A 57,671-nucleotide genomic window follows, 5' to 3' on the forward strand; every position below is an offset into this window, starting at 1 on the left:
CTGCAAGCAGCAGGTAGAAGGATTTACGGGTGCTGCCTACAAATCATTTACTTCAAAGGAAGAAGCTGAGCAGGCTTACAAAGAGCACTTTGCCAAACATATCTACAAGAAAGAAAAAACAGAAAGCACTAAAGATCTTTCTGCTGTTGGCACTCCTATTCACGAAAGTATAGTCGTTGATGCTGCATGGAACAGTGTGCAGAAAGACATGGAATACCAGGGCATTCTTTACAAAACCAATACCCGCATTTTTCACATGGGTCCATTGGCAAACGGCACCAACAATATTGGTGAATTTTTAGCCATTGTACATGCATTGGGTTATTGCAAAAAACACGAGCTGCACAGCATGCCCATTTACAGCGATAGCCGCAATGCCATTGGTTGGGTGAAAGCAAAAAAATGCAAAACCAATTTGGAGCAGTCAGCAAAAACACAACACATCTTTGATCTGATCCATCGAGCAGAAAACTGGTTGCAGGAAAATAACTACCGTAATAAAATTTTAAAATGGGAAACGGAAGCATGGGGCGAAAATCCGGCTGATTTCGGACGCAAATAGCTTCTAGTTTAGTTTGTGGTTTTTAGTTTTCAGTTTATTGTTACCTATCGGCTTGTGCCTTGTGCCCTGTGCCTTTTCCCGCTGCGATTATCTTTTGGCAAGGTTCTTGAAATTATGTGTTCATTATTCACCTTTTAAAACACAGCATTATGAGTATGAAGTTAATTCTTGCCTGCGTAGCGGCAGGTGCAGCAGTTGGTATGCTGATGGCCCCTGAAAGTGGAACATCCATCCGTAACATGATCAGTGAAAAATTCGATGATCTGAAAGAACGCCTGTACAAAGTAAGAAACAGCAGTTCTGATATAGAAGAACTGAAGGAAGTGTTTAAACATGAAATTGCAGGTTTGAAAGAAGATACAAGGAAACGTGTGCTTGAAATATTGCAGGCAACGAAGCTAACCGGTAATCATATAAAGGAGCAACTGGTCTCTTAAATTGGTATCGGATGCAAATAAAGGGAGTCGGTTACCGGCTCCTTTTGTATTTTACTGAGTTATTAGAAGTCCTCTACCCATTTTTCACAGGTTAAAAAACATTGTATGTGGATATTCAGGGTCAATCGTTTATTCAGGAACAGCATCAGGCTTATCAGTATTCTATTGATCATTTGCAAACATGCTATCCGCAACTGGATCAACAATAACCGTTTTCTAAGAAGAGTATTCGATCCGAAAGGCAGCAATCTCACTACACGTGCAGAACGGTTGCGCTTGATGATCGAAGACCTGGGGCCAACCTTTGTAAAGTTTGGACAGATCGTTGCTGATCGTCCTGATCTTGTAAGTGAGCAATTAAGAAATGAACTGAAGAAACTGCAAACTTCTGCCAAGCCATTTGATACGGCACATGCATGGCGCATTATGGAGGAAGAATTGGGCGATCCTATTCACGAAGTTTTTGAACATCTCGACCATAACCCCATTGCATCTGCATCTATTGCACAGGTGTACAGAGGTAAACTACGTAGTGGCGAAATGGTGGCAGTAAAAGTACAACGGCCGCATATCAAACAAAAAATTTCCATTGATCTTGTATTGATGAAAGTATTGGCTGAACAGGTGGTGAAATCATATCCTGAATTAGCCAGCTTTAATGTGATTGAATTTGTGGAAGACTTCGGCAATATCATGAAAAAAGAACTTGATTTTGCCAATGAAGCATCGAACATGATGCGTTTTGCTGAAATGTTCAAGTATGATGAGTATTGTTACATACCAAAAGTGTACAGTCAGTACAGCACACAAAAAATACTGGTGATGGAATTTGTAACAGGTATAGAACCTGATGCAAAAGAAGAATTACTGGCAAAGGGTTTCGATACAAAGCAGATCGCATTGAATGGCACACAGATCATTTTAAAAATGATCCTGAAGCATGGATTTTTTCATGCCGATCCGCATGCGGGCAATCTACTCATAAGAGAAAATAACCAGGTGGTATTGCTCGATCATGGCATGACAGCCAGTTTAAAACCTGCGCAGATACAGGCACTCATCAACTTTATGCTGGGCTTTGCACGGCAGGATACGCATCGCATTACAAAAGCATTGCTTGCCTTGCTGAATATCAATTTTTATAAAGACCATGCAGATCTTGAATTTGAAGTGAGTGAACTTATTCAGAAATACAGTTATATCCCTTATGAAAAAGTAGATATTTCCAGCCTGTTGGCCGATACGTTTAAAGTGATCTTACGTCATGGATTGAAAGTGCCCACTAACTTATACATGCTGTTAAAAGCACTCGGCACAATTCAAAAATTTGCCGAAGCATTGGAAGCAGATATTTCACTCATTAACATGATCGAACCATTTGCTAAAGAAAAAATCAAAGAGAAGTTCAGTTTTGATACAATTGTAAATAAAGTGATCAATTCAGCAGAGGATTATCTCTACATTGTTGATCGCCTGCCTACCGACATAAAAGAGATCGTCAATAATCTTCGCACCGGTGTATTGAAACATGAGATCAATTTCAGAGAAGATAGTTTTACTAACAAAGCATTACGGCAGAACTTTAATCGTCTTGCTTTTGTGTTTATTCTCGGTTTGCTGATGATCTGCGCAACATTGCTCATGATCTATCAACCGGAGAGCAGCGGTATTAAAGTATTATTCTACAGCACGGCTGCTATTCTTATCTGGACAGGGTTTAAACTGTTGTTCAATACGAAATTCAAATGATGAGTGATGAATGATGAGTAATGAGTTGGTTAGGCAACTATGAACTATGAACATTTAGTGGTCTATCGTCTGTGGTCTGCTATCTCATCAAAATGCGCCACTCTTTCGGATAATAATTATTGATACGGTTTCCGAGTAATTTCATCCAGCCAAGTGGAAAGTTGTTGTACACTGCCAATGCCCAACCTTTGTGCGGATTCTCGATGTTGATTTCATTTTTACGCAGGTAGTCTAATGATTGTTCAAGCGTAAGCTCCACTTTTACAACATCCTCCTTAAGAATAGTTGATACAGCCAATGCATGTTCAGGCAGCAGATCATTCTTTGCAATAGTGCCCAACTCCACTCCCGCATAACGCACTTTTAATTCCTGCATCAGGTATTGAATTGTTTCGTTCCATTGTGTTGGAATGGCTGCAATGTTTTGTCCCTGTTTGATGAAGGTTAACCCTTCTGATGAACTGATCCAATTTGCTGCAATCGCTGCTTCCTGTTTTGATGCAAGCTGTGTTGTTTTGATTTTGATACGAAGTTGATCTGCTGATTCTTTCTTTTTAAACGCAGCAATAAAGAAACCTTCCCCTTTTACTTTGTATGGCCAGAAACGATAACCATAAGCACCTGCTGTTGATTGTACCTCATCAATGTTCCACTCATTTTCAACCTTCAACTCTAAACTTTCCACTTTAAACTCTTTCATCACCCAATCCAGTATTTCTTCATCTTCTTCTGATGAATAAGAACAGGTAGAATAGATCAATACGCCATCTTCTTTCAAACAATTCCATGCATCGGCTAAGATGCGTTGTTGCCGCTGACTGCAAAGCTGTACATTATCTTCACTCCATTCCTTGATCGCTTCTGCATCACGACGAAACAAGCCACTGCCGCTGCAAGGTGCATCAATCACCAACACATCAAACAAACCGTGCAGCTTTGAAAAAGCAGTGGGATCATTATTCGTCACCACTACATTTCCTGCACCCCACTTGATAATATTTTCTTTGAGAATATTTACTCTTGTCTGAATGACTTCGTTACTCACTAATAAGCTTTCTTTGCTGATAACAGATTGCAGTAATGTTGATTTACCACCGGGTGCGGCACACAGATCCAGTACAAGTAAAGGTTGATCAAGCTCAACTGATTGCTTTAACGCCTGTTCTAAAAACATACTGCTGGCTTCCTGTACATAATACGCACCGGCATGTAATAACGGATCAAGTGTAAACGAAGGACGCTGGCTGAGATAGTAGCCGGATGAGGACCAGGGAACGGGTTGATGAGTGATGAATGATGAATGATGAATTTCTTCTTGCTTATTGCCAATTGCCTCTTGTCTATTGCCTAATACCCATTCACCATTCAGCATTGGTAACTTCAAAGGATTCATGCGCACCGACACAACTTGTTCTCCACTTGCATGCACTTCTTCAAAAGCAGTTTTATCAAACCCTTTGGTGTGTTCAATTGACTGTAAGAGTAAATCAGGAAGTTGCATGTTGCGAAAGTACAAACTATATGCTCTTGATCTCCGTGATCAGATCCTGCAATACTTTTTTCGCATCACCAAACAACATCGATGTTTTGGGTTGAAAGAAGAGATCGTTCTCAATACCTGCATAACCGGGTTTCATACTACGCTTTACTACCACCACATTCTTTGCCAATCCCACATCAAGAATCGGCATACCGTATATTGGTGAAGAAGGATCAGATTTTGCAGCAGGATTCACCACATCATTGGCACCAAGTATCAACACCAGATCAACTGAAGGAAATTCTTCGTTGCTCTGTTCCATTTCCAATAGTTTTTCATAACTCACATCTGCCTCTGCCAACAATACATTCATATGTCCGGGCATACGTCCCGCAACAGGATGAATGGCATATTTTACGTCCACGCCTTTTGCTTCCAGCATTTTTTGTAATTCATGACAAGTGTGTTGCGCCTGCGCTACAGCCAATCCATAACCGGGAACGATCATTACTTTATTTGCATAGCTCATTACAACAGCAGAATCATTTAAACTGATTTCTTTATATGCACCTTGTTCTTTATTTCCTGCCGCTGCTTTGCTTCCGCCAAACGAACCAATTAATACATTTGTCAGTGAGCGGTTCATCGCCTTACACATTAACACGGTAAGAATAGTACCGGCTGCACCAACAAGGATACCGCCCGTAAAAACAACTTTATTATCGAACAGGAAGCCTCCACAAGCTGCACTCAATCCACTCAATGAATTCAGTAATGAAATTACCACCGGCATGTCTGCACCACCAATAGGCATTACAAACAATACTCCGTATATAAGTGAGATGAGAAATACAGCAGCGAATAAGATGGTTGTATTTTCTGATTGCAGATCGGAACTTATATAGACTGATAATACAATACTTGCAAGCAGTAAAAGGATGTTGACAATATGTTGTCCCTGGAATGCAAAGTCTTTTAATTTACCACTCAACTTGGCCCATGCAATTAAACTGCCTGAGAAGGTGATGTTGCCGAGAATAATTCCAGAGAACAAAATTGCCATTGTACCGGGTGTTGATAATTCAGCAGGAAAATTCAGTTCTGCTAAATGATTGAATTCAACAACCGAGATGAGCGTAGCACTTGCGCCACCCAATCCATTGAACAAGCTCACCATTTCAGGCATACCTGTCATCTTTACTTTCCTGGCAGCGATCACACCATACAATGTGCCGATAATAATTGCACCAAATATCCAAAGATGATTTTGTAAGCCTGAGCCATCTGCATTTTTATACAAGAAAATAGTACCGAGTATAGCGGCTACCATTCCAGCTCCTGCAATGATGTTTCCTTTGCGTGCAGAATCAGGATGCGACATCATTTTTAATCCAATGATAAATGTGATGGCACCAACAATATAAATGATACTTAAAATTGAAACTCCCATTATTCAGTCAGTTTGTATGATTTACTCCGTAACGGATTATTTTTTCTTTTTAAACATTTCCAGCATGCGGTCGGTTACCACAAAGCCACCTACTACGTTAACGGCACCGAGTACCACCGCTAAAAACCCAAGGATCAATGCTGCATAATTATCAGCATCAGCACGCCCCATTACAATGATGGCACCAATAATTACCACACCGCTGATGGCGTTTGCATGACTCATTAATGGCGTATGCAACACAGCCGGTACACGACTGATGACAATAAAGCCAAGAAAGATCACCAGCATCAGAATGTAGATCATCTGCTCGTTACTTGAAATAAAGTTGAGAACACTTTCCATAGTAGTTGAATGATGTGTGAGTGAATTATTTTAAACGTTCGTGAACAAGTTCGTTGTTATGTGTAATGCAGGAGCCTTTCACGAGGTCATCTTCCCAATTCAGATGAATGGATGCTTCTTTGGTAATGATCAGTTGTAAAAAGTTGAATATATTTTTTCCGTACAACTTACTTGCATCCGACGGCATTGTTGCCTGCAGATTGGAATTACCTACAATGCTCACGCCGTTTACAACAACAGTTTCATTGTTTTTCGTGAAAGGTGTATTACCGCCTGTAGAAGCTGCCAGGTCAATAATAACAGAACCATTCTGCATTAATTTCAGCATTTCTTCTGTGATCAGGATCGGTGCTTTTTTACCGGGTATCTGTGCAGTTGTAATGATGATATCTGCTTTCGCAACACTCTCCGAAATTCGTTGCTGTTGTTTCTGTTTGTATTCTTCGGTTTGTTCAACCGCATACCCGCCAGCCTTACTTGCATCAGCAGCACCTTCCACTTCCACAAACTTTGCACCGAGGCTCATTACTTCTTCCTTTACTGCAGGTCTTGTATCGAACACTTCTACAACAGCACCTAAACGTTTGGCTGTTGCAATAGCCTGCAAACCGGCAACACCGGCACCAAGTATCAACACCTTCGCCGGTTTAATACTTCCTGCCGCTGTCATAAACATAGGAAAATAACGGGGATATAAATTTGCTGCCATTAATACGGCTTTATAACCCGCTATGTTTGCCTGCGAACTCAACACATCCATTGATTGTGCACGTGTTGTGCGTGGCAGCATATCCAATGAAAAAGAAGTAATATTCTTTGCTGCCCAGTTTTTCATGGCATCCACATGCATTAATGGCTGGTAAACACCAATGAGAATTTTTGATGAGAGTTGATCAATCTCAGCAGGAGTTGGAGCATGAATAGTGAGAATAATATCTGCGCCTTTCAGCACTTCTTCTCTTGTTCTGATGTGTGCGCCCACCTGTTCATAAGCGGAGTTGCTGCAATAAGCCAATTCACCGGCGCCACTTTCAACAAACAACATAATTCCTTTTTTAACTAAAGCCGCCGCCGACTCAGCAATGATTGACACCCTCGTTTCGTGAGCCGGTTCTTTTAATACACCAATGACCATAATATGCCGATTAAGTTAGTTGGTTTGTGAAGTTGTGAAGATATTGATTTTTTGCACAGTCCGCAATGTAACATACAAACCCTTGTTGAACACAAATGATCGTTATAACATTATTTCTAATTGGAAAAATCATCGAGGTACCCGGTTGGCTCAGTTGATGATTCTTTCTCGTTGAGTGAAGCAACAGATCTTAGCATTGCAGCAATAAAAAACAAACGTGCTATTCCAAATATAAACCAACCGATAAACATACCCCAGCGGTTAAACTCCTGAAAGGCATAGATTTCGTCTGACGGATAAATTATCGGAATAAGTGCATATCCTGCAAATTGGATTATTGGGAAAAGAAACGATGACACAAACGTCATCCATAAATGGAAGCGAACAAACCGTCGAATGAACAACCGGTTTCGAAATACAAGATAACAGGTTGCCTCCGCAAACAAAATCACAATAGGAAATATCGTAGCGAATTGAAAAACGATGGAAGGAGAAGTTTTAAACTCTTGATCAACTCTGCTGTTCATTTGCTGAATCGACCAATAAGAAAACGCCATTAAAAGTACTCTGAACAGTGCAAACAAAGACATGATCACAAATGCACGTACGTATTTTATTTGTTGATGTTTCATGGCAGTTAAAATCTGATCACAAAATGTTCTTTTTCCTTTTGCTCTTTTCGCAGAAACACAATGCCAATGAAAAACAGATCAATCGTCAGGGTTACTGCTGCATGTTGTTTGATATGTTCCCACGCTTCTTCCATTTCTTTACTCCAGTGAATATCATCAAACACAAACACAGTATCACGATCTGTCTTCGCAAGCAGTTGTTCAAAATACCGGAGCGTTGGTTCTTTGCGATGATTACCATCAATAAAAACAAAGTTGAAAGGCTGTTCTGTTTTATCGATCACCATCTCCAGTGTTTCATCAAAATTGCCGGTAACCATGTTGATGTTATTCAACTGCAATTCATGAAACTGTTGTTTTGCTATTTCCGCAATCGCTGCAGAACCTTCCATGGTTGTAACCGTTGCAGTTGGCTTTGCTTTTGCCAGATAAGCAGTCGTGATGCCTAATGATGTACCAAGTTCCAGTATTATTTCTGGTTGAAAATAATTCACCAACCGATACAACAGTTGTGCATACTTCTTTGGCTTAAGTGATGTAGCAGCGATTTGCTGCACCACCCGTTGCTTCGTTAAACCTTTCGTTGAGCCTGCACCAAAATCTTCAACGGTGATGATCGCCTCATTTCCCAACAATAAACTTCGTTGCTGTTCAACTTCTTTGTAAGCGGCATACTTCGTTTTATCATTCAGCACTTTTACCACGAGGTCAAAGACAAACGGCGAATGAATACCATGACCTTTGCCGTTGGCAGCAGTGAAATAATAACGAAGATATTTTTTACCTAGCTGAATTGCTGAATACATAAATAAACACCGGGAATTAGTTATCAGGAGTTAGGAATCAGGAGGGCCACTCGATATTCATCACTCATTACTTTCTATCCCACTGTTGGATAGAGAATGAGTAAGCATGTTTTTCATTCGCTTCAAAATCACTGCTGCGTGTAAGATCCCATTCATCAACAGAAAATTCCGGAAAGAACGCATCTGCTTCTAAATGTACGTGCACTCTGGTTAAATAAATACGGTTAGCGATAGGCAATGCCTGTTCGTAGATCTGTGCACCACCTGCGATCATGATCTCTTTTGTCTCGAGTTTTTTCGCCTGTTCAATTGCTTCATCAAGCGAAGCAGCAAACCACACATTATCATATTGAGAAGTCAAGCCTTCCTGTCTTGAAATGATAATATTGGTTCGCCCGGTTAATGGCTTATTGCCAACTGATTCAAAGGTCTTGCGACCCATGATCACGGGTAATGCCCAGGTAGTGTTTTTGAAAAACTTCAAATCAATTGGCAAATGCCACAGTAATTCGTTGTTACGACCGATGGCGTTGTTGGAAGATGCAGCGACGATTAAACTTATAGTCACATCTCAGATTTTAGAATGACGATTGCAGATCACGAACAAATCTAAAACCGGAAATCTGCAATCTTAAATTATACTGCTACCGGCGCTTTTATTGCCGGATGGCTTTGATAATTCTCCAATGTAAAATCTTCGAACTTGAATTCGAAAATATCTTTTACGTTTGGATTCAACTTCATGGTTGGTAATGGAAATGGCGTGCGACTCAATTGCAGATTCACCTGTTCCATATGATTGCTGTAAATATGCACATCACCAAAGGTATGTACAAAATCACCGGGCTCAAGGTCGCAAACCTGTGCGATCATCATCGTCAGTAATGCATACGATGCGATATTAAATGGAACACCTAAGAACACATCGGCACTGCGTTGGTAAAGCTGACAACTTAATTTTCCTTCAGCCACATAAAACTGAAAAATGGTATGACAAGGCATTAAGGCCATTTTAGGCAGATCAGCTACATTCCATGCACTGATAATTAAACGACGGCTGTCAGGATTTTTTTTGATCTGATCAATCAAATCTTTCACCTGGTCGATCTCTACTCCATTAGCTCCTTCCCAGCTGCGCCACTGTTTACCATACACCGGACCAAGCTCGCCGTTTTCATTTGCCCACTCATCCCAAATGCTTACATTATTTTCTTTGAGATAAGCAATATTCGTTTCGCCTTTCAGGAACCAGAGCAGTTCATGAATAATGCTGCGCATGTGTACTTTCTTCGTGGTCACCAACGGAAATCCTTCACTTAAATTAAAGCGCATCTGGTAACCAAACACACTCTTGGTACCCGTACCTGTGCGGTCGGTTTTTTCAACCCCGTTATCCAATATATGCTGCAGTAAAGAAAGGTATTGTTGCATGGGTGCAAGGTAAAGAAAAGCCGCTAGCCATTAGCCGACAGCCGATAGGTGTGGATTGATTGTGTACAGAGAAAGTCACAGATGAATTACTTCACTCCTCTTCTTGCCAGTTCCTTTTTGATCAACAGAAGTTCCCGCCCTGTTTGCCCGCTTACAGAACTGTTTTCCTGTGCACGGCGCATAAGGTAGGGCACCACATCGTCAATTGGGCCAAAAGGCAGGTACTTACTTACTGAATAGCCTTCTTTGGCAAGATTAAAGGTGATATGATCACTCATGCCATACAGCTGACTGAAATGCACATGCGAATGATTATGTGGCAAGCCTTTGCTGTGTAATAATTCAGCTGCCAGTTGATTGCTGTACTCATTATGTGTAGCTACAATGACAGCAATACGATCAACATGCTGAATACAAAATTCAACAGCACGATTATAGTCTGCATCGCAGGCTTCTTTATCGGGTTGAATCGGTGAAGGATAATTCATCTCAGTTGCCCGTTTACGTTCCTTTTCCATATACGCACCACGAACGAGCTTAATACCAAGAATGAAGTTGCGTTTCTCGGCAGCTTCGTAACAGTCATGTACAAACTGGTAACGGTCGTGGCGATAAAGTTGGGCAGTATTGTAAACAACTGCTGTTGTTTTATTGTATTGATCCATCATGAGCATGGTCAATGCATCAACCGGATCCTGTATCCAGGTTTCTTCTGCATCGATCAACACACCCACTTTTTTATTGGAAGCTGCAGAGCATATGCGTTCCATACGGTTACATACCCTTTGCCATTCGGTACGTTCCTCAGCAGAAAGACGTTCCAATGCATGTTCATAACGACGGATCAATGTGCCTGTATCCTTGCTCATCAGGTCGTCCATTTTCTCCAGCAAGGCAAACCGTGCAACGCCGGTTACTTTCACACTCATAAACGGAATATTTGCCTGTGTTGCAGCGTAGTCAATTACTTTAATAAATTCATCACAGGCATGGTCTTTTTCATCTTCACCATAATCGCCACCCTCCACTCCGTAGTCGAGAATTACCTGCACATGAAACTCTTCAAGCCTGTCAGCAACCTTTGCCGTTTCCTGTAATGTTTCTCCACCCACAAATTGTTCGAATAATGTACTGCGGATAAGACCTTTTACCGGCAAGCCGGCCTTAATAGCCCAGGGAGTAATTCTTGTACCAATATCAACCAGCCATTGATAACCCATTGATGAAAAAAGGAAATGTGCTTTCTTCAGTTGCTGGTCGTTCTTATATTCAAATGCGTTAGCTGTATTCTCGAAAGAAACTTTGGAATTGTTCGGCATGCTATCTACGATTAGAGGCAGCAAATATAGTAGAAAAACTAGCGCTAGTTCAGTTCTCCTTCCGTTTAAGCAGTAACAATGAATTCCGAATAAACCCGGGTTCAACGGTGTATTCCTTTACCAGCTGCTGTTGTTTAACGTTCAGGCGAATGTTTAGCTTGTTTTGCGCAATCGATTGACTAATGACGATAATATCGTTTACACCGGGCGTCAATTCTTTCAGTCTTATGCGCAATGGGCGTTTTGAAAGATCATGTTCATTTGCAATCACATCACCATTAAATAAAACAGTGATAGAATCGTGTATGTTTTTGTCAATTGAAGTAAACTCCAGAAGAATATCATTGCTATCAATTTCCAGTTCACCAATTTTTTGATAAAGCCTGTTTTCCGGCTTCAGCAAAATATTCTGCTCTTCAAACTGCTTATACAGATCCTGAATATACTCCCCGATTTCGTCTTTTGTAAACTCGGATATAACCGAGTCGGTTTTAACAGCTGAAAAGGAATCGAACGCATCACCCCGCCAATACCATCGTCCGTTTACCTGTGTTCCTGAAGCATTCGTTGAAACAGTTAAGTATAGCTCTTCAAAAAAAGCACAATCAGTTTTCGACATTGCAACACCACGCATCACTTCCTTCCGTACCAGACTTATTTTTCCATCATACATACGACCGCCAACAAGATAATCGCAACCAAAGGAAGTGTTCTTGTCAAACCCACGGGAATAAATAATGCCGATATACTCGCCATCCGTTTCCATCAACTCCACACGCACACTCATCTTTTGCTTCTTGCTTGCGTTCAATAAAAAACTTCCTTCCCAAACACCTGCAAGGTTTTGCGCAAGCAATGTTGAAGAAAACATAATAACAACCAAAAACAGAAAAGCCCGTAACTGCATACTTGCTCAAGATACAATTACGGGCTTAATTGAAAAATAAAGAATGAACTAATTCTGTTAATCCAAACCGAAAATTCCTTTATTCAATATCTGCAAGGTTTGTGTTTTGTATGACGCAGGTACAAGCAACGAAACGTTGTGCGGACTGCCACCATAACTCACCATCCGTACAGGAATATCGGCAATGCTTTCGAATAATTTCGAAAGAATATGTTCTGTTTTGCCAATTTCATTCCCAACAATACTTACAATGGCCTGGTCTTTATCCAGCTCAACTGTACCGAATGGTTCCAGTTCACGGATAATTTCATCAAGATGTGTGCTGTTATCAATGGTTAATGACACAGCTACTTCGGAAGTAGTGATCATATCGATCGATGTGCGGTATTTCTCAAACACTTCAAACACTTTGCGTAAAAAACCATACGCCAACAACATGCGGCTGCTCTTGATCTTAATAGCAGTAATGCCATCTTTTGCAGCAACCGCTTTTACACCAACGCTTCCTGCTTCTTCTGTAATGAGTGTGCCTTTTGCATCAGGCTGCATGGTGTTCAACAACTTCACAGGAATTTTATAATGCTGTGCCGGCCAAATGGATGCAGGATGTAAAATTTTTGCACCGAAGTAAGCTAACTCAGCAGCTTCATCAAAACTCAACTGCTCAATGGCAACTGTTTTCTTTACAATACGTGGATCGTTGTTGTGCATACCGTCAATATCGGTCCATATTTCACAAACCGATGCATTGATAGCAGCACCGATCAATGAGGCACTGTAATCACTACCGCCACGTTTTAAATTATCCACTTCGCCTCTTGCATTGCGGCTGATATATCCTTGTGTAATAAAAATCTTTTTGTCTTTATTCTGATTCAACAACTGACTCAGCTTTACTTTAATGCTGCCGATCTGCGGTTCTTCATAACTATCGATCGTCATGAAATCCAATGCAGGCAACAACATGTGGTTGATTCCTTTTTCTTCCAGGTAACAGCTGAACATTTTTGTACTCATCAATTCACCTTGTGCCAGAATATCTTTATTCAACGCTTCGTTGAACGAAATTTTGAGAATGATATTCAGGAATTCAAAATGTTCAGCAATAATTGCACGACATTTTGTTTGTGCTTCTTCTGTTGCAAGCAGGTTGCTGATGAAAGTTTGATAGTGTGCATCCAGTTTATCAATTACCTGTTTGGCAGCAGCTCTGTCGCCGTTTGCCATAGCCGCACCAATTTCAACCAACGAATTGGTTGTGCCACTCAAGGCACTTAATACCACAATCTTTTCTTCATTATCACGAGTAATCAGGGTTGCTACATCGTGCATTCTTTCAGGCTTTCCCACTGAGGTACCGCCAAACTTCATCACTTTCATTACCGTAGGTTTATTTATGTTTTAATTTGGTCCACAGTCGATAGACGACAGACGACCAGTTGTTCATTGTTCATGGTTCATAGCTGATAGATGACTACTCATCACTGATCATTCATCACTCATCTTCCTACATCACCTCCCCGACGAATTTCTTCATCACTCCCCCCACCGTCTTATTAAAGTTGAAATAATCTTTAACAGCCGAAGTGCAACAACCTCATTTCAATGCTCAGGCAAAAGAAACACCCGCACAGCAAACCATATTCGAACGGGTTGCAAAATTAAAGAGAGAGATTGAATTTCTGTCCAACTTTTGCTAAATCTTCTGCAACTGTTTCCAATAAAGGGATACCGTCTTTCATTCGTTGAATTTCAAACAAACGTTCGGGATCACCGGGAATGAGCACCTGATCGTATCCTTCAATGGTTTTGGCAGAACGGAAACGTTGGATCCAGTTGTCCATGTCTTTCTTAAAATCGTCGGCTTTGCGGAATGCATCGATACGCATCGCCCCAAGAAAATGACCCAATCCTTTGCCCGGTTGATTCTCCGGCATGGGCACGTAAGCCGGGAAGGGCGGCACCCACGGACCATAATTGGCACCGCTCAATACAGCTGAAAAAATATCAACAATACTTCCCAGTGCATAGCCTTTATGACTGCCATGTTCTTTATCGCTTCCCAAAGGCAATAATGCGCCTTTGTTTTTTAGTGCATGTGCATCCGTTGTTGCTTCACCATCTGCATCCTGAATCCAACCGATTGGTGCTTCAAGACTTTTGCGTTGCAGAATTTCAAGTTTACCGTTTGCAGCAGTTGTTGTTGCCATGTCTGCAACAAAAGGCGGTTCGTTTCCACTTGGCACTGCTACAGCAATTGGATTGGTGCCCAGCATACGTTCAGTAGAAAACGTTGGTGCAACTAATGCAGATGCATTGGTCATGGCCATGCCGATCATATCGTGTTGCAAGGCCATCATTGCATGATAACCTGCAATACCAAAATGATTACTGTTTTGTACACTCACCCATCCGCTGCCGACATTGGTTGCTTTTTCAATAGCCACATTCATTGCAAATGGCGCAACCACCAAACCCAATCCACTATCGCCATCAACAACTGCGGTTGACGGTGTTTCATGAATCACTTTAATGTTGGGTGTTGCATTGATCCGTTTTGCTTCCCACAAACGCACATAACCACTAAGCCTTGCTACACCATGCGAATCAATACCTCGCAAATCGGCGGATAACAATACAGTTGTTGCAATAGTTGCATCAGCTTCGCTGCAACCCATCGACAGGAATACATTTTTTGTAAACGAAAATAAATGCGGATAAGAAAACACTTGCTCCATATTGCTACACGAAAAGAAATCAACAATTAATGACACAATTAAACATGCGAACGAATGATGATAATTGCATTACAGACGAAGTGATTGCGACGCAACAAATGATGCCATGAAAACCAATGCCGGTATTCATCCACTCATCACTGATTACTCATCACTCCTCTTACGCTTGCGCAGTTGGCCCGCCAAAATTCAACGGTATCTGCATTTCTTCCAGATCTCGGATAGCACCATTCGCAGCTTCAAAGCGATGTATATTTTCCGTGAGCGCTTTCATAAAACGCTTGGCATGTTGCGGTGTAAAAATGATCCTTGATTTTACTTTACTTTTGGGTGTGCCGGGCATAACGTTTACAAAGTCGATCACAAATTCTGCATGACTGTGTGTAATGATGGCGAGGTTGGCATAAGAACCTTCCGCTACTTCTTCTGTGATCTCGATGTTGAGCTGATTAGGATTTGCTTGTTGTTCGTCCATAAAAATAATTGAGCAGCAAATATACAACAGATAAGGCCCGCAACGAAGGAAAGAAAACGGCTATATTGTTTTGAGATACTTGACCAATTGTTCCTTTTTACGACGGGAAACTTCCACTTCGGAATCATCTTTCAACAGCAGTACTCCTTCCCGTTCGTATGCCTTGATGAAACGGGTATTTACCAGATGTGTGCGGTGCACTCTTACAAAACCGGCATCATTCAGCATTTCCTCATATTCCTTTAATGTTTTGGCTGAGAGAAATTCTTTTCCATCAGCAAAAAAGAATCGGGTATAGTTCCGTTCGGCCTGCAGACGAATAATATCTTCCAGCTCCACATACTTGATATCGTTTACACCCGGCAGTGCCAAACGTTTTTGCCGTGCTGAAACATTCTGCAAAAAATTCCTATACAACTCTTCGCCTGCGGGGGCATAAATGCGTTTTACTTTAAAGCGTTCAACTGCTTTCACCAGTTCATCGGCCTGTACAGGTTTCAACAAATAATCCAATGCGCTGAAACGAATGGCCTGGATGGCAAATTCATTATAAGCAGTTGTAAACACCACTTCAAAATTCCATTTCTTAATGGCCGACAACAGATCGAAACCACTTTGCTGCGGCATTTGTATATCAAGAAAAACAAGATCGGGTTTAAAATTTTCAATGAGCGGCAATGCTTCACTCACAGAAATAGCCGACACAACGGAGCTGATGTCCGGGCATTTTTCTTTAATGATCCAGCGAAGCAATTCAATAGCTGCTGTTTTATCGTCAACAATCATTGCTTTGATCATGTTTCTTCTTTTGTGTAGTAAGGAATAATGATGTGTACCCGGGTACCGGATGGTTGTCCGTTTTCAAAAAGGTCTTCAATGTGAAAGCCTGCTTTCTTACCTGTTTTTTGTTGCAGTAATTCCAATCGCTCCTGCACAATGCTGATGGCTTTGCTTTCGTGCAATACCGATGAAAGATTTTTTTGTTTGATGACTTGTGCCGCTTCACGACCAATTCCGTTATCTTCTATGCTGCACAGCAATGAATCTTCGTCATTCTCCTTGATGCTGATGTGAAAACGTTTTTCGCCGATCTTATTGATAAGTCCATGATTGATGGCATTCTCAACAAATGGTTGCAATAACATAAACGGAACCAACACATCTTCCTGTTCTATCTCTTCATCAATATCAACGTTCCAGATAAATGATTCATCAAGACAAAGCGATTCAAGCTCCACATACATGCGAAGAATACGTAACTCCTCCTCAAGTGTTACTACTGTTTGCTCTGCAAAATTCAACAGTGAACGCAAAAAGGTGGAGAAGATGTTGAGATAATCGGTGGCTTTATTGATTTGTCCACTTACAATCAGGTATTGAATGGATGTAAGAATATTGAAGAGGAAATGCGGATTCATCTGCAAACGCAGGTTCAGGAATTTTGATTCCAGCATTCGTCCGTTCAGCAACAGTAATTTATTCTCTGCATTTTTTGCAGCTTCCACTGCAACAGAGGTTGCAATTTTAGCTGCACAAAGCGAAGAAATGGTTTGCAGCGTATGCAGGTGATGATTAGTAAAGAAATCTTTCCGGTGATGTTCTGAATCAATGACGCCAATGACTTTCCCGTCATGAATAATGGGCACAGCCAATTCTGATAAACGATTTTCATCATCAACAATATAACGTTCATCTTTTGATGTATCATTTACAAGCTCGGCTTTTCCTGTTTTTGCTACATAGCCGGTGATACCTTTGCCAACGGGTATTTCAATGAGATTAGCAATTTCAAATGCTTTGGGATTCTTATCGCCATAAGCTGCTTTTTGCAACAATACATTCCGCTCTTCATCTAACAAATAGATCACACAATCTTCAAAGCCGAGGCGTGAAATACAATTACGTGCAATATCCCACAGAATTAATTCAGCAGATGAATCGGCGGAACCGGAGTAAGTAAAATATTCAATGGTTCGCTTTAATTCAGCCGCTTCTTTTTTTCTTTTTCGGTAATGCATAAAACCCCAGATGAGTAATGCAAGACCGGCGATGCAAAGCAAACGGAACCACCACGTTTGCCACCAAGGTTTCAATACAACAAAGGATAGAGCATCTGCACAATCGAACCAGGTTTTACCATCGTAACCGGCCGATACCTGTAACTGATAGTTACCCGGTTGGAGTTTACTGATGCGGATGCGGTTGTTGAAGCCCGTATTCACCCATCCGTTTTCCCCATTGTTTAACCTGTAGCGGTATTGAATACGAAATGGATTTTTAAATTCAGGTGCACTTATGACAAAATCAATATTGTTGCTGTTGTAAGGAATGTTATACAGCCCGCTTGTTTGAAAGAAAACAGAATCATTTCCGTTTACTGAAAAGGAAGCAACAAGCGGATACAGTTGTTGTGGCTGATAAATGTATTTAGAAGGATCAAAAAAGTTTACACCATTTTTCCCACCCATAAAGATCATTCCTGTTTTACTGCGGAAAGCAGCATCGCTGTTAAATGCCTGCGATTGCACATGATCGGTTTCATCAAACATCACTGCTTCATCCAGCACGGGATCATAACGAAAAATACCATCATCAGTTCCCATCCACACAAAACCAAATTGATCCTGTTGCATGCAATAGATCAATCGTTCAGCAGGAATTGCTTTCTTCTTTTGAAATGAAATGATCTTGTTATCCTTCACAACAACTTCGTACAAACCTTTTGAGCCGACGAGCATTTGATCTTTCTTCCATTCGCAAAATGATGCAGCCCTTCTGTCGGTAAGTGAATCTTTTACCGAAAACAACCACTTGAAGGAGGTATCAAAACAAGTAAATCCGGCTGTGGTACCATGCCAGATCCTTCCTGCTGAATCCTGTACAGCTGCACGGGACAAAAACGTTTGATTGTATAATTTCAATTGCTGTGTTGCAAGTGTAGTTGCATCTGTAAGAAAGATTCGACTGCCACCTACAGATAATACGTTGTTGTTGCGGAGTTTTACAATACGCCATATATACGAACGGTTAAAGGCTTCAGCTTGTCTTTTACCCTCTTCCGTTGCTGGGAAAACAAATGATTGGTAAGTATTCTTTCGTTTGTCGTATAACCGTACGCCGTTACCCGATGTGCCAACCCAAACATAATCACCATCGTTCAACACCTGCCTATTCGATGGCACTTCCACACTGGCCGATTTATTAAACGGCTCAATTATTTTCAGTTCGCCGGTTTGCATATTGAGCCGCACAATACCGTTGATGGTAGCCATCCAGATATTTCCTTCCGCATCTTCTGAAAAACTCCGCACATCATTATCCGGCATCTGCACATTTCCAAAACGATAGTTCCGGAAATACTGGATAATACTGCCGCTGCTGTTCATAAAAAAAATACCGTCTACATGCGTCATGTAAACAGTACCTTTTTTGTCTTTGTAAAATGACCTGACAGAAGTTTGATTTTCAAGCAATCGTCCATTGTTATAAAAAACAGGAAAACTGAGTGTGCCTGTAACCGTATTGTATTCAACTAGACCTTTGGTGCCGGAAAATAAAAAGCGCCCCTTGCTTAATTCAATACCGTCGAATAAAACGAGATTATTTGTTGATGGATCGGGTTGTGGATGCGCCGTCAGCAGTTTCTTTTCTTTCGTCAGAAAATTAATACGATATGTTTCAAAGCCCGTTGTAGAAATCAATAGTTCATTTTGACTGACAGGAATTGCATCATACAAACTTCCCACCCAAAATGCATCGGTTTGTTTTGTTTTTTGCTGATAGCGGAACAACGAATCGCCGCTTCCAAAAAAAAGAGCCTCTTCAAATTGATCAAAATACCTGTTTGCTTTTTTTAACCGGCCCAACGATGCAGCATCTTTTCGTTTAAACTCCTTCGCTGTTTCATGATAGCTGAAGTGTCCCGCTGCTCCAATTGCATTGATTACGCCATTGTTCGTTTCATATAAACTCACGAGAATTGGTTCGCCTGATTTTTCAAACAATACTTGCTGAAAACCTGTATGATGGTTGATGAAAAGATAAACAGCCTGTCTTGTGATTACCCATTTTTTTCCGCCTGCATCAATCAGAATCCTGCTCACGGATTCACGAAATGGAAAATCAAGTGTATTTCTTCCATCGAAACGTTGCACACCACTTTGCATAGCGAGCCAAAGAAAACCTTCGTTATCCTTTGCCATGTTGATCACATCAGATGTTTTCAATCCCTCCTGCTCCTGCACAACGCCCAATTGGTAATCGGGCAATTGCCCAACAGCAGCTATAGTATATACAGCTGCTGTGAATGTGATTAGTAACGCTTTATGTAAAAACAGTTTCAACATTCCATAGAAATGCTCTTTAAAAATAATTCATACTTCTGTTAGTATACAGTCTTTCTTAAGCTGATATTTTCACTTGACGGTGACTATCTTCTTCCTGCGCCACGATCATGACATTTTTGAGTGTATTATAAGCGGTGATCCAGGCATTCTGCACTTCGGGTGTCCACGCATCACCCAACCCTTCTTTTAAAGTAGCAATGAGGCATTGGCCCACCACTTCGTAATGCGCAGCTTCTGCACCATAGCTGTTATGTCGTGCGCCAAGCTTTTGCACTTCGGGCAATAACTCTTCCATGCGGTTGAGTTTTGAAACTACATAGCCCAAAATGGTAACGAGTTTATTTGCCTGTTCGCTGATGTCGGGTTTAAATAAAGGGCGAACGCCTGGCGCTGCTTCAAATAGTTTACTGTAAAAAAGAAGACCTGCCTGCTTTGCAATAGGAAGCACCTGCCCCCATGATTGCTGTACGAGATTCACTTGTTGTTGTGTCATATCTGATCTTTTGAATTTTAAAAAACCAGGAAAAGCCTCTTTAGCAGAGGCGTTTTCCATGGGTTAACCATAAACCTCTCAATATAAAACTACTTGCTCAATGTAATATTGCCTTTCGTTACTCCTTCATAAGCCCAGGTGCCCGTCATGCTTGAAAAGGCAGCATTTACTGTGGCTGAAGTGTTTACCATCTTTGCTCCGCTTTTGTACGATGTTTGAAAGATGTTTCCATTCAATGTCCATACACCATCTGCTTTCGACAATGCAGATATTGCAGATGTATCGGTCTTATCGTCCAGATCATACACTCGCACTACACCACCTGGTTTGATCAACATTGCATACTTGGATGAACCAATAAAACCGGTTGTGTTGTAAGTACCCGTCCAGTAACCAAGTACCGGCGATAACTGTTGTGGTGATTCAGGTGTTTCTGTGTTTGACTTTTTGCAGGAAGCTACAAGAATAAGTACTGATGTGAGCATTAAAAAAAAGTGCTTTTTCATGATTGTTTTGTTTTGTATTTAAAAAATAGCTGTTTATAGTTCTACGTATTCGTAGCGTAACCGTGTTACAATATCAGGCCCGGCCGGCTTTATTTTTATTATCGTCGTTTTTAAGTTTGTTACATACCCTTTTGTATCGTATTTCTTTTCCGTTAGTTCGGCACGGTGCTCATAAGTTACTTCACCGGATGTATAGTAATACTGCTTGTACGATTCGGCCACGTGATCAATTAACCAATTATCCGGTCTTGGTTCAGGTAATGATCCGGTTACTTCTTTGTATCTGCTAAGGCTGGCGGCATCATTCGTAATATTTATTTCAGTACTTGCATACATTTCTATACCTGCGGGAAGAAACTGAGAGTAATTGATGCCCGACAGCATTCCATTGTTGTAGAGGTACTCTACTTTTATTTGCTTATTACCTACAGTATCTGATGCTGTATAGCTCAACATCTTTGTTTTGGCTAAAGGATCGTACACATAGTCATAAACAGCATTGTAGTTGTTCGTAAAATTTTTAAACCTGCTTTGAGAAATTTGTCCAATTGCGTTCGTTGTATATTCATGGCTTGTTTTTACTGTACCATCAGGTGTAAAGGATTTCAACGACTTTAAACCGCCCGCCTCATCATATTCATAGTTCCAGATGGTTTCTAAGATCCCACTCTTTGAAAACTTTTCAATTTTTGTAAGCTGCCGGTTGTTTTTGTAGTAGTACTTTTCATAGATGGTATCGTTTATATAAACTGCTGAGATGAGTTTTGTTTTATCAAGGGGTGCTTTGATATCGCTCTTATTCTTTTTGCAGGAAGAAAGAATAAGTAAAACAGCTATCGCATAAAACAATAAGCGGTGAATCTGCCGGTGTGCTAAAAAGTGTTTTTTCATGTATGCTTGATTTGACAACATGAAAGTAGTACGGCAAAAAAATGTGGAGAAGCGTCAGTTATTTGATGGTACAATGCGGTTACCAAGCGGTAATCAATGAATAATCAGGTGCAACGATTCATTTAGTTAGAAACTTTTTGGAAGAATATTTTCTAAATTAAAGGATTTATCGTCCTGTTATTTGAGCGAATGAAAACTGATAAGTTTTTTTGACTTTAACAGAGCCTGTGTGAAATTCCGGCAAACCAATACCCGATCTTTTTTGCGGATGACCATTAAATAATAAAGGGGAAGAGGTAATTCGTAATTGAATTACCTCTTCCCCTTTCAAACAGAAAACTTCTGTTATAAAATTTTACTTACTGCCAAACAGTATTCTGCACCAGGTTTGAATTTACATTCAACTCGCTGAGTGGTATTGGAAATACTTCAGATTTACCAGGTAAAAAGATCGGTGAGTAACCCGGTACATTGTCTGCCTTCGCCCTGTTAAATGCATTTTGAACATCGCCCCAACGCTTTAAATCATAATATCGCAATCCTTCAAACGCAAGCTCAACTCTTCTTTCGTGTCTTACTACGTCTCTTAATGCAGCCTGACTAAGAGATGCGCCTTCCACACTTTGAACGGTTGGCATACTCACTCTTTGTCTCACTGTGTTTATCAACGTATAAACCTCAGTCGTTAATTGATTTAGTTCGATCAATGCTTCGGCACGCATTAATAATACATCGGCATAACGGATGATATAAAAATCCTGACCACCTGCATTACCAACACTAATACCTGTTGATGAAACTGATGTTGTTCTGAGATACTTCTTAAGACCATAATGCGTGGGTGGCCCGCCACCATTTGGCGCTGCACAACCTTGACCAGCTCTCATGACAACAGTGGGACGATCTGTTAAAAATGCATCTCCAACGAAAAACACAGAAGCTGTTAAACGAGGGTCACGGTTATTCTTTTGCGGTGCATTATTGCAAAGAGTTCCGGGTGTATATAAAGGCGATGTCGTAATCGGTTTGCCATCGGTGCAATAAAAATCCTTCACGAGGTTAGGCATTGGATTTCTGTCAATTGCCGGATTACCAAGAAAGGTTGCAGAAAAAATTTCACCATTATTAGATACATCCTGATTAAAGCGTACTGAAAAAACAACTTCTTTTGACAGCTCACCTTGCTCGGTAAACAACTGTGCGTAACTGGTATTTAAATTATAACCCAGCGTGAGCAAAGTTGATGTTGCATCCAGCACACCCTGGTAATTTTTATTGTAAAGATGAAACCTGGCCAATAAACCAAGGGCAGCACCTTTTGTGGCATAACCATACTGAGCTGCCGGATAACTTGCGGGTAATAAATTTACAGCTTCAGTTAAATCCTTTACGATTTGATCACTTACTTCCTGGTAGCTGTTTTTTGGAACATATGCTTCGTCTAGTGTTTGTACTTTGGTAATTAATGGAACATCTCCAAAATAAACAGCGAGATTAAAATAAAACAATGAACGCAGAAAAAGTGCCTGTCCAAAAAACGCATTCTTTTTATCCTGACTGATGAGTGTGGTTGACATGTTCTGAATATTCTCAATAGCAGCATTTGCCCTTCCGATACCCTTGTAAGATGAATTCCATATACCTGAGTAAATACCATCACTAGGTGTACCTATTCCAATCATGAAATTACCTATACCTTGCCACTTATAATTGTTGTACATATTATCACCAAAACAATCAAACATGGTGAGCCCTGCGGTAACATTCAGATTACCGCTGTACAACGAACGATCCTGTAAAGCATCATAGATTCCGTTTATTGCCAACTGTGCATCAGCCTCTGACTGCCAGAAATTTTCCTTGGCAATTTGTGTAAGCGATTCCCTTTCTGTAAAATCTTTAGAACAACCGGCTAAAGAGAAAGCGATTATTGCTATGATAATTTTTTTCATACTCATTTTTTGTATGGTTTAAATCGAAGATTTTTATAACAAGCTATATTTTGAATGAATACTTAAAGTGTAATCATTTTAATTTCCAAACATTAGAATTTCACATTTACACCAAACGTGTAAACTTTGTATAGTGGCACATTCTGATCAGTGTTTCTTCCTCTTGCTCTTTCCGGATCAAAATTTTCAAGCTTCGTAAATGTGAGGATATTCTGACCACTGAGAAAGAATCGCAGCTTTGACAATCCAACTTTATTGATCAATGAAGCAGGAAGCGAATATCCTATCTCAAGATTCTTCATTCGTAAATAGGAAGCATCCTGAATGTAGAATGTTGAAATTAATGCATTACTATAACCACCTAACCTCGGCAATTTAGTAGAAGGATTTGTGGGTGTCCAGCGATTGATCCAATAGGTTAATCCATTGTTTCTATCTCCTTCAAACGGCAGTTGGCCATTGTCATAAAATATGCGGTCAACATTTCCGATACCTTCGAAAACAACATTCAGATCAAATCCTTTATAATCAAGACTGGCGTTGAAATTGTAAATCCATGATGGATATGGGTTGCCGATTATTGTTCTGTCTTGTTCATTTACTACGCCATCAGGTTTACCATCAGCACCCGAGATATCTGCGTATTTAATGTCTCCCGGCTTTGTTAATGCAGGATTGTTGAACTGGCGTGGAGAGTTAGCTACCTCATCGGCTGTTTGAAAAATACCAATAGCTTTATAGCCAAAATATGCGTTATACGGAACACCAACTCTGACAATACTAACTCCACTAATACTTTCTAAACCACGATCTCCTAAACCGGTTACTTCATTATCTGCAAATTTGCTGATACTGCCACCAACACTATAGTTCAATCCTCCTTTCAGTCTGTCTCTATAGTTTAATACAACTTCAACACCTCTGTTTAGCATGCTGGCAGCATTAATGGCTGCAAGGTTCGCCACTCCGATAGAAGCAGGTATTGGGAAATTACTATACAGCAGATCATAACTTTTACGGTTAAAATAATCGGCTGTTAAAGAAAGTTTGTTTCTGAAAAATCCGGCATCAAGACCAATGTCATATTGTTCAATTGTTTCCCACTTCACATTTGGATTAGCTAACCTGGTAAGGGCAGCACCACTTACAATGTTTGTTCCAAGGAAATAATCTAAACTAACATTATACGTTTGAGCATAGAGATAATTGTCAATATTATCATTTCCTGTAATTCCCCAACTTGCCCTTAATTTAAGATCGGATAACCAATTTATACGGCTGAGAAAATTTTCCTGGCTCAATCTCCAGCCCACAGAAGCAGAAGGAAAATTTCCATACCTGTTAGCAGATGAAAATCTTGAAGAAGCATCTCTTCTCATGTTAAACTCGAACAGATACTTGCCATCGTAGATATAATTGATCCTGGAGAAAAATGACTGTAATGCGAATTCAGAACCACCACCGGAAACATTTGGTTCCAATACTCCTCCTGCGTCAAATTCCTGCAAACCATCAGTTGGAAAATTCTTTAATGAACCGGAAAAATTGTCATTACGTCCATATTGAATTGAATGTCCTAAGAGCACTGCTACATCATGTTTAGATTTAAACACATGATGATAGCGCATGATGTTTTCATTCAACAACCTGTAATTAAGAGCAGAACTGTTAGACAGCGAGTTAATGGGTGCTTCTGAAATAATCTGACCAGCCCAGTCAACAGTTTTATTACGTGGTGTAAAATTAGATTCCTGCGTAGTAAAGATGTTAAAGCTGCCGCTGGTTTCAAAAGAAAGATCTTTTGTAATATTCGCTGTTACACCAAAACGGTTGGCAAAATTGAGATCGTCACTTGTACTGCTTCCTAAATTACCTCTCCTGATAGCATTCGTGATAGGGAAACTTGCATTAAACACGCCATCTACTGTACCATACTCTCCATTGGCATAATATACAGGTACGGTTGGAGTTGAACGCTGGAACTGATTGATAATTCCGGTTTCACCCGTAATAGCACCGGCACCACCTGACGGGCCTGTAAACCTTGACCAATAAGCATTGAAAGAATTTGATACCGAAAGCCATTTTTTAAGCTGTGAATTTAAATTCAAACTCATGTTGTATCTGTCCGATTTGAATTTACCTTGTACCACAGCCTCCTGCGTTAAATATCCAAATGAAGCCCTGTAGGTTGTTTTGTCGTTACCTCCACTGAAAGAGATATAATGATTTTGTATTGGCGCCCTGCGTAAAATTTCGTTGGCCCAATTGGTATTTGCAAAACGATCAGGGTCTGAGCCATCACGCATTGCCTCAATATTGGCAGTGCTGTATCTTGGCAACGCACCACTTCTGTTAAAAAGGGCTTCGTTCATAAGAGTAGCATAGTCCATTGCATTCAAATATTTTGGAACTACCGTTACTTCCTGAAAACCAAAGTAATTATTATAGACCACGCTCATTGATCCGCTCTTCCCTTTTTTTGTAGTTACGATCACAACACCATTGGCACCACGGGCACCATAGATAGCACCGGCAGATGCATCTTTCAACACAGAAATACTTTCAATATCAGAAGGAGCAAGACTATTAAACACACTCAGGTTTTCATACTGAATATTATCAATAACGATTAAAGGAGTTGTTGAACCAAATGATCCAATTCCCCGGATTGTAATGCTGGATCCGTCTGCTCCCGGCAAACCGGTTCCCTGAGTTAATTGAACACCTGAAAACCTGCCATACATCAATTGCCCGGAATTGGTGACTGGTTGGTTTACCGATTCACTTAATTTAAATGTTTGTGTAGCGCCGGTTTGGTTGATCTTTTTCTGCGTACCATAACCTACAACAACCACATCCTGTAATGAAGCAACTTCGGGTTCAAGACGGATTGCAATAGCAGACGATCCATCCCAATTTAAAGTATAGGTCTGAAACCCTACACTACTAAATATAAGTACAGGTTTACTGCCTGATACAGTTAAGCTGAAAAAGCCTTTCTGGTCAGTTGTTGTTCCCTTTTCTGAACCTTGCTGAACAACTGAAACACCAACAGCAGGTGCATTATCTCCTGCATTTGTAACGGTACCGGTAACAGTAGTTGTTTGTGAAAATGACTGAAGGCTCATTAAAAGCAAGAAGCAGAATAAGCCAATGTGAGAGGGTAAATTCCTTTTTAGCACAAGCATCGTTTCAGTTTTAGTTTGATTTAGAATTACACAACTAAGTAAGTCACTTAATTTTACATGGCAGGTGGGTAAGCGCTTCAAAAAAGCGGTGTATTCAGTTCATTAAAGAACAAATGGCGGCGTTAGAAAGAGGCAGGATTTTTTGCAAAGAAATGTTCTACTTTCAGGAGCAGATTTATTATCATGACTAAACAAACAATAACCGATATTGCTTAGAAGAATTGAAGTGGAGAACCATTAATCCTAAAAAGAAATTATACAATCATTGATGGCCTGTTGTTGGGCTTACAACAACAGATGGGTTGTATCCGGGATTTTTATATGGCGTCAGTGCATTTGTTTCTCTTTGCCACTTTTGTAACTTCTTTCTTAGTTGATTCACTAATTTTTGATTTGCAGATGCGATATTCTTTTTTTCAGCTATGTCATTTACAACATCATACAGTTCAACGCTTTCATCTTCATAATTATAAATGAGCTTATAATTTCCTTCCCGTATTGCTGATCCGGGTTTACCTCCCTGGTTACTATAATGCGGATAATGCCAGTAAAGTTTCCTGTTTTGATAAGCTTGTGGTTTATTCAACAACTGCAAAATATTTTCACCATCAATGCTTTTTTCTTTGCGATATTTTTCATTGATCGCTTTGGCGATTGTTGGAAACAGATCGGCAGTAGTTACAGGCAGGTCAGAAGTTGATCCTGCAATAATTTTTCCTTTCCAATACATAATCAACGGAACACGGATGCCACCTTCGTATAACCAACCCTTCCCTGCACGTAACGGACCATTTGTGGTGGGACTTCCTTCTGCAGTACTTAAGCCGCCATTGTCAGACGTAAAGATCACCAATGTATTGTCGTCAAGATTCAGTTGCTTCAGCTTTTCTAACATTCGCCCAATATTCCAATCCATGTTTTCAATCATGGCTGCATACACCGGATTATCCTGCACCAATCTTCTTCGCCATCCGTTTTCATATTTCATCCAGTCTTCATCTTTTGCAAAACGATCTTTGTTTTGAATGCCGAGCTCCTTTTGTTTCGCTTGATATTTTTTTATTAAAGCAGCCGGTGCCTGCAATGGATTATGTACGGCGTATAACGAATACATTAGAAAGAAAGGAGTTTGCTGATTACGTTCGATAAACGATAGACATTCATTCGATAAACGGTCAGTCAAATATTCACCTGTTGGGCCATCAGGTAAGGTTGGATTTTTATACGGTGTAAAAAAACCACCTGTTGTATCGTTTATTCTTCCGGTAGGTGACCCTTTACTCCAACCACCTATATTAGTTTGAAATCCCTGGTATTGCGGCCAATATTTTTCTTCTTCACCTAAATGCCATTTACCTGCGAAAAATGTTTTGTAATTATTTTCCAACGCATACTCAGCAATTGTTTTTTCTTGCAATGCCAATTGATATGCGGTTGGTTGTGCTATTAATTTTTCATACGGCATGGCTTTCCCATCTTCCTGTCGTCCTTTGATCCAATCTGTAACACCTGTTTTTACTGCATACTTTCCCGTCATCATGCTTGCACGTGTAGGACTGCATACCGGACAGGTAGCATAGTTCTGTGTAAAACGAATGCCGTTTGACGCAAGTTTATCAAGATTAGGCGTTTCGTAAAATGTACTTCCGTAGGATGAAAGATCGGCCCATCCAAGATCATCTGCAAGAATAACGATCACATTCGGTTGCTTGCCTTTACTTTGGGCTCCTAAAGTATATTGAACAAAAAGAAGTGGCAATAAGACAATAAAATTTCTATACATAACTTCTTTTGTTTGATCGTTTGTGTTTCAAAGTTTCCAGATGACTGTATATTTTGGTTACAAAAGCTTTATCACCGATAACTCATACAAAGAAGGCGGTGCTGTTGCTTTCGTTATCTTCAACCGAAACTTCGTTGTTTTATAATTGCGTGGCAACCTGATCACTTTGCAATCCCCCATCGGCTCTGTACTTAAATAAATTGTTTGCCATTGTCCATTCTGAAAGATATCAATGCTATACTCCTGAATTCTTCCGGTTCTTATTTGCGAAAAGCCGTCAGGCAAATTCTTTGTGTCTTTGTATTCAAAGATGCTGATCTTATTAAATGCTTCAGCAGGATTGAGATCGATCGTTAATTCAGCCAACGTATCTGCAGCAAGCCATCGGCTGTCAAGACTCCCGTCGTTTACAAATGATGCTTTGTAGGTAATGTCTTTATCAACAAACTCACTGCTCGCAGCAGCGGGCTTTAACAAAGAAATGAATTTCCCGTTTTTGGGTAATGGTTTATTAGCCGACAAACCTAACCGTTTTCCCAATTCAATTACTGTTAATGCTTCATACTCTCTTATTCGCCCGGTTTTATCCGGCGGCACATTTATCACCAGTGAATTATCATTATCAGTACACCAATAAAATAATTCCTGCAGTTCATCCAACTCTCTTACCGGAAGTTGTGCTGATTTTTGAAACCAGTTCCAGCGACTGCTGAGACAAATCGTATGTTCATACGGCAGGTAATACGATTTTCCTTCGTGCAGATATTGCTTCTTATCAAATTTGGTGATGATCTTCGGATCCCACAATCTGAAATCGCTTGGGAAGTAATGAAAGAAATATTTATTGTCTTCTGTCATTAGCGAAGGCAAAGTGAATTTTCGTTTGCCTTCTTCATTTACGATTGTATGATTAACACTTACAGCACATTTGGGGTTATACTCTTTCACCAGTTTATACACCTGATCAATACCCCAATCGTTTGGACTTCGTTTCCAACCACCATCTAGCCACAATTCACAAATAGAACCGTAGTTAGTGAACAGTTCCTTTAATTGATTGAGCATATAATCAATATATGCTTGGGGATTTTTATCGTTAAAGGAAGGTTCGTGCCGGTCCCAAAGTGAATAATAAATAGCAAACTGCAGTCCGTATTTTTTGCATGCATCTGCAACTGCTTTTACCACATCTGTTTTAACGGGTGATGAAGCCACATCATAATCCGTGTACTTACTGTCCCACAAACAAAAACCATCGTGGTGTTTTGTGATCAATAATACATAACGAAAGCCTGCTTCCTTTGCAGTACGCACCCATTGATCAGGATCGAGATTGGTTGGGTTGTATGCACTTGCAGGTGTAGTACCATCCGACCATTCCAGATCGGTAAAAGTATTAACGCCGAAGTGAATGAACATACCATAGCCTCGCTTGATCAATTCCGTTTGTGCAGCGTTTGGAGTAGTTGCCGGTTGTAGTATTTGTGCAGTGGAATGAATGCAGACGAATGTCAGCAACAGAAGAATAAATACACGTTGAAATTTTATGTTGAAATTCATCAAACAAATTTTGAGTACCCGTTCAGGATAAATAGAAATGCGTTTATTTCTGCCGGAGATATAAAAAAGAAATTACTGTATCTGTTATTTAGCCGTTGCATCCTTCACACATCTGAAACCTGTATGTTCAAGTCCTGTATCGGGACTGCTTTTCATTCTTCTTGCAACACGATAACCACTGCAATAACTGTCGTTGCAAAGAAAACTTCCGCCACGCAACACCCGCTTGGGTGTATAAGGATCCTGCGGATCAAAACTTTTTTGCGGACCGGTTGGATTGACAACCGTATTGTTTGCTACTGATTGGTAATAATTATGATCGTACCAATCGCTGCACCACTCCCATACATTACCGGCCATATCAAACAAACCATACCGGTTGCAGTTGTATGTTTTCACGGGAGCGTATTTTAAAAATGCATCACGTTGTTCATTTAGGTAAGGAAACTTTCCTTCCCAACTATTTGCTTTCGGCGCACCAACATTTACATGTTCATTGCCCCATGGATAAATATTATTGTTCAACCCACCTCTTGCAGCGAACTCCCACTCTGCTTCTGTTGGCAAACGCTTGCCGGCCCATTTACAATAGGCCATAGCATCGTCCCAGCTAACATGTACAACAGGAAAATTTTCTTTTCCTTTGATACTGCTGTTGGGCCCTTCGGGATGTTTCCAATCGGCACCTGCCACCCAACTCCACCATTGCGAATAATTATTCAAATCAACAGGGCCATTGCTTGGTTTAAATACCAACGATGCTGCTACCAACAAACTATCCGCTGGTTTTTCTGTACCGGGTGGTACTGTCTTTTTCAATTCTTCCCAATCGGGTTTGCGTTCTGCTGTGGTTACATATCCTGTTGCCTCAACAAATTTTTGAAACTGTGCATTGGTCACTTCTGTAACATCCATGTAAAATGGATTAACTGTTACTTTATGTTTGGGATATTCATCTTCTGATGCCTGTTCATTATCGCCTCCCATTTCAAATGTGCCGCCAGGAATAAACACCATTCCCGTTAACGAAGTATCACCACCGAATGCAACTGAAGAACTATCGGCACCGGCACCAAACCTCGACGGAAGTTGCATGCAGGATATAGCTGAATCTTTTTGTTGCTGTACCTGTTCTTTATTTTCATTGTTTTTACAACCGTAACTGATTATAGTCAACACAACAAAAACAGTAAGCCACTGTGTTGTCCTTTTTCCTTTTATACTTTTCAGGCAATCGTTATTCAACATGAGTTGTTTCAATACAATTTTATTTTTGTCTGATATTATCTAACTTAAGCTTCATTTCAGCTACACGCTCAGGGTAAACTTCTGCCAGATTTTTTGTTTCACCCGGATCAGTTGCTAAGTTATATAATTGCGGCTTTGGATCGTTACCCAATTCCGTATTTGTATCCTTATTGATCTTCGGACCTTTTGATGGCTCAATGTATTTCCAGTCGCCAACCAATAACGATAATGTTGAGTTAATGGATTGCTCAATCAAAAATTCACGTGGCTTGTTACTTTGATTGAGCAATACCTGCAAATAGTTTTTACTGTCGGGTGCCTGCCCTGCTTCCACTTTAACGCCGGCCAAAGCTGCTAAGCTTGCATACAAATCTACCTGGCTGAATAATGCATCGTTTACTTTACCTGCTTTTACTTTTCCTTTCCAACTCACAATAAATGGAACTCTTGTACCTGCTTCAAACGCACTGTATTTGCCGCCTCGATAAATACCGTTTGGTTTATGATTACCTAATTTTTCAACGGCATCATCTTTGTAACCATCATCAATTACCTGTCCGTTATCACTGGTGAAAATGATCAATGTATTTTCTAACAAACCATTCTTCTTCAATACTTCTTCAATTTGTCCAACTGTCCAGTCTAATTGTAATAACACATCACCTCTCGGACCAAAGCCACTCTTTCCTGCAAAACGCTCATGTGCAATACGTGGCACATGAATATCGTGTGTTGAAAAATATAAAAAGAAGGGATTTGCTTTTTGTTGTGTGATATAAGCTGTGGCCTTCTGCACAAGTATGTTGGCAAAGTCTTCATCTTTCCAGAGTGCAGCATTGCCACCTTTCATATAACCAATACGGCTGATGCCGTTTACAATCGTCATATCATGCCCGTGTGATGGATGCATTTTCAACAACTCCGGATTCTTTTTTCCGGTTGGTGCGTTCGGATCAACAGGTCCTGTGTAACTCACAGTTATCGGATCATTCTTATCAAGATTCACCACTTGCTGATTTTCTACAAATACGCAAGGAACACGATCACCTGTTGCAGGAATTAAAAACGAATAATTAAATCCAATCTCTGCAGGGCCGGGTTTTATTTTTTCATTCCAATTAATACCTTTTGCATCACCCAAACCAAGATGCCATTTGCCGATCACCGCTGTATTGTATCCTGCTTTTTGCAGCATACCGGGCAATGTTGTAGTTGTAACAGGAATCAACAATGTTGCATCACCGGGAGCGATGCCTGTTCCCTCTTTTCGCCATGCATACTTTCCAGTAAGCAGCGAAAAGCGTGAAGGTGTACAAGTAGCAGATGTTGCATGTGCATTGGTAAAACGCACACCATTCTTTGCCAAGCGATCAATATTTGGCGTTGGTATAGCAGAAGTGCCGTAACTGCTTACATCACCAAACCCTAGATCATCCGTATAGATCAAAATAATATTCGGCTTTTTGTTTTTACTTGTTTGACTATTCGTTGTTACAGCAAACGACAGTAACAGCGTTGCAAGCAGGAATCGATTCATGATTGTTGTCCTCATATAAATTATTTTGAAACAGGTTCAACTATATAACTGTAAGTATACTTATTCTTCGTTAATAAATAAGGTGCATGTGGATAAGCTCCCCAACTGTTATCGCCTCCCACTCCACGTTGATTTAAATCGATATGCACCGACATAAACTTCCGTTCATGTAAATCGGATGGATGTTGTTGCTTTTTCGTAACACCGGGATCAAGATCTTCTGTTGTATAAGGCAAGGCACTGAAACAGATGGGTTGTGCACCGGTTATTTTGATGCCATTCTTCTGTTCATCATAAAACTGCACCCAGCGAATATCGGTTTTATATCCATTCTCCTGTGGACGTATATAATTTTTCACAAACTGATCGGCAGCTTTTTGTTGATACAACCCAACAAACGCAGCAGTGTTTCGATCGCTGTAGTTTTCCCATGGACCTCTTCCATAGAAATCAATTTGTTCATACGACTTTGGCAACGTCAACCGCATACCAAAACGAGGCATTTCCGGTAATTTTTTATTCTGAAGATCAATGGAAGCTGTGACTTTAACTGCACCGTTATTTAATAATTGATAGCTGATGATGTATGGAACATCTACTCCGGTCATTCGATAATAGCAATCAATTACGAAACCTTCCTTGTTTTGTTGCTGCACTTTTACTGTATCGAGTTGAATCAGCGTATGTGCATTTCGCCAAAAGCCTAAACGTTGCGGCATTTGATTACCAAAATCATTATCTGTTGGAGCTCGCCAAAAATATGGTTCAGGAAAAGAAGTGATCAACGACACATCACTGATCTGATAAGAAACAAACTTTCCTGTTTTACTGTTGAAACTGCCACTCACTGCACCTGATTTAAAGTTGATCATGTTCGCAACTTTACTCACTTCCAGTTTGCCTTGTGTTGTTTTGCTTTGCGTGAAAAACTGTTTGCTGTTTCCGCCGAACTGCTCACGGGCCACTTCATGCCCAGCAGGTATTGCTGCTGTTGCTGCTCTTGTTACGGCATATACATTCAACATCAGTTCATCATTGTTATCTGTTGCATCAATATTTAGTTTTACTTCTGCAGAAGATGAAGGTAATAAGTTCAACGAAAAAGTATCGGATTGAAACGGCATTCCGTTCTTCAGCAATTCCCATTTGAATTGATAGCCTGACAAGTTTGTGAAATTGAAATTGTTTTCAACCACAATCACGCCGCTCTGCCAATTTTTATCTTTGAAGATAATATCTTGGTACACTTTCTTTACTTCATAAATACCAGGATGCGGCGAACGATCGGCTGCTACCAATCCGTTGGCACAAAAATTTTCATCGTTCTGCAAATGACCTGCACCAAAGTCGCCACCATATCCCCAATAGGGTTTACCGTTTTCATCGTTGGTTTTTATGCCCTGATCCACCCAATCCCAGATAAAACCACCCTGCATATGTGCACTTGATTTGATGATATCAAAATACTCCTGGAAATTACCACTGCTGTTGCCCATGGCATGCGCATACTCACACATAATGAAGGGTCGCTTTTTGCTTGCATCCTTTGCATAATCTTTCATGTATTTGATACTGGGATACATCGGGCTCACAATATCTGTATTCCATTCTTCCATTGCCTGCTCAAACAACACCGGCCGACTTTTATCTCGCTCCTTCATCCATTGATATGCATCACGAAAAACATTTCCATTGCCACACTCATTGCCCATGCTCCAGATAATAACTGATGCATGGTTTTTATCACGCTCAACCATTCGCTTTATACGATCCATAATTGCAGGCGCCCACTCCGGTTGATATGCGGGATGATTTGTTGTATCAATTTTTCCAGGCAAAACACCCATGCCATGTATTTCAACATTCGCTTCATCCACCACATACAAACCATATTCATCGCACAACTTCAACCATAATGGATCGTTAGGATAATGTGCAGTACGAACAGCATTAATATTGTATTGCTTCATCAGCTGAATATCCTTGATCATTAATTCACGGGTGGGCACATGACCAAGATATTCGTCATGCTCATGCCGGTTAACACCATGCACCATGATCTTTTTCCCATTTACCAGCAACTGTGCGTTTTTAATTTCTACTTTTCTGAAACCAACTTTTGCAGCTGTGGTATGAATGATTGCACCTGATGCCTGTTGTAATGTAATGATCGCATTGTACAGGTCAGGCGTTTCTGCACTCCATTGTTTTGGTTGGGAAATCTTCGACTTGAATGCGATTTGCTGTAGACTATTGGCCGAAGGATTTACTTTTTTCTTTTGACTGTAAATTATTTTCCCATTCTGATCTTGCAACTCAACAGTTAACACAGCATCTTTTATTGAAGTGGTTTTAAACTTACGCAGCAACACATCAGCAGCAAACATTCCATCTTTATATCCGTTATCAAGATCTGCTTTTAATTCAAAATCCCAAATGCTGAGTGATGACTGAGCATAAATGAAAACATCCCGTTCAATTCCACTCAAACGCCAAAAATCCTGATCTTCCAGGTAGCTGCCATCGTGCCAACGAAACACCTGTACGGCCAATAAATTCTTTCCTTTTTGTAAAAACTTTGTGATGTTAAATTCAGCAGCTGTTTTCGATGCTTTAGTAATTCCAACCTGCTGTCCGTTCACATATACCAGTGCACAACCGGTAATTGAACCAAAATGCAGCAATACATCTTTATCGCTCCAGTTATCGGGTACAGTAAATTCCTTTCGATAAGAGCCTACGGGATTATCGTTACCGACAAATGGCGGATTTTTGGGGAACGGATAAATAATGTTCGTATAAATGGGCATTCCAAAACCCTGCAACTCCCAATTGGAGGGAACAGGCAAGTTGCTCCAGGTTGCATCATTAAAATTTGTTTTGAAAAAATCTAGCGGTCTGTTCCTGAAGTTATCGGTATAAGAAAATTTCCAGGTACCGTTTAGTGATTGATAAAACGTTGAGCGTTTCATATCATCAGAAAGCACATCTTCCTTGCGGTCGAACAGCAGAAAGGAAGCATGCGGTGCTTCTTTGTTCGCATCAACAAGCCGTGGGTTTTCCCAATCAGGGGCTGTACTTTGTGCATATCCAAAAGAAATTTGCACGAGCCCTGCAATGCATAAACAAATAAATTGGAAGTAGATTTTATTCAGGCAAACTTTCATTACTACATTTTTGAATCCGGTTTTGCTGTTATGCAAACTGATTGGTATGCAGTTCAGCAAGAATAAGATGATGGCAATTGCAGCTAAATTATCATAACCGGATTACCTGTCCCTCTCAAAAAAGGGGGACAAACGTAGCAATACACCTGATGTTCAGTAATCAGTTTTCACTCTCCACTATTTCTTATACTCGGAAGGAGAAACTGAAAATTGTTCCTGAAAACGTTTCCTGAAATATTTAATATCGTTAAACCCTGCTTCATACGCAGCTTCTGTTACCGAATACTTACCACTTTCCAACAGTTTAGCTGCATAATTTAAACGGGCAGTTCGTATAAATTCATTACCCGACATACCAGTTACGGCCTTTAGCTTCCGGTAAAACGTTGACCGGCTCATAAACATCAGATTGGCCAGATCATCGTTGTTGAAATTGCTGTTTGAAATATTCTCTTCCACCAGCTTCATCAGCTTTACCAAAAACTCTTCTTCAAATGTTTTTATCTCAAAATTTCCTGTACCGAGAAAAATCCGTTTGGCATAAAATTCTTTCAGCGTATTCCTGGAGTTGATGAGGTTGTGAATATGTACCAGCAAAAGTTGCGAGTTAAATGGCTTGGGTAAATACACATCTGCCCCTTCACGAATGCCCTGCACATGATGCGCCATATCCGACAATGCTGTTAACAGAATAATCGGGATATGCGATGTGTCTTTATCCGATTTTAATTTCCGGCACAATTCAATACCATCCACTTCCGGCATCATTACATCACTTACAATCAAATCAGGAATGGTTTCAAATGCTTTTTCAATACCCTCTCTGCCGTTTGTTGCTGTGACTACTTTAAACGAAGGAGATAATATTTCATAAACATACTGCAGCATATCAGATTCATCTTCTACCACCAGAATAATCGGCAGCTCCTGTTCCTGACTCATCTGATCATTTTCTTCAGGCATAGTATCTGAATTTAAATTTGTTTCAATGTTTTGATTGGTATAATTCAAAGGCTCTGCAGAAATATTCAGTAAGGATTCTGCTGCGGTTGACGAAGGTAATTTAACCGTAAACAAACTGCCATGCTCACCGTCACTTTCGGCAATTATTGTTCCTCTGTGCAGTTCCGTTAATTCTTTTACAAACGAAAGTCCGATTCCGGTTCCGGAGATGGTGGTGGCATCTTCGGCCCTTCCTCTGTAAAACCGATCGAATATCCGGTCAATTTCATTCAAAGGTATTCCTCTCCCGGTATCCTGAATACTTATTTCACAAGATTGATCAGCGTTTTTCTTTACGTTGAACTCAATGCGCCCGCCATTGGGTGTGAATTTAAATGCATTCGATAAAATATTAAAAACAATGATCTCAAGTTTATTATGATCGAACGTAAACGAAAAATATTTTTCCTGTGAATAAAATTTGTAATCAATGTTTCGTCTGCTTGCTTCATCATTAAAAAGAATATAAATATCATGGCAAAACGACACGATCTCACCCGGCTGCAATGAAAGTTTTATACTTCCGGCCTCTGCTTTCTGAAAATCGAGCAACTGGTTCACCATCCGCAACATTCGCTTCGATTGTTTTTGAATGAGGCGGAGACTTTTTTCAACAGGCACTTCAAATTTTTTCCGTTGCAGCAGATCATCCAGCGGCCCCAGGATCAACGTGAGCGGCGTGCGGAATTCATGCGAAATATTTGTAAACAAACGCTCTTTAAAATCGGCCAGTTTATTTTCCTGCTGCCGTTCAAATTTACTCAGCGTTAATTGATTCTTTAATGCAACCTGTCTCAACCCCAGGTATCGTGTTAACCAAAGAAGAAAAATGAACACAGCAATATAAATACTGTAGGCCCACCATGTTTTCCAGGGTGGCGGCAATATTTTTATGGTTAATTGATGTGCGATCGGATTCCAGGTTTTATCACTGTTTGTTGCTTTTACTTTTAACTGATAAGTACCGGGCTTCAGATTCGTAAATGAAACCAACCGGTTGTTACCGGCATACACCCACGCTTCATTAAACCCTTCCAGTTTATACATGTACTCATTCTTATCAGGTGCATGATAATCGAGTGCAGCAAATTCAATGGAGAAAATATTTTCCTTGTGATTTAACGTTATACTTTCCGTTTCATAAAATGGTTTGCGAAGAATTGAACTGTCTGTTGTTCCTGTACCAAATTCGTAGGGCGTATTGTTGACGGTTAAATTGGTAAAGTAGATCGGCGGATAAAACTGATTGATTTGAATACTGTCGGGGAAAAAATAAGTTAACCCCTCAAGCCCACCAAAGAAGAAACGACCACCTGCATCTTTACACGAAGCATTTTCCGAAAAAACGATTGACTGCACACCATCACGCTTATCAAAAACTGCAAACGAGTTGTTCGTTTGATTATATCGTATGATGCCCTTATTCGTACTCGCCCAGATATTTCCTTTTTCATCAGGTACAACGGCATGAATATAATCACTCGGAAGACCTTCTTTGGTTGTATAACTGGCAACGTTTAATTGACTACCATCGAACCCGGAAATTTTATTCAACCCATATTGCGTACCGGCCCAGATGTTTCCAAACTTATCTTCGGCCAAACAAAGAATCGTATTGTTGCTGAGAGAGTTTTTATATTCATCAGTTTGAACAAACACATCAAACTGATCTGTTGATGGTTGATACAGATGCAGACCTTTGTACGTTCCGATCCACAATCGTTTTTTCGAATCAACCAATAAACAACTCACCCGTTCATTTTGTAACGCACCTTTTACACCGTAAGCCGGCAGATAGTTTTTAAAAATGGGTTGATTCTTTTTATCATATCCAGCAATGTAACTGAGCCCGCTTTCCTGTGTACCGATCCAGATTCTGCCGGAAGAATCTTTCACGAGCACATTTATTTTTTTTCCGCCGATGGACGTGGAATCTTTGAATCTCGGTTCAAAAATTTCATAAGCCCCCGGCTTTGCTACTTTATTGCGAATACGGATCAGTCCTTTGTTTGTAGCAACCCATAAATAATCGCCTTCCTGCATAAATGAACGACTTTCATAGGGCAATTCCTGCACTGCACTTATTTCCGGTTCTTCAATGTTGAGCTCAGTAAATGTTTTCCAATTGCCTGAATATTGTATACCGCCGCCTTTTGTTCCCAGCCAAAGTCTATTAAAAGGATCTACATACACTGAAAGTACATGCGTACTTCCCAACAACGGGCTTTTTAAATTTTCATACCCAATGTTTGAAAACTTTTTCTGATTCAGATCAAATTTAAAAACACCAGTACCATCAGTACCAACCCACAACAACCCCGAAGGATCTTCCTGTATGGTTAAGATGATTTGATTATCGTTTGTAAATAAACCCGGAATGTTTAAATGTATTTTTTCAAACGTTTCTGTTTTGCGATCGAAGCGGCTTAATCCACCACCCCATGTTCCAACCCATAAACTGCCTTTTGAATCGAGTAAAATACGATACGTATTATTTGAACTTAAAGAAGCCGGATTGTTTTTTTGATGGCGGTAATTTTTAAACGCTTTTGTGGAGAGATCAAATTGAAGTAAACCTTCGTTCCATGTACCCAGCCACAAACAGTTATTCGCCTTATCATTTACAATGGAGGTAATGTTGATATTGTTTACAGCAAAGTTGTACGAAATATCGTTGACCAGGTTTTGATTGAGATGTTTCAACCCACTGTTTGTGGCAAGCCAATACCCCCCATTCCCGTCGGGCTGTATATCAAAGGTTTTCCAAACGCTGTTTAGTATCTTGAATTCGCCGGTTTTTTTATTGAGGTATTGAAAACCTTTCCATGTGCCAATGAATAACTTTTCGCTGTCAGTATCTAATATGGAAAGAATATAATCTGCATTAAACCCTGTGGTGTTGGGGTTGTTGTTTGGGTAGTTGGTTACTTTACCGGTCTTCAAATCATATCCACTCAATCCGCCCGACTTTGTACCGATCCAGATATTATTCTGCTTTCCGTTTTGCAACACTTCAATCGATTGACTAAGAAGATTGCTGCCCTTTCCAAAATCATTTTTCAGCAACTTCATTTCATATCCATCAAAGCGTTGCAATCCACCCCTTGTACCAAACCAGATAAAACCATTTTTATCCTGAATGATGGAAGTAACTTCATTATTCACCAACTGATCGGAAATACTGATAAAGGAACTGGCTTGCTGGGTATAACCGGCAACAGTTACCCAAACCAACAAGAGCAGGCAAGCATATTTTTTTACAGAGGAGGGCAAAGCGTTTCTAAATTAATCGTTAACTCGAACTTACAATTTAGATGAATTCCATGTTAGTTGAAGGTATTTTAAAAGCTTGCACAAAACAACTATAAAAATACTAACAATGAGATAAACAGAAGCACCAATAAAAAATAAATTACTGCCAGCTTTATGTTTATCCGTTGATTGTTTTTTTCAACATTCTCACTTTTGGGTTTTGTAATCATACGATTGTGCTATTTATCAGGTTACAAATGTCTATTTTCTTAAACGTAGTTTTTCTAATTCCTCCGGATTGTGGACTCTCACCTTTCTGTTATTCATTAAATCATCATGGATCATCCATGTGATGGTGTCCCAAACTGCACCTTCTGTCCAGATAGGTTTCATTTTATCTTTTTCCCATGTCAGCAGCTGTTGTTTCATGGATGAGAACAGCTGCGGCTGTTGCAACTGCAGATCCTTTGTTTCGCCAGGGTCTTGATTCAGATCATACAAACGCTCGCCCAACCCTTTTACACGTATCAGTTTGTATTGATTCAAACGAATAGCTGCCTCCGCATCTTTCCGCCAAACCAATTGTTCATGCGGACTTTTGTTTTTTTCAACTGTTAAAAAAGGCAAGAGGCTTACACCATCTAAACCCAACGATGTATTCATTTGAACACCGGCCGCTTCAAGAGCGGTTGGAAAAATATCCAGTGATGAAGTGAGTCCGTTGAAATCTGTTCCTCCTTTAAATTTCTTTGGCCAACTCACCAAAAACGGAATCCGGTGACCTGCTTCGTATTTATTACCTTTAAAACCTTTCAAAGGCAAATTGCTTGATTGATTATTATGTGCCCCGCCGTTATCACTTAAAAAGAAAATAAGCGTGTTGTAAAATAATCCCTGCTGCTTTAATTCATCCATCATTTTACCGATTGCTCTGTCGAGCGAAAAAGTCATGGCCGCCAGCTTTTGTCGTGGATGCCCGGCAAACTTTTTCATATCAGCTTCGCTTGCTTCCATTGGTGTGTGCACCGCATTGGGTGCCCAATACATAAAAAACGGATGATCATTGTTTTTTCGGATATAGTCCACCGCTTTGTCGCCAAGCACATCAGTAAGATAGCCATCAAATTTTATCTGCTGACGATTTTCCAACAGCGCATTTCTTGAACCTTTCCGATCGTCTTTCTCGGGTTTGTAAAAATAACTTCTGCCGCCGCTTAAAAAACCATAATAGTATTGAAAGCCTTTGTTCAACGGATGTTGACTTGATTCAAAACCAAGATGCCATTTGCCAAACGCTGCAGTGCTGTAACCTTGTTGTTGTAATAGTTTCGGGATGATTGTTTGGGCAGTATCCATACCTGTATATCCTTCGCCTTCATTACACTCATAGCCAAAACGCTGTTGATACTTACCTGTTAGCAATCCTGCTCTTGAAGGACTGCAAACAGATGCTGTAACATGTGCATCGGTAAACCGGATAGACTGTGCTGCCAGTTTATCAAGATTGGGCGTCTGCAGATCTTTTGAACCCATGAAACCAAAATCGGCATAACCTGCATCATCAATCAAAATGACAATGATGTTTGGTTTTGCATCGCTGCTATCTTTTCTAAAACCGCAGCTGATGATAAAAAAAACGATCAAGGTGAAAGCCAGCAATGAACCGGCTGCAATAATGCTGCGCTTTTTTTTATCTATTGATTGAATACATTTCATTCCTAATGTCGATATGCTGTTAACTATTTTCCTGGAGCCTACTGTTTTTTCTGTTGTACTTTCTTTTCACGTTCGTACTGTTCTTCCTGGTTTAAGCCTAAGAAAAGTGGTGCAACAGTATTCGCTTCCCATTTTTTTCGTTGCTGTTCGAATGTGCTCATCATTTTTGCATCATCCAACTTTGTCTTTTCTTCAATGTCTGCTTTCAAATTGTAAAGAGAGAAACTCGAATCTCTTAAAATCACTTCTTTCAAACCCGATTGATGAAGTACCGCATAGTTCTTCTGATCAAATTGTCGCCAAAACAAATACTCATGTGGTGATCCTTTCTTTGCTCCTATGAGATATGGCAGGATATTTACACCATCCAGCTCATTTTTTGGCGCAGCTGTTTTACCGATGTTAGCAGCAATGGTTGCAAAAATGTCTAATGAAATAACCGGTTGCTCATATTTAGTATTTGCTTTGATCTGGCTTGGCCACTGCATGGCAAACGGCACTCGTATTCCACCTTCAAAAAGTGATCCTTTACCCGCACGCAACAGACCATTATCACTGCCATTATCGCTTTCAGGCCCACCGTTATCCGATAGAAAAATAACAATGGTATTTTCTGTAAGATTTAATTGTTGCAGTTTATCCAACACTGTACCCACACCATCATCAACAGCACTTACCATGGCTGCATATGTTTTGCGCTTCGGATTATTTATGTGATCAAAGCGACTCAAATATTTTGGAGTGGCCTGTAACGGCGAATGTGGTGCATTATAAGCGAGGTACAGGAAGAATGGTTGTTGCTTGTTTCTTTCAATAAAAGAAACAGCTTCTCTTGACAGCGCATCGGTTAAATATTCACTTTCTTCTACTGATTTATTATTACGTATAAGTTTGGTACGATAACTCTCTCCTTCGTTTTTTGCACTATCCTGATTTACGATCGTATATTCTTCCGGCAGATAGCGATGTCCACCACCAAGGAATCCAAAAAATTCATTAAAGCCTCTGTTCCATGGACGGAATTTTTCATGCACACCTAAATGCCATTTGCCAATACCCATGGTATTGTAACCGTTTTGCTTTAAAAACTCCGGCAATGTTTGTTCAGTAAGCGGAAGACCAATGCTTGCGTCGAACGGACGATACAGCGGATTACGACTGTAACCAAAACGATCCTGGTAACGACCGGTGATAAGACCTGCACGACTGGGTGCACAAACTGCATAACTTACATATCCATTGGCAAACACAACACCACTTTTTGCAATTCGATCGATGTTTGGCGTAGGAATATCTTTACATCCATTGAAACCAACATCAGCATAACCCTGATCATCGGTAAGAATGATGATGATGTTTGGTCTGTCCTGATTGACAACTGACTGCACTGTTGTTTTTTTCGTAAAAGCCCATGCTGTTGCGATCAGCAAGATTGCAGATAATCCAATTATACCAGTTTGAATTCTTTTTCTGTTCACCGATTATTATTTTAAATTATTTCTTTTTATCATCACTTAATTCAATGGCACCCATGTCCGGTTTTCCCTGAATTGGATTTCCTAAAATATCATGCTGCACTTTCAAGCCAATACGAATACCGATGCTGTCGTTTGGAATTGGCTGAACAGCGATTCCTTTGTTCAATATCAGTTTTGTATTTGCAGGTACATAATCTTTCAACTGTACGCTTCCTTTGTTTTTAAACAACGGATCGCCATACACTGGCGCAACATCTTTGAAAGCAAAATCAGTTGGCCAGTTATCGGCCCGTAAAAAAAGATTGTTGGCAAACACCACATTCGGCACACCATCAATATCTACTTCTTTCTTTTTTTGATCACCCGCCACCGTTTGGGCAGCTGTTTCGAAATAAAAAATATTATTGGCAATGAACACTCCATCGGCACTGCTGCTTACTGCTATCTTTGGAATAATATTAGCAGCAACATAAATGGTATTGTTGTAGAAATAGCTGTTGTAGGGACCTGCATTTTTCTTTTGATCCCCTTGGTAACCGCTTAGCCAGAAAATCTTTCCTTCCTGAAAAGCACCGTTCACTCCTTTAACCCGATAGCCATCATTAATGCTGATGTTGTAGCGGTATGCACAATTGTAATTATTGCCGAGGATTTCGCAGAAACCGCCTGCATTATTTGCACTTACATTATACTGTATTATTACATCATTACAATTGTAATCAATATGTACACCTGCAGAATCGCCGGGGCCGTTTGCATTTTCAAAGCGATTGTGTTCAATCAAAATGTTGCTGCAACTCCATGTCCACAATCCACTACCCCGGCCCCAGTTTCTGCTATCGGCCGTTGAACCTGAATGATCAATTTTATTATGATGAATATGTCCATTCGTTACTCCTGAAAACTGCATACCCGGCCCGCCTGTTTGATACACCTTGCATTCAGCAATTTCCAATTGTTGAATGCTGTTTACAAAACCGGTCGCCTTTATTCCTGTATGACTCACATTGAATACTTCACACTTTAAGATTTTCAAATTTGTTAATCGTCCCGCCTTTGTATTATTGATGACACGGATTCCCCAACCATAACTCTGTGTACCATTGGCCGTTTTAATTTCTGCTGCTGAACGTGTAAAGCCTTTTGGATTGTAATACACATCATGCACCAGCACATCGTTCAACTTGATATGTTCAAATACCTCGTCTTTTGTTACTTCAACCAGAATACCGCAACGCATTTCAGCTTTACCGACTGTTGTACTTTTTTGATAAGGCAACATACCAGTCAATTCAATTCCGCTTACCTGTACGAAGGAAGAATTTTGGATCAACAATGCATTTAATTCTTCACCCGCATCGATAACAGGTTTTGATTTACTTCCTTTAAATGAGTAACTGCTGATAACAACAGGATGTTGGGCACTGCCTTTTACATTGATGAGCGACAACATGCCGGTAAATTTTTGTCCTGTTGCAAAAAGAATAGAATCGCCGGCGGTTAATTGAATCAACTTTACCGGCGAAACGGTTTTCCAGGAATTCGTTGGGCTGGTTCCTTTATTTGAATCGTTACCAGTTACTGAATTGATATAATAATTTGTTGCTTTTAACGAACAACTAAAGCAAACAAGAAGTATTAAGAAGACTATTTTTTTGATTTTCATTGAACTGATGATTAACCCTTTTCAGATGCTCTACGGTAAGTACAAGCCTGTCCGTTAACTGTCTAAAGCTAACCGTAACAGCTTAAAAAGGCTGAAAGCATGGCTTCAAAAAAGGGGGGTATTCTATTCAAATAGAATGTCCGAAGAGGAAAAGCATCACCAATTATCGGTTCTGAAAGAGGAAGCCGGCAATCCTTGCGTATTAAACAAACTCCCTTCTGCCCAATTTTTAAACGCATAGCGAACACTCACTGGCTCTTTAACTGCATCGCTCCAAACAACGAGTACACCGTTTTTATCATTCCGTATCATTGCCTGAGCAGGATAAAATACTTTGTCCTCACCTGCTATCTCGAAATCAGTAAGAGGTTTACCAAAACTCGTTAACCCTTGATCACAGTAGTCAAACGTCAACATCAATCTGCCGTTCGCTGTTTTTTCCAGTTGCCTATAAACCGGTCCACTGAAAGCAATGCCTTTTACATTGTAATCTTTTGCAAGTGCCCAATAAGCGAGGCGGTTCCCCACTTGTTCTTTTTGTGCAGGATGAATCACTGTTCGTTCGCCAATGTCCATCGTAACGGCCATCCCGGTATTTTTAACTGATAACATTGTTTGCAACTGTGCTTCACGCAAAAAAGCGGCATTTACTTTACCCGGTTCAATTGGTGCAATCTGTACAAAATAAAGAGGAAAATCATCCTGCTGCCATTGCTTACGCCATGAGTTGATCATGGAAGTAAACAACGCATAATATTCACTTGCATTTTCACGGTTTGATTCTCCCTGGTACCATAGCACTCCTTTGATTGTATAACCAATGTATGGATGCAACATGGAATTGTACATAATTGTTGGAGTTCTGTTGGGAATACTGTCAGGAAGTTTATTGGGAATGATTTTGTTCTTAAATTCTGATAAGCTTTGTTTATCCATCCAGCTTTCGATTGTTGAAGCACCCCATGCCGATTGAATAATACCAACAGGCACGTTCAAAACCGACTGTAATTTTTTTGCGAAGTAATAAGCGGTTGCACTGAAATTTCCGGTGGTTGCGGGACCGGCTGCATTCCACTCTCCTTTTACATCATACAAAGGAGTGATACTGGCAGAACGGGATGTGTTGAGAAAACGAATATTATCGTTCGAAGAATTCAATATTGTTTCATTACTGCCGATAACGGGTTGATTGGAATAACCTTTCACCGGCATCTCCATATTTGATTGACCCGAGCAGAACCACACTTCACCGATCAACACATTTTTCAATGTTACTTCTTTGCTTCCTTTGATCACTACTGTGTAAGGGCCACCTGCTGCAGGCGTTTGTAACTTCAGTTTCCAATGACCTTTTGCATCGGTAATTGCAGTCGCATTTTTTCCCCAACTGCCAAGAACAGTAATTTTAGCATTGGGATTATCAACTCCCCAAACTGAAACCATTTGCTGTTGCTGCAAAACCATGTTATCACTAAACATGGCCGGCAAGCGGGTTTGCGAAAACAAACAATTCGAAAGGAAAATTAAAACCGCTAATAAAAAATAGTTCCGCATGTGTTTCGATTGATGAAAATTAAACCACTGATCTGCTGATAAAAAGATAACGATTAAACCGATTGCTTACTGCTTCTGATAAATCCGTACATAATCAATCATATACTTCGAAGGTAAAATTGTATTGACTAAACTTCCACCTCTGTTGCCCCCCATTGCAAGATTCAGCAACAGGTAATGTGGTTGACGGAATGGATTCTTCCCATCCGATTTATTAATACTTTGTTTTAGATCAATAGAGTTGAGTAAAAGGTCATCAACAAAAATCTTCATTTCATTTTCACTCCACTCCAGTGTCCATACATGAAATTGATCTGCCCATTTTTTTCCTCCAAGGCTGTCTAATTTTACTGATGCCCCATCCCATATTGCTTTGTAACGCTCCTTTTCTGCAATTGCAAAATTGGCCAGAATCTTATCCTCGTAATATTCCATTATATCCACTTCGCCATTTGAGGGCCATTCGCCTGACACACCAACTGTCCAGATGGCGGGCCACAAACCTGTTTGTGCATCGATCTTTGCACGCACTTCTATTTTGCCATATTGAAACGCATGTTCCCGTTGCATCACCACACTTGAAGAGGTGTACTCAATGAACGCACGGTTTGTTTTCCAACTGGTACTTCCTTGTATAAAGTTTGGATTGGGTTTGCGTTCCTTCTTTCCTGTAATAACAAGATATCCGTTTTCGCAAATCGCATTTTCCTGTTGATACCATTGTGCCTCTTCATTTCTCACAAAACCATTTTCAAATTTCCATTTTTTCGGATCGGGTACACCGTCTTTAGTAAACTCATCGAACCAAACCAGTTTGTATTGAACGGGAATTGTTTGTGCAGCTAATTCGCCGGCATTGTAACAAGCTGTCGAAAACAATTGGGCAAACAAAAAAAGAATAAATTTCATTCAACAATAATTATCGTGTGCGTAAATATAGGATTGCCCTGAATCGGCAGAGGAAACGGCCGGTTCAGGAAAGAGGTAGTAATGTGTCAAAGCAATCAAGGATTGTTCAATCATTAGCCGCAGACTGAATTGGATAATGAAACAACACTACTGTTATCATTAAAAATGAAAAACTGCAGAGTGATTTTAAACCTACTTAGTTCCATCTATCATTCATTATTCCGAAAATTCAAATTAAAACAAAACGACCCCTTTAATGAATTGATTGTCGCCATGATTGTACTTGTAAGAAAATAGTTTTGGATGAACAGAAACAATCAAAATTTAACTTGCCATGTACAAATTTTTTACTGCTAAATGGATGTATGTTTTACAACTGTTATTATGTTGCTCGCTTTTTTCATCCGCTTCTGCACAGGATGGAACTGCATGTGACACTTCTGTACGTTACATCTATTGGACGGGAGAAGAAAACAATGATTTCTTTAATGAAAAAAACTGGAGAGTAACAGTTGAAGTACCTTCAACTCAGGATGGCACTGCCGGCAAACCTACTTGCTTACCCGGCGGAGGTTCACACCTCTACTCGATTTGTCCCAATGTACATGATCCCGTGAATGATAAATATCCCAAAGACAAAAGTCTGGAACCGGGACAGCCGATTCGTTTTAATTTATACATCGAATCAGGCAACGTTACGGCTAATGGTGCAATCAGTTTTGCCTGTACACAAAAAGGCATCACGCTTACCAACTCCACACTTACAGTACAAGGCGGGACCGTGAGCCAGGGGGCTTTGTCATTATTAAATGAAAGCACTGTTCATTTAAAAGAAGGCGGTGTTTCATCTACATTGTTACTTAATTTTTTAGATGCGGCATCATGGGTCTATCTGCACAATGAAACGCCTGATGCATTAATGACGAAGCTGGGAAATATCCGCATCAATCATGTTACCGGAATTTTAGATAATAATTTCCGTATCAATCAATACTATCAAAAAGGTTCAGTTGTAAGACCTCTTTCAACTGCACACTTACCATTAAAAATATTTAGTGGTACTGCACAAAGCGGCACTGCTGCCAGTTTACAGGAAGATATTATTTATGCAGGCGCAACGATTCCAGGCGGAGATAATGCAACCCGTTCATTCATTCTCAAACGTGGATTCATGGCTACGTTTGCCATCAACAGTAATGGTACTGGAAAAAGCAAAGTGTATATCGCATCAGAAAAAGATTTGACAATTGATGGATTGGATATCGCCTTACAGGGAAATGTAAGTTTCATTCGGGTTGTTCCATGGAATTGGGTCATCAAAAAAGGAACCGGTGGTTTCTATGATCAATTGAATACAGGCTGGTTCTATAACTGGAACAACAATAACAATCCGCTGCCTAATTACGAATATGTACCCATGGCGTGGGGAGCAGGTGGCGCTTTACCTGCCGCTATTAACCTTGTGATTCAAAAGAAAAAAACAACACATCTGTTAGGTTTCAATGAATCTGATAACTGCGAAGATCAATCCGGTCAATTCAATAATTTATGTCAACCTGCTGTTGCAGTGGCGTATTACGAAAACCTGATGGGGCTTGGTTTACGACTTGGAACTCCGGCACCACGTGAAAACGGACCAACAACATGGTTGCTTGAATTTGCACGCATAGCAAAAGAAAGAGATGTACGTTTTGATTTTGTTGCGGTGCATTGGTACGATTGGGGAAGCAATCCGGCAAACAGTCCGAATGCAGATCCGCAGCAGATCTTCAATCGTTTCAAAGCTTATCTTGAAAATGTATATCGCATTTATAAATTGCCGATCTGGATCACAGAATTTAATGCCAATCCAAATCGTGGTAATCCAATTCAACAGGCGTTTCTTGAGCTGGCACTTCCGTATCTGGAAAGCCTGGATTATGTGGAACGCTATGCATACTTCCAACCCAATCCACAGTTTGCTACTGTTCCGCAAACACCTGCGAATTACTATGAGAATGGAGCACTAACCAACATTGGCGAATTATATATGAATCATACATCATCACCTTCAATACCTGAAGCAACAGTTGAATGTCCGAATAATTTAGAAGGGCTAGATCTTCCTTACGTTTCAGTACCAACAAACAGTTTGGTATTTGAAGCAGAGTGTGGCAAGTTTATCGGCAACCAATGGGATGTTTTAGAAAATACAAATGCATCAAATGGTTTATACATCAGAGGGAATAACAATTTGGTTGGAGTAACTGCGTTGGCGAAACGAGTACACTTTGAATTTGAATTAGCTGAAGCAGGAACTTACCGTGCATGGATCCGTTCTTCTTCAACAGGTGTAGGCGCCATTCGCATTAGTATTGACGGAAAAACAATTGAACAAATTACTCCTTTCACCAGCGGCAGCTTTACCTGGTTCCAGGTGCCACGCTTTTATGCGTTGGGCGAAGGCAAACATCGGTTGACAATTGAATATCCAAACAGTAATATTCTGCTTGATCAGGTAGCATTAGCTAATGGGCCTGAAAACATGGAGCAATTTATCAACGATGCAGGCTATTGTACTCCATCGACAGTTACATTTGGATTAGATGCAACCGACTTCACCGGTTTTTATGAAGCTGAACAAGCTGCAAAAGGTGTTTCATGGAAAACAGAAACATCACCGAACGCAATTGGCGGAGCTTATGCAGCAAGTGAAGAAAATAGTACTTCGACTGAAGTACCTGTTGGTGATGATAAAGTACTTTCATTCTCGTTCAATATTGATAAAGCAGATGAATATGATATTTGGGCGAAGATCCAGGCATTGAAACCAACGGCAACAAGCTTGTGGATTTCAGTTGATGATGAGCCGTTCAGAAAGTGGAGCAATCTTGGCAGTGCAACGTTTGAATGGTATTGGAAAAAATTCCATTACAGTTATGAAACAGAAGACAGAAACTTCACTTATTTCCTTTCTGCCGGACAGCATCAGGTAAAAATAGCAATCAACAGCGGCGATGTTTTTGTTGATCGTTTAGCAGTTGTTACAAAAGGTAAATTACCTGAAACAACTGATCCGAATGTGCTGGCCATTTCTGAAAGTTTGGAATTTGAAGCAGAGGGCGCCAGATTTGTTCAAGGAACAGGAGCAACCGGGGCGTTGATAAGTACGGTAAACTGTACAACTTCTTCGAATCTTTTACAAGTAAATCTTGGAAGCAGAAGTGGTAACTGGATCGCTTTTGATAATGTTGTTGCTGATGCAGCAGGTCCTTATAAATTGAAGGTTTCCTATATGAGTAAAGTTAACAGGCCCTTCCGCGTAAGAGTAAATGGTACAACAATGGGCCGACAGCTTGCAACAGCATCTGGTAACTGGTGCTATATCGCCGCCGATAATCCAACACTAGGTTCACCCGCTGTTTATGAAGTGGTGGTAATTCTCAAACGTGGTTTAAATACCATTGAGATCGGACTGAACAATGTTGAATTAGCGCCTTTCATTGATAAAATAAAACTGGAGAAAGCTGAGTTAAACGGGCTTGGCTTGGAAGCTGAATTGGCTGAATTGATCGGTACGAATACGAATGTACCGTGTACAACGGCATCTAACGGAGCATTGATAAACATGGGATTGAATGTTGTTAATGGAATTCGCTACAACAATTTAATAGCAACTGAAAACAAAACCTACCTGGTCGATATTTATTACATCAGCAAAGCAGATCGCAGCATGCGTATCTCAATAAATGGTGAACCATTTACAACAGAATCGTTTGTTGCTTCCGGCAATTGGTGTTTTGAAGGCGGAACAACAAAAGTGAAAACTATCGAAGTCAATTTCTTACAGGGAGTAAACAATATTCTGTTTAGACCAACTGGCACTGATGCTCCGTTCATTGATAAAATTGTAATCAGAGAAGCTGCACCGGAAATAACAAGTGCCGCCAATCAGCAGGAAACGTTTGGCGCAAATCTCGGCACGCAATTACTTGAACTGCCAATCGCCAATGCATTTACTGTATATCCAAACCCTGTACAGGCAGGTACGCCTATTACATTGATGTTGCCAGGTGCTGTTACAACTGGTCCGGTGTTAATACAAGTAACTGATGTAACCGGCAGAGTTGTATTTGCTCAAACCTTACCTGCGCAAACCAACCGGCAGGTGAAATTGGCAAACAACCTCAGCAAAGGAATGTATGTATTAACTGTATCGCAAGGATTAGTTAGAACAAGTAAAAAGATAGTTATACAGTAGCAGCATAATCACTATCCGTGAAAACGACAAGACCCCGAAATTATTCGGGGTCTTTTTTTATTAAGAACAATGTAAATTCGAATTGAAACAATCGCTACACTTTTTTGTTTTCAAGCCTTTAAGACAACTAATAAAACTGAACTAACCAGTTCGTAAGTCGATCCATCCACTTCTCCTTAATGAAATCGTTATGCATTCCAAATCCATGTCCTCCTTTTGCATATACATGCATTTCAACTGAAACGTTGTGGTTTAAACAAGCCTTGTAATACAACAGACTATTTTCAACAGATACAATTAGATCATCTGAACAATGAACAAGGAAAGTTGGTGGTGAAGATTGGGTTACAGTATTATTCGATGAATATCGTATGATATCATTTATGCTTGCAGCCTTTCCAATAAAACGCTCACGTGAACCAATGTGTGTGATATCATCTTGAAAACTGATAACAGAATAAATAAGTATGGTAAAAAGTGGTGGAAATAGATTTTGTAATCCTTCCTTTTTCTGTTGACTACTTAAAATCGATGAAGCCAGGGAAGCTAAATGCCCTCCGGCAGAAAATCCCATAATACCAACCGAAGAAGGATTAATCCCCCATTCTGATGCTTTCTCCTGAACCGTTTTGTAAGCTGTGATGAAATCTTCTAAAGGTAATGGCATGTCATCAATTGCAGGAACTTCTCCCGGCAAACGGTATTTCAAAACAAAAACAGTGATACCCAATTTTGTTAATGATTGAGCAACCTCTGTTCCTTCATGTTCAAGTGCAAGTTTTTCATATCCGCCTCCCGGGCAGATAATAATGGAGAGCCCATTTGCCTTTACTTCGGGCCTGAAAATGAGTAACGCAGGATTGTATGACCCACTGATACATTTCACACCGTCATGAACAGTTACAACCTCTGCATCTTTTACAGTATTGTGGTGAATATCATTTTCCGCATCTAAATGAAATATCTCATGATGGCTACTGTTCATATAACTGAAGTACTTTGAAATATCAAGGTAGTGACGTTTAATGATTCCTTGCGAAGACTTACTGAACTATAAGTCTGACTCGAATATATTCAGATGCGATTGAAATTGTTGCTTATCGTTTTAATGCAGATAACCAATCCGGTATTTTTTTCAACCGAAGTTGTAACTGGCCTTCATAAAGCGAAGAAGGAAATACTTTTTTATCTAACCCTTCCAGATAACCTAGTTGAGTTTGATTAAACGTAGATCCATTCCCCATAAACCCTGCGATTACAGGCGCAGGAATTTTCCACCAAACATCGTTTAGCGGCCAAAATTGAAAGTTCGTTACCGGTTCATTCGTCTGTTTATAATTCCAGAACACCAAACCCTTCATGTGATTGGGCATATTAAAAATAGCTCCTCCTCCTCTGTTTTTCATCAATCCACCAGTTACATTATCAAGTAATGTATTTCGTGGTTGACTGGCATGCGATTCAAAACAAGTAGTAGCCGGATACGTACAATGCCACAACACGGTGTTTACCGCTCCGTTTGCAGTGCCAAATGAATGCCATTGTGATGCCTCATCAATTAAGTTGGCCAATAAAACATTGGTGGAATGATTAGAAGTAATGGCTTCATGCCCGGCATTTCCTGTAACTACACAATTCATAACAGTAATATTGGCGCTTTGACTAACAATGGCTGCAATGCTGCAATCCGTAAAACGGCAGTTCTTCATCCAGGAATTGGTACAGCGGCTGAACATAAATAAATTAAAACCGCTGTCGTGTACCCATGAAGCATGATGTTTAAATTTTTCTGTCCAATTGCCCACAAATGCAATGTCTTCAATGCCTACTTCTTCTGCATGGGCATATTTATCTATAGTCCAGGTGTACTTCACATCAACCTTGTAAGCAAGCGGAGCATGCAATGTGATGGAATTACCTTTTATACGTTTCACCTGGTAATACATGCAAACATCAACACCTTTTTTTACAATAGAAGTCCAGGTTGTATCAACTTTATTAGGCGAAAGTTCAGCATCAATTAAACCGGGAGAATTATTCAATAGCTTAACTGCTACCCAATCTCCTTCCTGCAACTTATCGGTATTATTCAACTCCATTGTAAACTCTCCTATCTCTGCTGATCTCACCACCTCGCCAACTCTTGCATCAGCGCCTTTTGCAGTAAACGTAAACATCGGTGGACCTGTCCACATTTGATCGGGGTTACCTGGCAATAACGCATATTTCATAAACAATTCGGTACCACCCGGGCCACTTCCACTGCCACGAAAAATGATCTTACTTCCTTTTGAAAAAATTCCTTTCGCAGCAGTGCTGTCTTCATTCACTAAAAAACGTCCCTTTGGAAAAAAAATAATACCTGATCCGTTTTTATTCGCTGCATCAATTGCAGCTTGTATTGCTTCCCTGTCTGAAACATCATCATTTGGCTTTGCACCAAAATCAACTACATTAAACAGTTTATAGTTTTTAATTCCCGGAATTGCTTTCTCACCGCTTTGATAACCGGCATAAGAAAAATCAGGGAGCAAGGATTTACTTTTATCCAGTTTATATTGTTCGAAAAGTTGTGAGTTGATTGTTTCCTGCGCTTTTGCAAACTGAAATACAATTACAAGCAATCCTGAAAAAAACACATTCTTCCTCATTTCGATTATTATATTGAACTATTATTGAAGGTACTATGATATCACTTGCATTGCAATTAAAAAGCTTCTTGCTTTCAGTAACGCTGATGTGTTTACTTAATTGTTACTGTAAGCTTACGTGGAACTGAGTTTTCTTTGTTTACATTAATATTGCTTCCTACAAATACCGGATTATAAGTTCCGCTTTTTGAATAAGTATATGTGGTGAATGGAACATAATTCGAAATTGTTTGAATAGAAACCCCCGCATCGGGTGTTACGCTTTTCAAGTTAACCGGACCGGTTACAAACCATGCTTCAACTGCACTTGTTGCAGCTGCAGCAGTAGTTGCGCCTGCAACAATCATCGTCGCTCTTACATCAAGCACCGAAGTAGTACCGGCGGTTCGTTGACCCACCCATATAGGAAGATTAGTTGCATTTCCATAATTCACAGCTGCTGTAACTGTTGGAACAGAATCGATCACATAAGAAGTACCGTCTGATAAAATATTACGTAATGAAAAACCCGTAAGCGTCCACCTGTTTTGAATTGAACCGGCAGCAGCGTTATATTTAAATGCAATATAAACGGGCTTATTAAGTGCAGCAAAGTCAGACAGATTTATATTACCGGAGCCTGTTGTAGTGGTATTTGTTGCCCATACAGCCCGATTACTGATGTCTGTCCAGCTTGTGTTGACAATTGAAGAAGAATCAACCAACCCGTTAAGATCAGATGTTATCATCAACTTTATTGTATTAGATTGTGTGCCTGTATTCATTTGCGAATTGAATCGTAAAAAAGGCGTTCCGCTTGCTGTATCTCTGTCTTTAAACTCAAATCGTTTTCCGATTTCTCCGGAATAAAAATTAATGAATTGAGGCTTCCCTGAAAAAGTAAACGTGGTTTTACTTCCAAGATTGTAAGATGTGCTGTCTGCAGTAACATCAAATGATACTTCGTCGAGCTGCAACTCTTTGCTACAGGATTGCAGAAGAAATAGTGATGCCAACAGTATTATATAATTGATGCGCATTTGATAATATTTTATAAGTTTCAAAACTGTATGTTATGCTTTCTTACCAACCGGGATTTTGTGCAAGCTTTTTGTTCAGCAAAATTTCTGCCGCCGGGATAGGATATAACAAATGCCGTTGATCAACATTTCGTCCGGCAAGACTACCATAGGCGTTACCTCCGCCATTTGCAGTAAAATCAGCACTTACTTCTTTCATACGACTAACAAATTTGTTCCAACGTATCAAATCCAGTCTTCTTAACGATTCAAAACATAATTCACGTGCACGTTCATCTTCAATGTATTGTTGGAATGATGCTTTATTGAGGCCGGCAGGTGCATCTGCATTAACATTAGGTGCAGATAAAGGCACATTAAACGCCCTTCTTCTCACCATATTCAAAGCTTCATACGCTTCAGCAGTTGGGCCATTTACCTGGTTTTCTGCTTCAGCAAGCATCAGCAAAACATCTGCATAGCGCAGTAAAGGAAAGTTGATGGGTGTGTAATTTTTATTCTTCGGTGTTATTAACTCAAACGATCTTCTCCATTTACCGGGATAACGTCCATGTCTGTTACTCGCCGGCAACAATGTTTTAACTCCGGTAGTATTGTTAATTGAATGATTTCCGATTGCCCAGTCTCTTCGTAAGGTATCATTGGTTCCATACAAATTATATAAAACTGCTGTTGCTTTTACTTGCCCCCAGCAAAAGCCGCTGTCTTTTTCAAGTGCAGTGCCTGCACCGGGTTGAAAAACGATACCAATATTGTTTCCTATCCTTCCGTTTTCATTAAACCCATCAGCTCTGTTTCCTTTGAACTCAACTTCCCACATGCTTTCTTTTACATCATAAAGATCCTGCGCATGATTAATAAATATCTGACTGTAGGGAGAAGTATTGGTAAACCTTGGATCAAAATTGATATACTTCGGATCAACATACATGTTCAACGAATGCTGATTTGAGCTTTTTACTTTTTTTGCCCAGTCTAATGCCTCTGCATATTTGCTTTGATCATTTAACGGATACCCCGCCATATGCAGACAAACTCTGGCTAACATTCCCTGTACAACTGTTTTATATACTCTGCTGGCAGTTGCATACATGGGAAGCACTTTCGTTTCAGCCGCTTTCATATCAATCAAAATCTGCGCATAGATTTCTGCAACCGATGTACGGGGTAATTGTGCATCGGCGGGAGATGAAATGGGTTCCAAACGCATAGGTACTCCACCAAAACGGGTTACCAACGTAAAATAATAGAACCCTCTTAAAAACAATGCTTCGCCCAGTATGGCTTGCCTTGCTGTGCTATCCATTGAAGCAACATTAATATTCGCAATTAACCTGTTTGCCCTGTCAATACCAGTGTAACAGTTTCTCCACAACTCGGTAATCTGAGGTGTTGTAAAATCGAAATTATATACCATCATGCCGGCAGTAGTATTGGAATTGCCGCCCCACGATTCATCGCTGTAATCAAACTGCGTTACCATCGAACTGCCGTACATACCGTTTTCATTTCCTAACGGATCATATAACCCCGCCAGTGCTGCAGTTAATTTTGATTCACTGCCATAATATTCTTCGGGTGTAAGTGTATCTGTTGGCTTGGTATCCAAAAATTTCTTGCAACCACCCCAGCTAAGCGCCAATACGGCAACAATTAAAAAATTTAAAAACCTTTTCATGTATCGTAAGTTTTAAAAAATTAGAAGGATAAGTTTAAACCAAACGTGACAGTTCTTGCACGTGGGTATGTTGAAAAATCAAACCCTGGCGTAAGTGCTGAATTGTATGCACTTACTTCCGGATCAAGACCTGTATAGTTTGTCCAGGTAATTAAATTTTGTGCAGATACATAAGCCCTGAGACTTCTGATCTTCACTTTCGACAGTAATCTGCTATTCACGTTATAACCAAGTGACACTGTTTTTAAACGCAGGTAAGAACCATCTTCAACCATGTAGGAAGAATATCCACCACCACGAAAACCTTTCAAACGTGGAATATTTGAATCGGGATTCTGCGGTGTCCAGCGGTCTTTATAAAAAGCA

Annotated in this window: 40 protein-coding genes (2 of these 40 running past the window's edge); 4 read left to right on the forward strand and 36 right to left on the reverse strand. The window is 40.1% G+C overall.

Annotated elements, in window-relative coordinates; translation table 11 throughout:
• The 3 genes from VK159_RS04045 to VK159_RS04055 form a co-directional block, all read left to right on the forward strand.
• Nucleotides 1–562, forward strand: the 3' portion of a protein-coding gene (locus VK159_RS04045; protein WP_324228859.1) for a ribonuclease H family protein. Its footprint begins 74 nt before the window's first position; only the last 562 of its 636 coding nucleotides appear in the window; its start codon lies beyond the left edge, outside the window; it ends in the stop codon at nt 560–562.
• Between the two features lie 149 nt (nt 563–711).
• Nucleotides 712–999: a YtxH domain-containing protein gene (locus tag VK159_RS04050; protein ID WP_324228860.1), complete on the forward strand. Its 288-nt coding sequence runs from the start codon at nt 712–714 to the stop codon at nt 997–999.
• Between the two features lie 105 nt (nt 1,000–1,104).
• On the forward strand, nt 1,105–2,748 hold the full coding sequence (locus tag VK159_RS04055; protein ID WP_324228861.1) for an ABC1 kinase family protein: 1,644 nt from the start codon (nt 1,105–1,107) through the stop codon (nt 2,746–2,748).
• Between the two features lie 79 nt (nt 2,749–2,827).
• Here the strand turns inward: VK159_RS04055 and VK159_RS04060 are convergent, their stop codons facing one another.
• From VK159_RS04060 to VK159_RS04210, 31 genes are all read right to left on the reverse strand, one after another.
• Nucleotides 2,828–4,249 (reverse strand): methyltransferase RsmF C-terminal domain-like protein, encoded by a 1,422-nt coding sequence (locus tag VK159_RS04060; protein ID WP_324228862.1) that lies wholly within the window; start codon nt 4,247–4,249, stop codon nt 2,828–2,830.
• Nucleotides 4,250–4,265: 16 nt separating this feature from the next.
• Complete coding sequence (locus VK159_RS04065) at nt 4,266–5,678, reverse strand: NAD(P)(+) transhydrogenase (Re/Si-specific) subunit beta (RefSeq protein WP_324228863.1); 1,413 nt, start codon at nt 5,676–5,678, stop codon at nt 4,266–4,268.
• Nucleotides 5,679–5,714: 36 nt separating this feature from the next.
• The gene (locus tag VK159_RS04070; RefSeq protein WP_324228864.1) at nt 5,715–6,023 is read right to left on the reverse strand and encodes an NAD(P) transhydrogenase subunit alpha; all 309 of its coding nucleotides are present in this window, start codon (nt 6,021–6,023) and stop codon (nt 5,715–5,717) included.
• Nucleotides 6,024–6,048: 25 nt separating this feature from the next.
• Entirely contained in the window at nt 6,049–7,158 is a 1,110-nt protein-coding gene (locus VK159_RS04075) for a Re/Si-specific NAD(P)(+) transhydrogenase subunit alpha (RefSeq protein ID WP_324228865.1), read from the reverse strand.
• 116 nt (nt 7,159–7,274) lie between these two features.
• On the reverse strand, nt 7,275–7,790 hold the full coding sequence (locus VK159_RS04080) for a hypothetical protein (RefSeq protein WP_324228866.1): 516 nt from the start codon (nt 7,788–7,790) through the stop codon (nt 7,275–7,277).
• Between the two features lie 5 nt (nt 7,791–7,795).
• Nucleotides 7,796–8,596 (reverse strand): O-methyltransferase, encoded by an 801-nt coding sequence (locus VK159_RS04085; RefSeq protein ID WP_324228867.1) that lies wholly within the window; start codon nt 8,594–8,596, stop codon nt 7,796–7,798.
• 67 nt (nt 8,597–8,663) lie between these two features.
• Nucleotides 8,664–9,164 (reverse strand): dihydrofolate reductase, encoded by a 501-nt coding sequence (locus VK159_RS04090; RefSeq protein ID WP_324228868.1) that lies wholly within the window; start codon nt 9,162–9,164, stop codon nt 8,664–8,666.
• Between the two features lie 68 nt (nt 9,165–9,232).
• Nucleotides 9,233–10,027 (reverse strand): thymidylate synthase, encoded by a 795-nt coding sequence (locus VK159_RS04095; RefSeq protein WP_324228869.1) that lies wholly within the window; start codon nt 10,025–10,027, stop codon nt 9,233–9,235.
• An 86-nt stretch (nt 10,028–10,113) separates the two neighbouring features.
• Entirely contained in the window at nt 10,114–11,346 is a 1,233-nt protein-coding gene (locus VK159_RS04100) for a proline dehydrogenase family protein (protein ID WP_324228870.1), read from the reverse strand.
• Nucleotides 11,347–11,395: 49 nt separating this feature from the next.
• Nucleotides 11,396–12,253 carry a hypothetical protein gene (locus tag VK159_RS04105; protein WP_324228871.1) on the reverse strand — a complete coding sequence of 286 codons (858 nt, stop codon included), beginning with the start codon at nt 12,251–12,253 and terminating at the stop codon, nt 11,396–11,398.
• Between the two features lie 57 nt (nt 12,254–12,310).
• A complete protein-coding gene (locus VK159_RS04110; RefSeq protein WP_324228872.1) occupies nt 12,311–13,633 on the reverse strand; it encodes an aspartate kinase in 1,323 nt (440 codons plus the stop codon).
• Nucleotides 13,634–13,914: 281 nt separating this feature from the next.
• Nucleotides 13,915–14,991 carry an Ldh family oxidoreductase gene (locus VK159_RS04115; RefSeq protein ID WP_324228873.1) on the reverse strand — a complete coding sequence of 359 codons (1,077 nt, stop codon included), beginning with the start codon at nt 14,989–14,991 and terminating at the stop codon, nt 13,915–13,917.
• Nucleotides 14,992–15,151: 160 nt separating this feature from the next.
• The gene (locus VK159_RS04120; protein ID WP_324228874.1) at nt 15,152–15,466 is read right to left on the reverse strand and encodes a DUF3467 domain-containing protein; all 315 of its coding nucleotides are present in this window, start codon (nt 15,464–15,466) and stop codon (nt 15,152–15,154) included.
• Nucleotides 15,467–15,526: 60 nt separating this feature from the next.
• The gene (locus tag VK159_RS04125) at nt 15,527–16,264 is read right to left on the reverse strand and encodes a LytTR family DNA-binding domain-containing protein (RefSeq protein WP_324228875.1); all 738 of its coding nucleotides are present in this window, start codon (nt 16,262–16,264) and stop codon (nt 15,527–15,529) included.
• Nucleotides 16,261–19,812, reverse strand: coding sequence for a sensor histidine kinase (locus tag VK159_RS04130; RefSeq protein ID WP_324228876.1), 3,552 nt, complete (start codon nt 19,810–19,812; stop codon nt 16,261–16,263). The genes VK159_RS04125 and VK159_RS04130 overlap by 4 nt, the downstream gene beginning before the upstream one ends.
• Before the next feature lie 55 nt (nt 19,813–19,867).
• A complete protein-coding gene (locus tag VK159_RS04135) occupies nt 19,868–20,305 on the reverse strand; it encodes a globin family protein (RefSeq protein ID WP_324228877.1) in 438 nt (145 codons plus the stop codon).
• A gap of 89 nt (nt 20,306–20,394) precedes the next feature.
• Nucleotides 20,395–20,811 (reverse strand): hypothetical protein, encoded by a 417-nt coding sequence (locus tag VK159_RS04140; RefSeq protein WP_324228878.1) that lies wholly within the window; start codon nt 20,809–20,811, stop codon nt 20,395–20,397.
• Nucleotides 20,812–20,844: 33 nt separating this feature from the next.
• Entirely contained in the window at nt 20,845–21,702 is an 858-nt protein-coding gene (locus VK159_RS04145; protein ID WP_324228879.1) for a hypothetical protein, read from the reverse strand.
• 359 nt (nt 21,703–22,061) lie between these two features.
• Nucleotides 22,062–23,654, reverse strand: a complete 1,593-nt coding sequence (locus VK159_RS04150; protein WP_324228880.1) for a RagB/SusD family nutrient uptake outer membrane protein — start codon at nt 23,652–23,654, stop codon at nt 22,062–22,064.
• Nucleotides 23,655–23,746: 92 nt separating this feature from the next.
• Nucleotides 23,747–26,785, reverse strand: a complete 3,039-nt coding sequence (locus VK159_RS04155; protein ID WP_324228881.1) for a TonB-dependent receptor — start codon at nt 26,783–26,785, stop codon at nt 23,747–23,749.
• Nucleotides 26,786–27,107: 322 nt separating this feature from the next.
• Nucleotides 27,108–28,628, reverse strand: a complete 1,521-nt coding sequence (locus VK159_RS04160) for a sulfatase (protein WP_324228882.1) — start codon at nt 28,626–28,628, stop codon at nt 27,108–27,110.
• Between the two features lie 57 nt (nt 28,629–28,685).
• Complete coding sequence (locus VK159_RS04165; RefSeq protein ID WP_324228883.1) at nt 28,686–30,188, reverse strand: alpha-L-fucosidase; 1,503 nt, start codon at nt 30,186–30,188, stop codon at nt 28,686–28,688.
• Between the two features lie 84 nt (nt 30,189–30,272).
• Nucleotides 30,273–31,448: a formylglycine-generating enzyme family protein gene (locus tag VK159_RS04170; RefSeq protein WP_324228884.1), complete on the reverse strand. Its 1,176-nt coding sequence runs from the start codon at nt 31,446–31,448 to the stop codon at nt 30,273–30,275.
• A gap of 7 nt (nt 31,449–31,455) precedes the next feature.
• Entirely contained in the window at nt 31,456–32,988 is a 1,533-nt protein-coding gene (locus VK159_RS04175; RefSeq protein ID WP_324228885.1) for an arylsulfatase, read from the reverse strand.
• A gap of 5 nt (nt 32,989–32,993) precedes the next feature.
• Nucleotides 32,994–36,080: a glycoside hydrolase family 2 TIM barrel-domain containing protein gene (locus VK159_RS04180; protein ID WP_324228886.1), complete on the reverse strand. Its 3,087-nt coding sequence runs from the start codon at nt 36,078–36,080 to the stop codon at nt 32,994–32,996.
• Nucleotides 36,081–36,317: 237 nt separating this feature from the next.
• Entirely contained in the window at nt 36,318–40,415 is a 4,098-nt protein-coding gene (locus VK159_RS04185; protein WP_324228887.1) for a hybrid sensor histidine kinase/response regulator transcription factor, read from the reverse strand.
• 240 nt (nt 40,416–40,655) lie between these two features.
• The gene (locus VK159_RS04190; RefSeq protein WP_324228888.1) at nt 40,656–42,110 is read right to left on the reverse strand and encodes a sulfatase-like hydrolase/transferase; all 1,455 of its coding nucleotides are present in this window, start codon (nt 42,108–42,110) and stop codon (nt 40,656–40,658) included.
• 38 nt (nt 42,111–42,148) lie between these two features.
• The gene (locus VK159_RS04195) at nt 42,149–43,588 is read right to left on the reverse strand and encodes a sulfatase-like hydrolase/transferase (RefSeq protein ID WP_324228889.1); all 1,440 of its coding nucleotides are present in this window, start codon (nt 43,586–43,588) and stop codon (nt 42,149–42,151) included.
• Nucleotides 43,589–43,604: 16 nt separating this feature from the next.
• A complete protein-coding gene (locus VK159_RS04200; protein ID WP_324228890.1) occupies nt 43,605–45,254 on the reverse strand; it encodes a right-handed parallel beta-helix repeat-containing protein in 1,650 nt (549 codons plus the stop codon).
• Between the two features lie 156 nt (nt 45,255–45,410).
• On the reverse strand, nt 45,411–46,808 hold the full coding sequence (locus VK159_RS04205; RefSeq protein ID WP_324228891.1) for a sialate O-acetylesterase: 1,398 nt from the start codon (nt 46,806–46,808) through the stop codon (nt 45,411–45,413).
• Between the two features lie 66 nt (nt 46,809–46,874).
• Entirely contained in the window at nt 46,875–47,717 is an 843-nt protein-coding gene (locus tag VK159_RS04210) for a glycoside hydrolase family 16 protein (protein WP_324228892.1), read from the reverse strand.
• 334 nt (nt 47,718–48,051) lie between these two features.
• Between VK159_RS04210 and VK159_RS04215 the strand changes: the two genes are divergently transcribed.
• Nucleotides 48,052–51,957 carry a glycosyl hydrolase gene (locus VK159_RS04215; protein WP_324228893.1) on the forward strand — a complete coding sequence of 1,302 codons (3,906 nt, stop codon included), beginning with the start codon at nt 48,052–48,054 and terminating at the stop codon, nt 51,955–51,957.
• Nucleotides 51,958–52,084: 127 nt separating this feature from the next.
• On the opposite strand, the gene VK159_RS04220 is transcribed toward VK159_RS04215, so the two are convergent.
• The 5 genes from VK159_RS04220 to VK159_RS04240 form a co-directional block, all read right to left on the reverse strand.
• Complete coding sequence (locus VK159_RS04220) at nt 52,085–52,942, reverse strand: alpha/beta hydrolase (protein ID WP_324228894.1); 858 nt, start codon at nt 52,940–52,942, stop codon at nt 52,085–52,087.
• A 112-nt stretch (nt 52,943–53,054) separates the two neighbouring features.
• Nucleotides 53,055–54,608, reverse strand: a complete 1,554-nt coding sequence (locus VK159_RS04225; RefSeq protein ID WP_324228895.1) for a DUF4955 domain-containing protein — start codon at nt 54,606–54,608, stop codon at nt 53,055–53,057.
• 92 nt (nt 54,609–54,700) lie between these two features.
• Nucleotides 54,701–55,651 (reverse strand): DUF5017 domain-containing protein, encoded by a 951-nt coding sequence (locus tag VK159_RS04230; RefSeq protein WP_324228896.1) that lies wholly within the window; start codon nt 55,649–55,651, stop codon nt 54,701–54,703.
• A gap of 19 nt (nt 55,652–55,670) precedes the next feature.
• Nucleotides 55,671–57,305, reverse strand: a complete 1,635-nt coding sequence (locus VK159_RS04235; RefSeq protein ID WP_324228897.1) for a RagB/SusD family nutrient uptake outer membrane protein — start codon at nt 57,303–57,305, stop codon at nt 55,671–55,673.
• A gap of 20 nt (nt 57,306–57,325) precedes the next feature.
• Nucleotides 57,326–57,671, reverse strand: partial view of a TonB-dependent receptor gene (locus VK159_RS04240; RefSeq protein ID WP_324228898.1) — the end only. Its footprint extends 2,789 nt past the window's final position; only the last 346 of its 3,135 coding nucleotides appear in the window; the start codon falls outside the window, past its right edge — the gene reads right to left on this strand; its stop codon occupies nt 57,326–57,328.

Origin of the sequence: Lacibacter sp. (assembly GCF_035299325.1) — a bacterium.
In the GTDB taxonomy this organism is placed as follows: domain Bacteria; phylum Bacteroidota; class Bacteroidia; order Chitinophagales; family Chitinophagaceae; genus Lacibacter.

Excerpts from the sequence above, each read along its gene's own strand:
- VK159_RS04050 (WP_324228860.1), top strand. The coding sequence starts at position 712 with ATGAGTATGAAGTTAATTCTTGCCTGCGTAGCGGCAGGTGCAGCAGTT.
- VK159_RS04055 (WP_324228861.1), top strand. The coding sequence starts at position 1,105 with ATGTGGATATTCAGGGTCAATCGTTTATTCAGGAACAGCATCAGGCTT.
- VK159_RS04060 (WP_324228862.1), bottom strand. The coding sequence starts at position 4,249 with ATGCAACTTCCTGATTTACTCTTACAGTCAATTGAACACACCAAAGGG.
- VK159_RS04065 (WP_324228863.1), bottom strand. The coding sequence starts at position 5,678 with ATGGGAGTTTCAATTTTAAGTATCATTTATATTGTTGGTGCCATCACA.
- VK159_RS04070 (WP_324228864.1), bottom strand. The coding sequence starts at position 6,023 with ATGGAAAGTGTTCTCAACTTTATTTCAAGTAACGAGCAGATGATCTAC.
- VK159_RS04075 (WP_324228865.1), bottom strand. The coding sequence starts at position 7,158 with ATGGTCATTGGTGTATTAAAAGAACCGGCTCACGAAACGAGGGTGTCA.
- VK159_RS04080 (WP_324228866.1), bottom strand. The coding sequence starts at position 7,790 with ATGAAACATCAACAAATAAAATACGTACGTGCATTTGTGATCATGTCT.
- VK159_RS04085 (WP_324228867.1), bottom strand. The coding sequence starts at position 8,596 with ATGTATTCAGCAATTCAGCTAGGTAAAAAATATCTTCGTTATTATTTC.
- VK159_RS04095 (WP_324228869.1), bottom strand. The coding sequence starts at position 10,027 with ATGCAACAATACCTTTCTTTACTGCAGCATATATTGGATAACGGGGTT.
- VK159_RS04100 (WP_324228870.1), bottom strand. The coding sequence starts at position 11,346 with ATGCCGAACAATTCCAAAGTTTCTTTCGAGAATACAGCTAACGCATTT.
- VK159_RS04105 (WP_324228871.1), bottom strand. The coding sequence starts at position 12,253 with ATGCAGTTACGGGCTTTTCTGTTTTTGGTTGTTATTATGTTTTCTTCA.
- VK159_RS04110 (WP_324228872.1), bottom strand. The coding sequence starts at position 13,633 with ATGAAAGTGATGAAGTTTGGCGGTACCTCAGTGGGAAAGCCTGAAAGA.
- VK159_RS04115 (WP_324228873.1), bottom strand. The coding sequence starts at position 14,991 with ATGGAGCAAGTGTTTTCTTATCCGCATTTATTTTCGTTTACAAAAAAT.
- VK159_RS04120 (WP_324228874.1), bottom strand. The coding sequence starts at position 15,466 with ATGGACGAACAACAAGCAAATCCTAATCAGCTCAACATCGAGATCACA.
- VK159_RS04125 (WP_324228875.1), bottom strand. The coding sequence starts at position 16,264 with ATGATCAAAGCAATGATTGTTGACGATAAAACAGCAGCTATTGAATTG.
- VK159_RS04130 (WP_324228876.1), bottom strand. The coding sequence starts at position 19,812 with ATGTTGAAACTGTTTTTACATAAAGCGTTACTAATCACATTCACAGCA.
- VK159_RS04135 (WP_324228877.1), bottom strand. The coding sequence starts at position 20,305 with ATGACACAACAACAAGTGAATCTCGTACAGCAATCATGGGGGCAGGTG.
- VK159_RS04140 (WP_324228878.1), bottom strand. The coding sequence starts at position 20,811 with ATGAAAAAGCACTTTTTTTTAATGCTCACATCAGTACTTATTCTTGTA.
- VK159_RS04145 (WP_324228879.1), bottom strand. The coding sequence starts at position 21,702 with ATGAAAAAACACTTTTTAGCACACCGGCAGATTCACCGCTTATTGTTT.
- VK159_RS04150 (WP_324228880.1), bottom strand. The coding sequence starts at position 23,654 with ATGAAAAAAATTATCATAGCAATAATCGCTTTCTCTTTAGCCGGTTGT.
- VK159_RS04155 (WP_324228881.1), bottom strand. The coding sequence starts at position 26,785 with ATGAGCCTTCAGTCATTTTCACAAACAACTACTGTTACCGGTACCGTT.
- VK159_RS04160 (WP_324228882.1), bottom strand. The coding sequence starts at position 28,628 with ATGTATAGAAATTTTATTGTCTTATTGCCACTTCTTTTTGTTCAATAT.
- VK159_RS04165 (WP_324228883.1), bottom strand. The coding sequence starts at position 30,188 with ATGAATTTCAACATAAAATTTCAACGTGTATTTATTCTTCTGTTGCTG.
- VK159_RS04175 (WP_324228885.1), bottom strand. The coding sequence starts at position 32,988 with ATGAGGACAACAATCATGAATCGATTCCTGCTTGCAACGCTGTTACTG.
- VK159_RS04190 (WP_324228888.1), bottom strand. The coding sequence starts at position 42,110 with ATGAAATGTATTCAATCAATAGATAAAAAAAAGCGCAGCATTATTGCA.
- VK159_RS04200 (WP_324228890.1), bottom strand. The coding sequence starts at position 45,254 with ATGAAAATCAAAAAAATAGTCTTCTTAATACTTCTTGTTTGCTTTAGT.
- VK159_RS04205 (WP_324228891.1), bottom strand. The coding sequence starts at position 46,808 with ATGCGGAACTATTTTTTATTAGCGGTTTTAATTTTCCTTTCGAATTGT.
- VK159_RS04210 (WP_324228892.1), bottom strand. The coding sequence starts at position 47,717 with ATGAAATTTATTCTTTTTTTGTTTGCCCAATTGTTTTCGACAGCTTGT.
- VK159_RS04215 (WP_324228893.1), top strand. The coding sequence starts at position 48,052 with ATGTACAAATTTTTTACTGCTAAATGGATGTATGTTTTACAACTGTTA.
- VK159_RS04220 (WP_324228894.1), bottom strand. The coding sequence starts at position 52,942 with ATGAACAGTAGCCATCATGAGATATTTCATTTAGATGCGGAAAATGAT.
- VK159_RS04225 (WP_324228895.1), bottom strand. The coding sequence starts at position 54,608 with ATGAGGAAGAATGTGTTTTTTTCAGGATTGCTTGTAATTGTATTTCAG.
- VK159_RS04235 (WP_324228897.1), bottom strand. The coding sequence starts at position 57,305 with ATGAAAAGGTTTTTAAATTTTTTAATTGTTGCCGTATTGGCGCTTAGC.